Origin of the sequence: Mycobacterium neglectum, from assembly GCF_002591975.1 — a bacterium.
Classification (GTDB): domain Bacteria; phylum Actinomycetota; class Actinomycetes; order Mycobacteriales; family Mycobacteriaceae; genus Mycobacterium; species Mycobacterium neglectum.
In genome coordinates, this window is record NZ_NVQE01000035.1 from 1 (window position 1) to 57,671 (window position 57,671).

The window sequence follows — 57,671 nt, forward strand, 5'->3', positions numbered from 1 at the left end:
CGGCCACCCCCGCCCCTGCCGCATCCCCTAGCACGCTGGGGGCCCAAGGCGCCCAGGCTCAGCCGGCCAACGGACTATCCGGATAAGGGCTTGTTCCCCCGGGCGAAGCCTGGCGCCCGGGGGGACGCCCATCACATCCCGCACGGCGGCCTCGTATTGTGTGGCCCATGTTCATCGTCGCGGTGCTGTGTCTGTGCGCCGCGGTGGCAGTCGCGGGGCTCGGCGTATGGCTGTTGACCAGACCGCGGTCGGCTGACCCCGCCCAATCGGTACTTCGCGGGGTGGCCCCTACTCAACTCGCGGCCGCGGCAATGCTCGCGGCTGCCGGCACCGTCGCGCTTTCGAGCCGTCCCGACACCGCACTCGTCGTGGTCATCGTGTGCGTGATCGGCGCCGTGAGCACCGTGGTGGCCGGCTGCTGGCAGGCGGCCAAGGTCATCGCGAGCAGGGAATCGGCCGCGGCGGCTGATGCTTGCGGTGGTGGCGCCTGCGCGACCTGCACGCTGTCCTGCAGCTGAATGTGCTGGCGCTGCGCGGGTTTCAGTTGCGGCTGATGTCTATCGGGTGCGTGGCGAGCAGCGACAGCGGCAGCGGCTGACGCCGAAGAACCCGGGCCCACAGATCGCTGCGCGGCTCGGAGAGTACGTCAGACGGCATCGCGGACAGGACAATCCAGTCGTCGCGTTCGATCTCGCCTTCCAGCTGACCGATCGTCCACCCCGAGTAGCCCGCGAAGATCCGGACCCCTTCGATCACCGGCGCGACCGCATCGGGATCGGCGTCCAGATCCACCATCGCCATACGGCCCTGCACGTGTCGCAGCCCGGGCAGGCCGGCCGGATCGACGCCTACGCGCAGCGTCGCCAGACACAGCGCGGCGTCGCGTTTGACGGGACCTCCGATGAACATGGTCTTCGGTTTGGTGGCCAGCTTCGCCCATTGGGGAAGCACGTTGTACACCGCGGTCTCGCTGGGCCGGTTCAGCACCACGCCGAGCGTGCCGCCGTCGTTGTGCTCGACGATGTAGATGACGCTGCGCCGGAAGGTCGGCTCGAGAAGATCGGTGTTGGCGAGCAACAATGTGCCCGCCCGGACCCGGTGTTTTGCAGGCGCGACGAAGTCCTCCGGATCCTCTGAATACGCCATCGGACCATCATCGCATCAGCAACCGGCCAACGTGGCGAACAAACCTCGGCCGTGGCGATATTTGTACTGTAGATCGGGGGCAGCCGAACATCGATCGGCGACGATCGCCCCCCGATGCAACAGGACGGGATTTCCGTGGTCGACGTACGTGCGCCGCTCGCCCTGTGGCGGTCGGTGCGCGCCCTTCCCGAATTTCGACGGCTCCTCGAGGTCCGACTCGTCAGTCAGTTCGGTGACGGCCTGTTCGCCGCGGGCCTCGCGGGCGGCTTGTTGTTCAGCACCGAACGAGCTGCCACGCCGTGGGCCATCGCAGGCTCGTTCGCCGTCCTCTATCTGCCGTACTCGCTGCTCGGCCCGTTCGCCGGCGCGCTGCTGGATCGGTGGGACAGACGCCTGGTGCTCATCGGCGCCAACATCGGGCGCCTGCTGCTGGTGCTGGTCGTCGCTTGGCTGCTGGTGGTCAGCGCACACGATCTGGCGATCCTGGTCGCCGCGCTGATCGTCAACGGGTTCACCCGCTTCGTCTCCTCGGGCCTGTCGGCGGCGCTGCCGCACGTGGTGCCACGCGAGCAGGTCGTGACGATGAACTCGATCGCCACCGCGGCGGGCGGGGCCGCGGCATTCCTCGGCGCCATTTTCATGCTTGTGCCGCGTTGGCTGTTCGGTGCCAACGACGTCGGCGCCTCAGCAATCATCTTTCTCGTCTCGGTCCCGGTCGCGCTGGCGCTGTGGCTGTCGTGGCGCTTCCCACCTCATCTGCTCGGGCCCGACGACAGCACCCGCGCGATCCACGGGTCGGTCGCGTACGCGGTGGCCACCGGTTGGATGCACGGCGCCCGCACGGTCGCGACGGTGCCGACGGTGGCCGCGACGCTGGCCGGGCTGGCCGCGCATCGCATGGTGCTCGGAATCAACAGCTTGCTGGTGCTCGTGCTCGTCCGGCACACCGATGTCCCCGACGTTGCCGGTCTCGGGACGACGGCGTTGTTCTTCGCGGCCGTCGGCATCGGACAGTTCCTTGCCGCTGCGCTCATGCCGATCGCCGTCGCCCGGTGGGGCCGGTACGCGACAGCCAACGGGTCCCTGGCCATCGCCGCGGTGATTCAGGTCGCCGGCTCCGGTCTGCAGCTGCCGGTGATGATGGTGTGCGGCTTTCTGCTCGGGCTCGCGGGCCAGGTGGTCAAGCTCTGCGCCGACAGCGCGATGCAGCTGGACGTCGACGACGCGCTGCGCGGCCACGTGTTCACCGTCCAGGATGCGCTGTTCTGGATCGCGTTCATCATCGCGGTGACAGCGGCGGCCGCGGTGATTCCGCCCGGCGGACACCAACCCGCGCTGGCCCTCGCCGGTGCCGGCGTCTACCTGCTCGGACTGGCCGCGCACGCGACGCTCGGACGTCGGGCTCGACGCTCGGGCTAAGGTGACCGGCATGGCTGGTGCCGAGCCAATGGTTGCCGATCTGCGTGCCGAAAGCGACGAACTCGACGCGCTGGTGGCCGATCTTCCCGCCGCGCGCTGGGCCGAGCCCACACCCTCGCAGGGGTGGACGATCGCTCATCAGATCGCGCACCTGTTGTGGACCGACCGCGTCGCGCTCACCGCCGTCACCGACGAGGCCGGCTTCGCCGCCGTTCTGGACCTGGCATCGAAGGACCCGTCCGGATTCGTCGACGCGGGCGCCGAAGATCTCGCCACGGCACCGCCGGCTGAACTGCTCGCCGACTGGCGCCGCACCCGTGGCCGGTTGCACGACGAACTCCTGACGGTGGCGCAGGGTCGCAAACTGCCGTGGTTCGGTCCGCCGATGAGCGCGCCGTCGATGGCCACCGCACGGCTGATGGAGACGTGGGCGCACGGCCTCGACGTGGCCGATGCGCTCGGTGTCGACCGACCTGCGACCTCTCGCCTGAAGTCGATCGCCCACATCGGGGTGCGCACCCGTGACTTCGCCTTCGTCGTCAACGGCCTTGCGCCACCGGCCGATCCGTTCTTCGTGCAGCTGCGAGCACCCAGCGACTCTCGGGCGTCGACCTGGTCTTGGGGTCCAGACGACGCCGCGCAGCGCGTCATCGGTTCGGCTCAGGATTTCTGCATGCTGGTCACGCAGCGCCGGCCGCGATCGGTGCTGGACGTGACGGCCACCGGCGAGGACGCCGAGCGGTGGCTGGGCATCGCACAGGCGTTCGCCGGTCCGCCCGGACCCGGTCGTTAGAGCTCGTCGGCGCCGTCGGCCTTACCGTCGGCATCGCTGTCGCGCAGCTTGACGTCCCACCGTCCGTCGCCGTCGGTGTCGACGTAGGCGTGCTCGGCGCTCACCGCGCGGTCGGCCAGCCCGTCACCGTCGGAGTCGAGAAGGCGGTCGTCGGCCTGACCGTCGGCGTCGACATCTACCACCACTCCCCCGGTGTGTTCCACGCCGTCGAGCCCGAACCATCTCAACAGCCCGACCCGGTCCACGCTCACCATCCAGGTGCCGGTGCCGTCATCGGTGAAGTAGGCGGCCCCGGAAAGCCCTGCGAGATGATCGCGCACCAGGTGATCGGCGATGCCGTCGGCGTCCAGGTCGGCCATCGCGTCATCGAGCAGGCCGTCGCCGTCGTGATCCAGGCCGACGGCGTCGAACGCACCATCGCCATTCAGGTCGATATCGGGCGCCGCGGTCCAGATGGTGGCCGAGCCGTCGCCGTCACCGAGGCAGTACTCCATACCGATCAGACGGGGCGGTCGCCCCGCGAGTTCCACCACTTCGTCAGTTCTTCGACTGCTTCCTCATGCGACAGCGGGCCGCGGTCGAGACGAAGTTCTTTGAGGTAGCGCCATGCCTCGCCGACCTGTGGTCCGGCGGGGATGTCGAGCAACCGCATGATCTCGTTGCCGTCCAGATCCGGGCGCACTCGCGCCAGATCCTCCTTTTCAGCCAACTCGGCGATCCGGTGCTCGAGATCGTCGTAGGCCGCCTGCAGTCGCGCGGCACGCCGCTTGTTACGGGTGGTGCAGTCGGCGCGAACCAGCTTGTGCAATCGGGGCAACAGCGGACCGGCATCGGTGACATAGCGTCGCACCGCCGAATCGCTCCACCGGCCCGTGCCGCTGCCGTCCGCATAACCGTGGAACCGCAGGTGCAGATACACCAGCTGGGAGACGTCCTCGACCATCTGCTTCGAATACTTCAGCGCCCGCATCCGCTTGCGGGCCATCTTCGCGCCCACCACCTCGTGATGGTGAAAGCTGACGCCGCCGTCGGCCTCGTGCTTGCGCGTGGACGGCTTGCCGATGTCGTGCAGCAGCGCCGCCCAGCGCAGCACCAGATCCGGACCGCCGTTCGGATCCTCCAGGTCGATCGCCTGGCGCAACACCGTCAGCGAATGCCAGTACACATCCTTGTGCTGATGGTGTTCGTCGATGGCCATCCGCATGGCACCCACCTCGGGCAGGACGACATCGCCGAGGCCGGTCTGCACCATCAGGTCGATGCCCGCGACCGGATCGGCGCCGAGCAGCAGCTTGTCCAACTCGGCGGCCACCCGTTCGGCGGAGATCCGGCCGAGCTGCGGCGCCATCTCGACAAGGGCCGCCACCACCCTCGGTGCGACGGTGAAGCCCAGCTGGGAGACGAAACGCGCCGCCCGCAGCATCCGCAGCGGATCGTCACCGAACGACCTCTCCGGGGCCGCCGGGGTGTCCAGCGTCTTCGCGCGCACAGCCGCCAACCCGCCGAGCGGATCGTGGAACTCACCGAGCCCGCCTGGTCCATCGGGGTCGATGCGCACCGCCATCGCGTTCGCGGTGAAATCGCGGCGCACGAGATCGCCGTCGAGGCTGTCGCCGAATTGCACCTCCGGGTTGCGCGACACCTGGTCGTAGGTGTCGGCGCGGTACGTGGTGATCTCCAGGCGGTCACCGGCCTTACCGACGCCGACCGTGCCGAACTGGATACCCGTGTCCCACAGTGCGTCGGCCCAGCCGCGCAACATCGCCTGCATCTGCTCGGGGCGCGCGTCGGTGGTGAAGTCGAGGTCATTGCCGAGCCGGCCCAATAGCGCGTCGCGCACGCTGCCGCCGACGAGGAAGAGCTCGTGACCCGCGTCAGCGAACACGCGACCCAGGTCGCGCAAGACGTCGCCGTGCTGGTTCAGGGCAACCTGCGCTGCACCCAGCAGTTCGGCGTCACTAGCTGATCCGGCCACGTTCGGACACCCTAATAGCAACGGCTCCATCACGACCGGTGAGTGCGACGGGAGCGATACTTCATGGCAGCTACTATCGCTTGGGTGTCGGACGGCGAACAGGCAAGACCACGACGGCGCCGCGGCCGTCGTCGCGGCCGCCGTGCGGCAGGTCCTCCCGAAGCCCTCCCCACAGAATCAGCGGACCGCTCCGAGCACCGCAACAATGCGGCCGTCAACGGCACGAAAGACCAGGCAAACTCGCAGCCCAAGCCTCAGAAGTCGCGGCCGCGCCGTCCGCCTGACCGCTTGCGCACGGTGCACGAGACGTCGGCAGGGGGCCTGGTCATCGACGGCATCGACGGCCCAAAGGATGGCCAGGTGGCGGCCCTGATCGGACGCACGGACCGGCGTGGCCGCATGCTCTGGTCACTGCCGAAGGGACATATAGAAGTCGGCGAGACAGCCGAACAAACCGCCATCCGCGAGGTCGCCGAGGAGACCGGGATCCAGGGCAGCGTGCTGGCCGCGCTCGGCAGCATCGACTACTGGTTCGTCACCGAGGGTCGCCGCGTGCACAAAACCGTGCACCATTACCTGATGCAATTCCTCGACGGTGAGCTGTCCGACGAGGACGTCGAGGTCAGCGAGGTGGCCTGGGTGCCGCTGAAGGACTTGCCGTCCCGCTTGGCTTACGCCGACGAACGCCGGCTCGCCGAGCTCGCCGGTGAGCTCATCGACAAACTGCACGCGGACGGGCCCACCGCGTTACCACCGCTGCCACGGTCCTCACCGCGGCGACGGGCCCAGACGCACTCGCACACCCGCAACCGTCGTCCCGACGAAGAGACAACTCGGCGGACGAACGGATGCGGCCAAGGGCCGTGATCACCGCTGGGCCCACGCCCGAAGGGCTGGGGGCGCGCCTGCTCGCCACGATCGGGCTGCTGGCGCTGTTCGTCGTTCCGATGGTGCTCCCCCACTCCGCTGCGGGCGAACCTGGCTCGACTCCGTTCCTTTCGGTGCGCATCGACCGCGTTACCCCCGAGGTCGTCACCACCACCAGCGAACCGGTCGTCACGGTCACCGGCACCGTGCAGAACGTCGGTGACCGACCCGTGCGCGACGTGATGGTTCGTCTCGAGGACACCGCCGCGGTCAAGTCGTCGGCCGGCCTTCGAACCAACCTCGCCGGCAACGTCGACCAGTTTGAGCCTGTCGCCGAATTCGTCACCCTCGCACCGGAATTGGCGCGCGGACGCGATGTTCCGTTCACACTGTCCTACCCGCTGCGGTCCGCGGCGGAACCGTCGCTGGGTATCGAGGCGCCCGGTGTCTACCCGGTGATGGTCAACGTCAACGGCACTCCCGATTACGGCGCACCAGCACGCCTCGATGACGCCCGGTTCCTGCTGCCGGTGCTCGGTGTGCCGCGTGACCCGGCCGCCGACGACGCCGACACCGAAGACGCCCTGACGGCGCTGGTACCGCCAGACACCTCCAGGCCCGTCGGCCTGACCCTGCTGTGGCCGATCGCCGATCGGCCCCGGCTGGCCGCGGGCGCACCCGGTGGCACCACACCGATCCGGTTCATCGACGACGACCTCGCGACGTCACTGGCACCGGGCGGACGACTGGACACGCTGCTTTCGGCCGTGGAGTTCGCGACCGGCCCGCGGGTCGATCCCGACGGGCACCTCCGCCTCACGACGTGTCTGGCCGTGGATCCCGACCTGCTCGTCAGTGTCAACGCGATGACGGGCGGCTACGTCGTCAACGACGGTCCCGACGCCGGACCGGGCACGCCGACGCACCCGGGCGCGGGCCAGGACGCCGCGGTGGCCTGGCTCAACCGGCTCAGGACCCTCGCGCAGGGAATGTGCGTCGCATCGACCACCTACGCGCAGGCCGACCTCGACGCGCTGCGCCGGGTCGGGGACCCCGGTCTGTCCGGCATCGCCGTCAAGACCGCCGGTGACATCGTCGACCAGATTCTCGGGGTGGCGTCGGTCCGCGGCGCGAGCCTGATCGGCGACGGACCGCTCACCGGGCCCGCCGTGCAACTGCTGTCCAACCAGGGGCAGCGCGTAGCGATCGGCGCGGCGGAGGTCGCCACCGCATCGGAGTCCGACGGCTCCGAGACCGCGGCGCCGGGCGCCGCCGATGTGACGCCGGTGCGCTACACGCCGGACCTGGTCGCGGCGCCGTTCGACCCGGCGGTCGGCGCCGCTCTCGCCGCAGCCGGCGCCGAACCGGTGTCCCCGTCCTACCTCGACCCATCCCTGGCGATCCCTGTACAACACGGATCCGAGGTCGCACGCAGGCAGGATGCGATCGGCGCGATCATGTGGCGGGCCTTGCGGCCCGACATCTCCCCGCGAACCGAGATCCTGATGCCGCCGATGGCATGGAGTCCGCAACCGGCCGATGCGCAGGCGGTGCTCACCGCGGCGGCGACCATGGTCAACGCCGGGATGGCGCGCCCGCGGCCGTTGCCCCAGGTGATCACGGAGGCCAATGCGGTACCGCCGCAGCCCGTCGCGCCGATGCCCGACACCGCACTCGGAGATCCGCGCGGACGGTTCGACGACTCTGTCGTATCCGGCATTGCCGCGGTGACGGGCCGGCTGTGGGGACTGACTGCGGCGCTGACCACCGACGAGCGCACCGGCCTCACCGGCTACGGATACACTGCGCCCCTTCGCGAGGACTCGCTGCGCGCACTGAGCCAGTCGGTGCCACCCGATGCCCGCAATGGTCTTGCGCAGCAACGTCTCACGACAGTCGGCCGCACTGTCAACGATCTCTTCAATGCGGTCACCATCGTCAACCCCGGCGGCTCGTACACACTGGCGACCGAACGTAGCCCGCTACCGCTCGCGTTGCGCAACAACCTGCCTGTGCCGATCCGGGTGCAGCTGGATGTCGACGCTCCTCCTGGCATGACCGTCACGGACATGGGCGTGATCGAACTGCCGCCCGGCTTCCTGCCGCTCAAGGTTCCGATCGAGGTGCACTTCACCCAACGCGTCGCCGTCGATGTGGCCCTGCGCACCGCCGACGGACTGGCGCTCGGCGAACCCGTGCGGTTGTCGGTGCACTCCAACGCGTACGGCAAGGTGCTGTTCTTCATCACACTGACCGGCGGGGCGATCCTCGCGCTGCTCGTCGGCCGACGGCTGTGGCACCGGTTCCGCGGTCAGCCCGACCGCGCCGACCTCGACCGGCCCGACCCCCTCGACGTCGCACTGCGCTTCGACGACGCCAGCGCGCCGGTCACCCCCACCGGCAGTAGTGGAATCGCCGGTTCCACCGGCAATGGCCGAATCGCCGGTTCCACCGGCAGTAGTGGAATCGCCGGTTCCACCGGCAGTAGTGGAATCGCCGGTTCCACCGGCAGTGAGAAATGAGTACCCACCGCCCCCGGGTTGACCTCGGCGGCGCCATGACACCGCCGCCACCAGGTCCGGTCGGCCCGCGCCTTCCGGCCGCCGGTCCGCCGCCGCAACGCCGAGCCGCACCAGCCCCGCCGCGGCTCCCCCGCGGACCCGCGCCAAGGCGCCGCGCCGGCCGGCCGGAACTTTCGGACGCCGCGGTGGTGTCCCGCTCGTGGGGCATGGCGTTCGCAACCCTGATCAGCCGGCTCACCGGATTCGCCCGCATCGTGCTGATCGCCACCATCCTCGGTGCCGCGCTGTCCAGCGCCTTCTCGGTGGCCTACCAACTTCCTAACCTGATCGCCGCGCTGGTGCTGGAAGCGACGTTCACCGCGATCTTCGTGCCCGTCCTGGCCCGCGCCGAACGCGACGACCCCGACGGCGGCACGGCATTCGTGCGCCGTCTGGTCACCCTGGCGACGACGCTGCTGATGCTCACCACTGCGCTGGCCGTCGTATCGGCGCCGCTGCTCGTCGAGCTGATGCTCGGTGACGACCCCCTGGTGAACCGCGAGCTCACCACGGCATTCGCCTATCTCCTGCTGCCGCAGGTGTTGTTCTACGGGTTGTCTTCGGTGTTCATGGCGATCCTCAACACCCGAAACGTATTCGGGCCGCCGGCCTGGGCACCGGTGTGCAACAACATCGTCGCGATCGCCACGCTCGGCCTCTACCTCGTTGTGCCCGGTGAACTTTCGGTGGATCCAGTGCAAATGGGCAACGCGAAGCTGCTCGTCCTCGGCATCGGGATGACGTTGGGCACGGTGACGCAGGTCGTGGTCCTGCTCGTCGCCTTGCGGCGCGAACGGGTCAGCCTGCGCCCACTGTGGGGCATCGACGACCGCTTGAAGCAGTTCGGCGCGATGGCGTCGGCGATGGTGCTCTACGTGCTGATCAGTCAGATCGGCTTGATCGTCGGCAACCGAATCGCCAGCGGCGCTGCGGCTTCCGGTCCGGCGATCTACAATTACACCTGGCTCGTCCTGATGCTGCCGTTCGGCATGATCGGGGTCACGGTGTTGACCGTGGTGATGCCGCGGCTGAGCCGCAACGCCGCCGCGAACGACAATCCCGCGGTGCTGGCGGACTTGTCGCTGGCCACCCGGCTGACGATGGTCACGCTCATCCCCATCGTGGCGATGATGACCGTCGGCGGTCCCGCGATCGGTAGCGCGTTGTTCTCCTACGGTAACTTCGGCGACGTCGATGCCGGCTACCTCGGCATGGCGATCACGTTGTCCGCCTTCACGTTGATCCCCTATGCCGTTGTGCTGCTTCAGCTTCGGGTGTTCTACGCCAGAGAGCAGCCGTGGACGCCGATTGTGTTGATCATCGTGATCACCGTCGTGAAGATCGCAGCGTCGGTTGCTGCCCCGCACCTCACCGACGATCCGGACCTGGTAGCGGGCTACCTCGGCATGGCCAACGGTCTGGGCTTCCTGGCCGGAGCCACCGTCGGCTACTACCTACTGCGCGCGAACCTCAACCCGCCCGGCGGACGGCTGATCGGCCTGCAGGTGGTGCGCACCATTCTCGTCACGATCTGCGCATCGCTGATCGCTGGGCTGATCGCCCATGTCGTCGATCAACTGCTCGGCCTGGAATCGCTGACGCGTAACTGGGGCGGCGGCGGGTCGTTGCTCCGCCTGCTGGTGCTCGGGTTGATCATGACGCCGATCATCGTCGGGGTGCTCCTCGCCGCCCGGGTGCCCGAAGCTCAGGCCGCGCTCGCCGTCGTCCGCAGGCGCCTGGGGCGGGCTGGAGCGACAGTTGCCCAACCACCGGCAATGCTGCCCGACCAGCCTCCGGCGGGCAGGCCCCTCACGTACGCTCATCAGAGGAATTCGTCCGCGCCAGGGCGTCGACCGGGCCCGCCGGTCGTGCGGCGCGGACCCCCGGCGGGGGTGACCGGGGACGGGATGGGGAAAGGACCAGCGGTGAGCAACGAATCCGCAGGTGGCTCCGCGCCCGGTCCAGACAACACCGCCACTGCGAAGATCCCACTGGCGCCGTCATCAGGCGATCGCGAGCCACCGGTTTCGGCCGACGATTTCCAGCCCGACATGCCCGCACCCGAGTTCCGCCGCGACGTGCAGTCGCCCGCCGATGTGAACTCGACGGTGGAAATCTCGACGGAGCAGGCCAACGGCACGGCGCCGCTGCCGGCATCCGGCCGGCCCCCATCGGACTACGCCGGCGATCCCACCCGCGAATCGCTGCCGTTCGACGTGCCGCGCGAGCCGCCCATCGAGGCCGCCACCTCGGACGAAGACGTCCATCTCATCCCAGGCGCGGTCATCGGCGGCGGCCGCTACCGTCTGCTCGTCTTCCATGGCGGGCCGCCTACGCTGCAGTTCTGGCAGGCGCTCGACACCGCGCTCGACCGTCAGGTGGCGCTCACCTTCGTCGACCCCGACGCCACACTCTCCGACGAGCAGTTGCAGAAGATCCTGGCGGGCACTCTCAAACTGAGCCGGCTCGACATGCCCGGCGTAGCTCGCGTCCTCGATGTCGCCAACACCGGATCGGGGGGTCTGGTGGTGTCCGAGTGGATTCGCGGCGGATCCCTGGCCGAGGTCGCCGAAACTTCACCCTCCCCGATCGGCGGCGCACGGGCGATCCAATCGTTGGCTGCCGCAGCCGAGGCAGCCCACCGCGCCGGTGTTGCGCTTTCGATCGACCACCCCAGCCGCGTGCGGGTGAGTATCGAAGGCGACGTCGCGCTGGCATTCCCGGCGACGCTGCCGGAGGCCACCCCGGAGGACGACATCCGCGGCATCGGCGCAGCGCTCTACGCACTGCTCATCAACAAGTGGCCGCTGCCGGAGACGGGTGTACGCAGCGGATTGGAACCCGCCGAACTGGATGCGGCGGGTCAACCTGTCGAACCTCGGGCGGTCGACCGTCAGATCCCGTTCCAGATCTCGGCCGCCGCCGCGCGCGCGGTGCAGGAAGGCGGCGGCATCCGCAGTGCGCCGACGCTGCTGAACCTGCTGCAGCAGGCCACCGCCGTAGCCGATCGCACAGAGCTCATCACCCCCGTGGACGAACCCGAGACGGCGCCGCCACCACAGCGACAGCATGAGCGCCACACCGAGGATTCCGACGCGCTGGCCCGGCGGCGCAAGGGACTCCTGATCGGGCTCGGGGTCGGCGGCGTGATCATCATTGTCGCGCTGGTCGTACTCGGCACCGTGCTGAGCCGGATCTTCGGCGATGTGGGCGACGGTCTGGGCGGTGACGAACTCGGCCTCAACACCCCCGGTTCGTCGGAGGCCGCGCAGGACCCCGGCTCGACTGTGAAACCCGTTTCAGCAACGGTCTTTTCGCCCGAGGGTGAGGCCGACGCGCCCAGCGAGGCCAGACTCGCCATCGACGGCAATCCGGCCACCGTGTGGCCGATCGACACCTACACCGACCCGGTGCCCTTCCCGAACTTCAAGAACGGTGTCGGGCTGATGCTGACGCTGCCGAAGCCCACCAGGATCGGCGAAGTCACCATCGACGTCAACAGCACCGGCACCGCGGTGGAGATCCGCTCAGCGCAGACGCCGACGCCCGCCTCCCTGGAGGACACCACGGTGCTGAAGTCGGCCACCACGCTGCAACCCGGCGAGAACACCATCGAAGTCGACAACGCGGAGCCGACGTCCAACCTGCTGGTCTGGGTGTCCACGCTCGGCACCGTCGACGGCGAGAACCGTTCAGACGTCGCGGAGATCACGCTCAAGGCGGCCGAGTAGTCCGGCTATCCCCAGCCCCGCAAAGATGTGTCAGGTCCCACCCCCCGCGCCGTTTAGTGTTCGGCTGTGGGGACGTTCGGGGAGACCGCCAACAGCTCTGACAGATCTGAAAGCTCGGAAGCGCGCACCGATTCGGAGTTGCTCGCCGCGCACGTGGCAGGCGAGCAGTACGCGTTCGAGGAACTGTTTTATCGCCATCACCGCCAGCTGTACCGGCTCGCCCAACTCACCAGCCGCAACCCCGACGACGCCGCCGATGCCATGCAGGACGCGATGCTGTCGGCGCACCGCACCGCCGGAGCCTTCCGCCACGATGCCGCCGTCAGCAGCTGGCTGTATCGAATCGTTGTCAACGCATGCCTGGATAGGCTGCGGCGCAACAAATCCCGCCCCACAATCGCGCTGTTGGACGACAGCTGCCACGTCGGCGACCCGATGCCGCGGGTGGACACCGCGATCGTGGTAGAGCGGGCGTTGATGCGCCTGCCGGTCGAGCAGCGCGCGGCCGTGGTCGCGGTCGACATGCAGGGTTACTCGGTGGTGGAAACCGCCCGCATGCTCGGTGTCGCCGAGGGCACCGTGAAGAGCCGCTGTTCGCGCGCCCGGCGCAAGCTGGCCGAGACGTTGGACTACTTCGCGATGGCAGAAGGGGAAACCGCGACGGCCTCGTCGCCGTCCAATCGTCCGTGATGGAGACTGGCTGACGTGGGCGACGGCACCGAGGACGAGCTCGATCCTGCCGTGGTCGAGCGTGTCCGTCGCGACCTCGCCGAGCTGGGAACCGATTCGGCGTCCGCGCCCGAGGTGCCGCCGGACGTGACCGCTCGGGTCGTCGCCGCGATTCGCTCCGAGCCGGCTCACGCAGTTGGCCGGCAGCCGCTTCGGCGGTTGCAGGTGATCGGCCTTGTCGTCGGCCTCGGCGCCGTCGCGGCGGGTGTGGTCGTCGGCGCGTGGATGCTGGCCCGCGGTCCGGCGCCGACGTATCCGGCCGGGCCCACAGCGGAGCAGATCACCGTGGCACGGCCCGTGACTGACATCCCGCTGTCGGAACCGCAGATCGTCGAACTGCTGGCCGAAGCCCCGGACTACGGGCCGCTCACCGAGCCCCGAATCCTCGCCTCGTGCCTCGCCGGCCTCGGCTACGGCCCGGGGACGCCCGTGCTCGGTGCCCGGCCCCTCGATATGCACGGCAGGCCTGCGATGCTGCTGCTGCTGCCCGGAGAGACGGCCGAGGAGGTGGCGGCCGTGGTGGTCGAACCCGGTTGTAGTAGCGCTCACACCGGCCTGTTGGCCAAGTCGGCGATCACTCGCACGTAATCTGTCCCCCAGGCCTGACGGGAACACCCCGGCCTAGGCTGGTGTTACACCCGTGCCGGAGTTAATCGGCAGAAAGGCGCAAAGCGCTCATGACCTCTACCCCCACGGTTCATGACCTGATCGTCATCGGATCCGGGCCCGCGGGCTACACGGCTGCCATCTACGCGGCACGTGCTCAGCTGTCCCCGCTGGTATTCGAAGGCATCCAGTACGGCGGCGCGCTGATGACCACTACCGAAGTGGAGAACTATCCGGGTTTCCGCGACGGCATCACCGGTCCGGAACTGATGGACCAGATGCGCGAACAGGCGCTGCGCTTCGGTGCCGACCTGCGGATGGAAGACGTCGACGCCGTTTCGTTGGACGGGCCGATCAAGACCGTCACAGTGGGCGACGAGACCTACCAGGCGCGCGCTGTCATTCTCGCGATGGGCGCGGCCGCCCGCCACCTGGGTGTACCCGGTGAGGAGGCCCTCATCGGCATGGGCGTCAGCACCTGTGCGACCTGCGACGGCTTCTTCTTCCGCGACGAGGACATCGTCGTGGTCGGCGGCGGGGACTCCGCAATGGAGGAGGCGACATTCCTGACCCGCTTCGCCCGCAGCGTGACGATCGTGCACCGCCGCGAGGAGTTCCGCGCGTCCCGCATCATGCTGGAGCGCGCTCGTGACAACGACAAGATCAAGTTCCTCCTCAACACGCAGGTGGTCTCGATCGAAGGGAACCCGAAGGTCAGCGGTGTGCGGCTGCGCAACTCGGTCACCGGAGAAGAGTCCACGCTCGATGTCACCGGCGTCTTCGTGGCCATCGGCCACGACCCACGTTCGGATCTGGTCAAGGGCCAGGTCGAGCTGGACGCCGATGGCTACGTACAGGTGCAGCATCGCAGCACCGCGACATCCGTTGAGGGCGTGTTCGCCGCAGGCGACCTCGTCGATCACATCTACCGACAGGCGATCACCGCGGCGGGCACCGGCTGTTCGGCGTCGATCGATGCAGAACGCTGGCTGGCCGAAATCGGTTCTGCCCCAAGCGATGAAGAAACCGCCACCCCCGTCCACTAGGAGATGCACCCATGACCGAAACCTCTGCTGGAAAAGCCCCATCTGCTACCGTCACCGTCACCGACGACTCGTTCTCCAACGACGTGCTGTCGAGCAGTACGCCTGTGCTGGTTGACTTCTGGGCCACTTGGTGCGGCCCGTGCAAGATGATCGCGCCCGTTCTCGAGGAGATCGCCGGCGAGAAGGCCGGTCAGTTGACCATCGCCAAGCTCGACGTCGACTCGAATCCCGCGACCGCGCGTGACTTCCAGGTGGTGTCGATCCCGACACTGATCCTGTTCAAGGACGGTGCCCCGGTCAAGCGCATCGTCGGTGCAAAAGGTAAGGCTGCGCTACTGCGCGAACTCGCTGACGTGGTCTAACGGTCCCCTAGCTTCGCTGTGGGCCCAACCCCTAGCTTCGCTGTGGGCCCAGTTCGCCTGGTCGGAAACCCGCCTGGCGTTTTCTCGATTTCCCGAAGCGTCTGAGACAATGCTGTCTAGATTTACTACGTCTTGTCGGCGCAATGCGACCGCCGGCATCCGTGACCGAAGGGCCGCCTATGTCGAGTCTGCGTCGCGGTGACCGCGGAAGCGCGGTCGCCGAGATCCGGGCCGCTTTGACGTCCTTGCGCATGGTCGACAATCCCGACGACGACATCACGACCGGCAGGCACGTCGCGCTCGACGTGTTCGACGAAGATCTCGACCACGCGGTGCGTGCATTTCAACAGCACCGTGGATTGTTGGTCGACGGCATCGTCGGCGAGGCGACGTACCGTGCGCTGAAAGAGGCTTCCTACCGCCTGGGCGCCCGCACCCTCAATCACCAATTCGGCGCACCGATGTTCGGCGACGATGTCGCGACACTGCAGGCCCGACTGCAGGACCTCGGCTTCTACACTGACATGGTCGACGGGCACTTCGGTCTGCACACCCACAATGCGCTGATGTCCTACCAGCGCGAGTATGGGCTGTATCCGGACGGCATCTGCGGCCCAGAAACGTTGCGCTCCTTGTACTTTCTGGGCTCACGGGTCACCGGAGGTTCGCCGCACGCCATCCGCGAAGAAGAACGCGTGCGAACTTCCGGTCCGCGGCTGTCCGGAAAGCGGATCATCATCGATCCGGGCCGCGGCGGCGATGACCACGGCCTGATCATGCAGAGCCCCGACGGCCCGATCAGCGAAGCAGACATCCTGTGGGACCTGGCCAGTCGGCTCGAGGGCCGGATGACCGCCATCGGTATGGAGACGTTCCTGTCTCGGCCGGTGAACCGCGCACCGTTTGATGCCGCGCGTGCCCTGACCGCGAACGCCGTGGGGGCCGACCTCATGATCAGCCTGCGCTGTGCCACCCAGCCCAGCCCGTCGGCCAACGGTGTCGCATCGTTTCACTTCGGCAATTCGCATGGTTCGGTGTCTACCATCGGCCGCAACCTCGCCGACTTCATCCAGCGAGAAGTGGTGGCACGCACCGGGTTACGTGACTGCCGCACACACGGGCGGACGTGGGATCTGCTGCGGCTCACCCGCATGCCCACGGTCCAGGTCGACGTCGGCTACGTGACTAATCCGCAGGACCGCGGTCTGCTGGTGTCAAGTCAGACCCGGGACTCGATTGCCGAGGGCATCCTGGCTGCGGTCAAGCGGCTGTATCTGCTCGGCAAGAACGACCGTCCAACGGGCACATTCACTTTTGCCGAACTTCTGGCCCACGAGCTCTCCGTCGAGCAGGCCGGCCGAGTCAGCCCGAGCTGATCCGGCTCGGTTCACACCGCCGCTAACAGGGACCGGCGCCCGCTCCGACCGGCTGCTGTAGCTGCGCGGTTTCCAGGAGTCGCTCCAGCGCCGCTTCGACCTCTGCCTTCCAGCCCAAACCCTGCTCCAACTCCAGGCGCAGCCGCGGGAAATACGGATGCGGTGAGACCACCACGAAGCCGGCATCCTGCAGCAGGTCTACGTCTAGGACGCACTGGTCCACCGAGCAGTCCCCCAGCACCTCAAGGATCGGGCGAAGAGCTGGCGACGCCACCTGCGGATCGGCCAGATCGGTGACGTCGGCGGTACGCCCGAAGGCCTCGAGCGCCCGCACCCCGCGGCGCACGAGGTCACCAACGACGGCCGCGATCAGACTGCGCGACAGCGTATCTGCCGCCTTCGAGGACTCGACCCCCAGCGTCGTGAGCAACACGGCGTCGGCACTGACCGGACCGGACGGGAAGAGCCGGGCGCGCGGGACTGCGCGCGGCGGCGCATAGAACGCATAGCCCAGGCACGGTTCGTCTCCGGTCGGCACCGCATCGTCACCCATCGACTCGGGACACAGCACAGCCATCTGCCCGCACGCACCCCACTCGAGCATCACCATCGAGAGCCAGGCTTCCTTCTCGAACTCGGGGTCCGACAGGTGATTTCCACCCGGTTGCGGAGACTGCAGGGTCGACGGATCCACCTCCCAGAACACGCACCGGCGAGCGTGCTTGGGTAGTTGCTCGAATGCTTCGAGCCGCATGGGCGTGATACGTGGCGGCACTAGCCTCTCCGGGTTCCGCGCAGTGCTGATGTGCACGGCTGCCACTCCAGGATAGAAGGGCGCGGCGCAGATGGCCGCAATTCTTCTGGGTGAACCGTCTGTCGCGGTGAAGACGACGAAAGTTGTTGAAACACATGCTGTTTCCGCTCAGCGCCGACGTACACGGCCGCCCTCCCAAGGGTATGTGTCACAGTGACGTAATTACCGCGGGTAGGCGGTCAGCGTTTGGACGCACTCATTAGTTCGACTATGCGTTGGAGGTCGTCGACCGACCCGAACTCAACCACGATCTTGCCTTTGCGTTTGCCGAGAGCGACCGTGACGCGGGTATCGAACGCCGTCGAGAGCCGCTCAGCAACATCTTGGAGACCGGGCATGTGGATCGGCTTACGTCGGGGCGCCGCGGGTGTCGCGGGGCCGGCGCGGTTAGCCAAGGTGACCGCTTCCTCGGTGGCGCGCACCGATAGGCCCTCGGCGACGATGCGCGCCGCGAGCTCCTCCTGCTGTTCGGTGCCGCCCTCGAGGGAGAGCAGCGCCCGGGCGTGGCCGGCCGAAAGGACACCGGCCGCCACCCGTCGCTGCACCGCGATCGGCAACCGCAGCAGCCGGATCATGTTGGTGATGAGCGGACGCGACCGGCCAATGCGCGATGCCAGTTCATCGTGGGTGACGCCGAACTCGTCGAGCAGCTGCTGATATGCGGCGGCCTCTTCCAACGGATTCAGCTGGACGCGATGGATGTTCTCCAGCAAGGCGTCCCGCAGCATATTGTCGTCGTCGGTCTCCCGAACGATCGCGGGGATGGTCGCGAGCCCCGCCTCCTGCGCGGCCCGCCACCGCCGCTCCCCCATCACGAGCTGATACCTCGGCGTGGACTCGCCCGGTAGCGCGCGCACCACGATCGGCTGCATGAGGCCGAACTCGCGGATCGAGTGCACGAGTTCGGCCAGCGCCTCTTCATCGAAGACGTGGCGTGGCTGCTTCGGGTTGGGGTCGATCGCCGACGGATCGATCTCGCGGTAGACGGCACCGGAGACGTTGGGCTCCGACTGGCCGCTGCCGTACATGACGTCGGCGGCGGCGTTACCCATCTTTCCGAGGGACGATTCGCCATCGGACGGTCCGGTGGGAATGAGCGACGCCAGCCCGCGGCCCAGTCCGCTTCGCTTGCCCTTGGGTTGAGTCATCCGTATCTCCTCATTGGCGTTCCGCAATTTCGCGGCTGGCATCCAGATAGCTCATCGCACCCCGCGAGCCCGGGTCGTAGTCGAGGATCGTCATTCCATACCCGGGCGCTTCGGACACCTTGACGCTGCGCGGGATGACGGTGCGCAACACCTTGTCGCCAAAGTGGGCGCGGACGTCGTCGGCCACCTGATCGGCCAGCCTCGTCCGTCCGTCATACATCGTCAGGATCACGGTGGAGACATTGAGGTCCGGATTGAGGTGCGACTTGACCATCTCGATATTGCGCAACAGCTGACCCACACCCTCGAGCGCGTAGTACTCGCATTGAATGGGGATCAGGACTTCGGGCGCCGCCACAAGGGCATTGATCGTGAGCAGGCCCAGCGACGGCGGACAGTCGATGAAGACGTAGTCGAAACCGTGGTTTTTGAGCCCGGCCAGCGCGCCGCGAAGTCGCCCTTCACGCGCCACCATGCTGACCAACTCGATCTCGGCGCCGGCAAGGTCGATGGTCGCGGGCACGCAGTAGAGACGCTCGCTGTGCGGACTGCGCTGGAGGGCGGCCTCCAACGGGATCTCGCCGATGAGCACCTCATAGGAGGACGGTGTGCCCTCGCGGTGTTCGACGCCTAGCGCAGTGCTGGCGTTGCCCTGGGGGTCGAGATCGATCACCAGGACCTGCATCCCCTGGAGCGCGAGCGCGGCGGCGATGTTCACCGCCGTCGTCGTCTTGCCGACCCCACCCTTCTGGTTGGCGATCGTGAAGACGCGTTGGCGCTCCGGGCGCGGGAGTCCACTCTTGGCGGCGGCATGCAGCAGGCGCACTGCCCGCTCGGCTTCGGCGCCGATCGGGGTGTCCACCGCGGGTGGGTCGGGCCACACCTCAGTCGGCGGAGGCCCGCCCTCCCATGTTTCACGTGAAACATGGGGCTGGTTCGTTTCACGTGAAACATCGCCACGCCGAGGCGCGGCAACGGTCGGTCGCGGGCCTTTGGGAACCGAACTCACCCCCGGCTCCCGTCCGTCGATCGGCGGTCGGACAGATTCTTCCGACGCGCCACGACGACGGTCGCGGGAGGATCCAAGACGTCCGCGCAGCATTTTTTCACCCTCACATCGACGGCTCCGAGGGACGCCAGCACACGCCGGTGCTCATGGGCCTCCCCTTCGGCACGCTCACCTTTAATGGCCAACATCTCGCCCCCTGGACGCAGCAGAGGCATGCTCCACTTCGCGACCTTGTCCAGTGACGCCACCGCCCTGGAGGTCACCGCATCCATCTCCCCCACCTCTTCTCGCACAGCCCGCTCTTCGGCCCTGCCGCGCACGACCATCACGTCGATCCCGAGTTCATCGATCACCTCGCGAAGAAAATCGCTACGCCGGAGCAGAGGTTCGATGAGCGTCACGCGGAGGTCGGGGCGAGCCAAGGCCAACGGTATCCCGGGCAGGCCGGCTCCACTACCTATGTCGGCGACCCGGGCGTTCTCCGGTAACAATTCCGCGATCGCTGCGCTGTTGAGTAGGTGTCGATCCCAAAGCCTGTCGACCTCCCGGGGACCGATCAATCCACGCTCGACGCCCGCGCCGGCCAAGATCTCGGCATACCGTCGCGCCCCCGCCAGTCCGGTTCCGAACAAGATGTCGGCCGCCTCAGGGGCTGCCGACACCTCGTCATGTTTCACGTGAAACATCCTCCGGATCTTCGCGGGGCCGACGCGTCCCGTCGAACGAACTACACAGATGTAACTCGGAGCGCTCAGTCGACGAGGACAACGACGCGACGTGAAGGCTCCACGCCCTCACTCTCGCTGTGCACACCATCGACCGCAGCGACCGCGTCGTGCACGATCTTGCGCTCGAACGGCGTCATTGGCGAGAGCTCCTCGCGCTCGCCCGACTCGAGGACGCGTCGCGCGACCTTGTCGCCGAGCGCTGCCAACTCGTCGCGACGACCACGGCGCCACCGGGCGATGTCGAGCATCAGCCGGCTGCGCTCGCCGGTCTTCTGGTGCACCGCCAGCCGCGTCAACTCCTGCAGCGCGTCGAGCACCTCCCCCTTCCGGCCGACCAACTTGTTCAGGTCGGTTCCGCCGTCGATACTCACGATCGCACGGTCCCCTTCGACATCGAGATCAATATCGCCGTCGAAATCCAGCAGGTCCAACAACTCCTCGAGGTAGTCCCCGGCGATCTCGCCCTCGGTGACCAACCGGTCCTCCAGGTCCTCCGTGGGCGGCGCGGTCGTCTCCTCGCCGGCGGTGTCCCCTTCGACAAGTTCCTCGCTACGCTCGGTCGTCTCAGCGTCAGTCATCTGTATCTCCCTCATCTCCGGTGGTCTGCACCGGTCGTCTTCGGGCTGTCCCACAGCACTCCGGCCGCAGCTGCCTCAGCGCCGCCGGCTGCGATCGGTCAGCGCTTACGTTTCTTGGGCCGCGCGCCCGGCCGCGGCGTCGCACCCGGTCGTGGGCTGCTGCTGCCGGTTCCCGACGCGGTCTTGCCCGGACTCGAGCCCGTCGCCTTGCCGTCCGCCGATCCGTTGTCCGTCGCCGTCTCGTCGAGTTCCACGCCGTCGCTTGCCGTCAACTCGGCCGGCTCGGCCGCCGCCTTGGGCCGCTTCTTGGGCTTCGCGCCCGGCGGCGGTGCGTTCTGTGAACGACGTTCCTTGGCCTCGAGCTTCTTGGCTTCTTCCTCTTTCTCGATCATCCCGAACACGTAGTGCTGCTGTCCGAACGTCCAGATGTTGTTGGCGAGCCAGTACATGATGATGGCCAGCGGCAGGAACGGCCCGCCGGCGACGACGCCGAACGGGAAGACGTACAGCGCCAGCTTGTTCATCATCGCCGTCTGCGGGTTCGCCGCGGCTTCCGGGCTTTGGCGCGCGACCGACGCCCGGCTGTTGAAATACGTGGCGGCGCCGGCCAGGATCATCAGTGGCACGCCGACCCCGATGACCGCGAAGCGGTTGAATTCAGTGAACGCCTCGAGGCCGTGCTGCTGAATCATCGTCGCGCCGAGTGGAGCACCGAACAGGTTCGCGTCCAGGAAGTGACGCACGTCCTCGGCGCTGAACACGTAGTTGCCCAGTTGCGCATTCTCCTCCACCGACAGTCCCAGCCGGCCGATGCCGGTCTGGGTCCGGTTGAAGGACATCAGCACGTGATACAGCCCGAGGAAGACCGGCAGTTGGGCCAGCATCGGCAGGCAGCCGAGGATCGGGTTGAATCCGTGCTCCTTCTGGAGCTTCTGCATCTCCATCGCCATCCGCTGGCGATCCTTGCCGTACTTCTTCTGCAGCGCCTTGATCTGAGGCTGCAGCTCCTGCATCTGCCGCGTGGTGCGGATCTGCTTGACGAAGGGCTTGTAAAGGATCGCGCGCAGGGTGAACACCAGGAACATCACCGACAGCGCCCAGGCGAAGAAGTTCGTCGGCCCGAGGATGAAGGCGAACGCCTTGTACCAAACCCACATGATCGCCGACACCGGGTAGTAAATGATGTCCAGGCTGAACCAACTAAACACGCGTCTCGCTCTCTGCTCGCGATGCCTGGGTACCCCACACATCGTCGGCTGCGTCCGGATCCATCCGGAGCTCGTCTGCGTCCGAGCACAATTCATGTCCGCCGCCGCGACGCTCCGGTATCGGGTCCCATCCTCCCTTATGCCACGGACCGCACTTCAGCAGCCGCACCACTGCCAGCCATCCGCCCTTCACGGCGCCGTACTCGGTCAGCGCATCGACGGCGTACTGGCTGCACGTCGGCATGAAGCGACACGTCGCCGGTCGCAGCGGGGAAACCATGTGGCGGTACAACTGGATGACGTAGATCAGCGCACGCGCGATCGAACCCTTCATCGTGACGCCCCATTCTTTGAGAGCGCCCGACGTAGCGCGGTCCGCAATTCCTGTTCGAGTCGTGCCGAGATCGCGTAGCGGCTACCGGGCAATGCCCGGATCACTACCCGATCCGCCGGATGCAGATCGTCGATGAGACTGCGGGCCACATGACGCAGCCGGCGGGACACGCGGTGACGCTGTACGGCGCTGCCGACAGATTTCGAGACGACCAGACCGATCCGGGGACCATCCTCGTCGACGGCATGACGCATCGTGTGCACGACGAGATCGGGCTGCACTGCCCGCACCCCTTGACTGACCGTGGCACCGAACTCGGACGACCGCGTCATCCGGTACCGCGCCGGTAGCACCGCGCTAGATCCCGCTTGAACTCACGCCGGAATCACGCAGTCAGCTTGCGGCGACCCTTGGTACGCCGGCTCGACACGATGGCCCGGCCTGCCCGGGTCCGCATCCGCAGCCGGAAGCCGTGCACGCGCGCGCGGCGCCGGTTGTTCGGCTGAAAAGTCCGCTTGCCCTTGGCCACGGCTGTATCTCCTCGTTCCGTCTGGCGCCCACGGCCCACACCGGTTGAGTGTCAACCCGGTGGGACGCGGTTGCCCGTTGGTAAGCTCGTCCGTCTTGCTTAACCGGCGCGGTCTCCACAAAAACCTGGGTCGCAGCCGTGCCGCCGCTTGTGGGCGACTGTTCGAGGGTACTGACGAGATTTCCCTAGGTCAAACCACACTCCTACCCGCCGCCATCCGGGCTTCAGGGGCATGAAAATCTTTACATCCGCCACAGCCGTCACGGTGTCCAGGGGCCACCGAAGTAACCCCCAGCCAATGTTGCAGAACGGTTGGCACCCGCCAAGAAAACTGTTAGCTTCTGCCAATGTCGTTTCGATAACGAAACGACGACAGACAACGAAGCGGAGATGCCCACCGAGTCGCGAGCCCACAGACCGCACCACTGCTGTGACGAGCTCCGGCCGACGGCGTTCCTGCCCGTAGACAACAGAACGACGACGGCTGTCCTGTCTCCACAACCTGTGGATAACTATGTGGACAGTTCGTCTTCGTTCCATTGGCCTTCCCTGAATTGGCCGCGAGGGGGTACGCGTCATTGACTGCTGACCCCGATCCCCCATTCGTGGCCGTATGGAACACGGTCGTAGCCGAACTCAATGGCGACATCGAAGCGGTCGGAGTGGCGAACGGTGACGCCGGCCCGGTTCTCACCCCCCAGCAACGTGCGTGGTTGAAGTTGGTCAAACCACTCGTCATCACCGAGGGTTTTGCTCTCCTGTCGGTTCCGACGCCTTTCGTTCAGAACGAGATCGAGCGCCATCTTCGAGAACCGATCATCAACGCCCTGAGCCGTCAGCTCGGTCAACGTGTGGAACTCGGCGTACGCATCGCCGCGCCCGAAACCGAACAGCCCGATGAGGGAATCGGCGGATACGCGAGCACACCCGCGGCGATCGACCTCGACGACGTCGATGACGACGTCGACGAAGATCTGGCTGCGCGAGCGAGTGCGGAAGAGAGCTGGCCCTCGTATTTCTCCAGCCGTTCGCAGAGCGCCGAAGTCGACGACGCGACGGCGGTCAACTTGAATCGCCGCTACACCTTCGACACGTTCGTCATCGGCGCGTCGAACAGGTTTGCTCACGCGGCTTCGCTGGCCATCGCCGAGGCCCCGGCGCGCGCCTACAACCCCCTCTTCATATGGGGTGAGTCCGGCCTCGGCAAAACTCATCTTTTGCACGCCGCCGGAAACTACGCTCAGCGACTCTTTCCTGGGATGCGGGTCAAGTACGTCTCGACCGAGGAATTCACCAACGATTTCATCAACTCGCTGCGTGACGACCGCAAGGCTTCGTTCAAGCGAAGCTACCGAGACATCGACGTGCTGCTGGTCGATGACATCCAGTTCATCGAAGGCAAAGAAGGTATCCAGGAAGAGTTCTTCCATACCTTCAACACCCTGCACAACGCCAACAAGCAGATCGTCATCTCCTCGGACCGGCCCCCCAAACAGCTGGCCACCCTCGAAGACCGGCTCCGCACCCGATTCGAATGGGGGCTGATCACCGACGTTCAGCCTCCCGAACTCGAGACCCGCATCGCGATTCTTCGTAAGAAGGCTCAGATGGATCGTCTCGATGTCCCCGGTGACGTCCTCGAGCTCATCGCCAGCAGCATCGAACGCAATATCCGCGAGCTCGAAGGCGCCCTGATCCGCGTCACCGCATTCGCATCACTGAACAAGACCGCGATCGACAAGTCGCTCGCCGAGATCGTGCTCCGCGACCTCATCTCCGATGCATCCACGATGCAGATCAGCACCGCCGCGATCATGGCCGCGACCGCCGAGTACTTCGAAACCACCCTCGAGGAACTGCGTGGTCCCGGAAAGACCCGTGCCCTCGCGCAGTCCCGGCAAATTGCGATGTACCTGTGTCGCGAACTCACGGACCTGTCGTTGCCCAAGATCGGCCAGGCGTTCGGACGTGACCACACCACCGTCATGTACGCCGAGAAGAAGATCCGCGGCGAGATGGCCGAACGCCGCGAAGTCTTCGATCACGTCAAGGAACTGACGACACGAATCCGCCAACGCTCCAAGCGTTGAGCCCCGTTTCGACTCGACAACTCAGCCTTCGGATCACCAAACCTGTGCGCTTGGCGTCGAATCACGCCCGCGCGCCAAAAAATCTCGGAAAAACTTCCGTACCGCCCGCATCACTTGTCACACGCCTGCGATGTGCACACCGATGTGGACAACCTGGGATGAACCCTCGGATGAGCCGCCGCTTGTTTCACAACCGCGTCCGTTTCCACAGCGGCTGAACAGTGCCAACACATTGATCCACAGGTATCCCACAACATGGCACCGGCCGCATCCAGCGCAGACACCGCTTCATCCCCAGAATCCACAGGCCCTATTACTGTTGCTCCTATATCTCTCTAGAAACTTCTTCGAAGAAGGCCCTTGGGGAACACGCAAAAACTCACTCGCCATACCGGTTCGACGAACCGAATGTCAGCGCGATCGATTAGCTTTCAAGTTCGGGCCGAAAGCTCTACGGTGGTTCAGCACAGCCGTTACGGTCGTCCCGACGCATCGTTCCAAGGCGTGTTGAGACATCAGGAAACCGCTGCTTAACGCTTGTTGTGTTATTGATCGAAGGGACTGTATGGACGTGGCGACCACAACCGTTGGTGTCACCGATTTGAAGTTCCGTCTGGTGCGCGAAGACTTCGCCGACGCCGTGGCCTGGGTAGCTCGCAATCTGCCGAACCGGCCGACGGTTCCTGTCCTGGCGGGTGTCCTGCTCACCGGCTCTGACGACGGTTTGACGATTTCGGGATTCGACTACGAAGTCTCGGCAGAGGTTCAGGTCGCAGCTGAAATCGCTTCGCCTGGAAGTGTTTTGGTATCCGGTCGGCTTTTGTCGGATATCACCCGGGCGTTGCCGGCCAAGCCTGTCGATGTGAGCGTTGAAGGTACACGCGTATCGCTGACCTGCGGTAGCGCCAGATTCTCGCTGCCGACGATGGCAGTGGAGGACTACCCGACGCTGCCCACCCTGCCCGACGACACCGGTGTGGTCTCTGCAGATCTGTTCGCCGAGGCGATCGGCCAGGTTGCGGTTGCGGCCGGCCGCGATGACACCTTGCCGATGTTGACCGGCATCCGAGTCGAGATTTCTGGCGAGAATGTCATTTTGGCGGCGACCGACCGCTTCCGTCTCGCGGTGCGCGAGTTGACGTGGTCGACGGAGTCAGCCGACATGGAGGCAGCGGTGTTGGTTCCGGCCAAGACTTTGGCCGAAGCCGCCAAGGCCGGATCCGACGGTTCCGATGTACACCTCTCGTTGGGTGCGGGTGCCGAGGTCGGCAAGGAAGGTTTGTTGGGCATCCGCAGCAATGGCAAACGCAGTACGACGCGTCTTCTCGACGCCGAGTTCCCGAAGTTCCGTCAGTTGCTGCCGACCGAGCACACCGCGATCGCGACCATCGGCGTCGCAGAACTCACCGAAGCCATCAAGCGTGTCGCGCTGGTTGCGGACCGCGGGGCCCAGGTGCGCATGGAGTTCGCCGACGATGTGCTGCGACTGTCCGCCGGCGCGGATGACGTCGGCCGTGCGGAAGAGGATCTGCCTGTCGAGTTCGCAGGTGAGCCGCTGACGATCGCCTTCAACCCCACTTATCTCACCGACGGGCTCGGGTCGCTGCACTCTGAACGCGTGACATTCGGATTCACGACACCCAGCCGTCCCGCGGTGTTGCGTCCGGCGGGTGAGGATGATGGGAGTGTCGGTGACACGGGGCCGTTCCCGGCTGCGCAAACCGACTACGTCTATCTGTTGATGCCGGTGCGGCTTCCTGGCTGACCGGCCCGACGCCACGATGGGGGCGCACATGCAATTGGGTCTGGTCGGACTGGGCAAAATGGGCTTCAACATGCGGGAACGCCTGCGTGAGGGTGGGCACGAGGTGGTCGGGTACGACCCCAGGCCCGAAGTCACCGACGTACCGACGCTGGCGGCCCTCGCGGAAGCACTCGATGAGCCGCGCGTGGTGTGGGTGATGGTGCCGTCGGGGCACATCACCGATGAGACCATCCGGTCGCTGGCCGAAGTGCTCAGCCCCGGCGATCTAGTGATCGACGGAGGCAACTCTCGGTACACCGAAGATGGCCCACACGCGAAACTGTTGGACGACAAGGGAATTGGTTTCATCGACGCGGGGGTATCCGGCGGTATTTGGGGGTTGACCGAAGGGTACGGCCTTATGGTGGGCGGCAGTAAAGAGGACGTCACCCGTGTGATGCCGATCTTCGAGACCCTGCGGCCGCCCGGTGAACTGGCCGATGGATTCGTCCACGCCGGGCCGGTGGGGGCCGGTCACTACGCCAAAATGGTGCACAACGGCATCGAATACGGATTGATGATGGCCTACGCCGAAGGCTACGAGCTGTTGGCGGCCGAGGAATTGATCGAGAACACCCAAGCTGTCATCCAGGCGTGGACCAACGGCACGGTCGTCAGGTCCTGGCTGCAACAATTGCTGGCCAAGGCGCTCAAGGAAGATCCGAAATTCACGGATATCACGGGTTACACCGAAGACTCCGGCGAGGGCCGGTGGACCGTAGAGGAAGCCATCAGCCACCGGGTGCCCATGCCGGTCATCGCGGCGTCACTATTCGCACGGTTCGCGTCTCGTCAAGAGGACTCCCCCACCATGAAGGCGGTGTCTGCCCTGCGTAACCAGTTCGGCGGCCATGCCGTTCAGAGGATCAGCGAGTCTGGATAGTTGTACATCAGGAACCTTTCGCTGACGGATTACCGGTCATGGGCCCGGGTCGAAATCGACCTCGAACCCGGCCGCACGGTATTTGTTGGGTCGAACGGTTTCGGTAAGACGAATCTGATTGAGGCGCTTTGGTATTCGTCGACGCTTGGTTCACACCGGGTCGGCACCGATGCACCCCTAATCCGCGCAGGCGCGCAGCGCGCTGTCGTCTCGACGATCGTCGTGAACGAGGGTCGCGAGCTCGCGGTGGATCTGGAGATCAATCCCGGGCGTGCCAACAAGGCCCGCTTGAACCGCTCCCCTGTCCGCAGCGCACGTGAAATTCTCGGTGTCCTGCGAGCGGTACTCTTCGCCCCGGAGGATCTCGCGCTGGTGCGGGGTGATCCCGGCGAACGCCGCAGGTATCTCGACGAGCTTGCGACGACCAGGCGCCCACAGGTGGCGGCGATCCGAGGGGATTACGACAAGGTGCTCAAACAGCGCACCGCGTTGTTGAAGACCGCGGCCGGTGCGAAATATCGCGGTGACCGCAGCGTGCTCGACACCCTCGATGTGTGGGACGGGCATCTGGCTGCGCGCGGAGCACAGCTCATCGCGGCGCGGGTGGGTCTCGTCAACGAGCTGGCTCCCGAGGTGGAGAAGGCCTACCAACTGCTGGCCCCGGCGTCACGGCCTGCCGCCATCCGCTACCGCAGCGGTGTGGAGGTAATCGAGACCGAAGCCGCCGCGGGAACCGGCAGTGCCGAACTGTTCGAAGCCGCACTCTTGGACGCGCTGGCCCGGCGCCGCGATGCCGAACTGGAAAGGGGCGTCTGCCTGGTAGGGCCACATCGCGACGATCTGGAATTGCGCCTCGGCGACCAAGTCGCGAAAGGCTTTGCCAGCCATGGTGAATCATGGTCGATGGCCTTGGCGTTGCGGCTGGCGTCCTACGAACTGTTGCGCGCGGAGGGCTCGGACCCCGTGCTGCTTCTCGACGATGTGTTCGCCGAACTCGACAGCGCGCGCAGGCAGGCGCTGGCCAACGTGGCGGCCTCTGCCGAACAGGTGTTGGTCACCGCAGCGGTGCACGAGGACATCCCGCAGGGCTGGGATGCGACCAGGGTCGAGATCGTCATGAAGGACGACGACGCCGGACGGATCTCGGAAGTACAGGCCAGAACAGGTGGGGGCGGAGCCGAAAATGAGTGACGGCAGCAACGACAGTGACGACATGGAACCCCCGGCGCACCTGGCCCATCTAAAGGGCATGGATCTGGTACGACGCACCCTCGAGGAGGCGCGCGGCGCGGCCAGCAGCCAAGGTAAGGATGTCGGCCGCGGCGGCCGGAGCTCACGACCACGCAAGGTCGCAGGCAACAGTCGACGGCGCTGGTCGGGGCCCGGCCCGGATTCTCGCGACCCGCAGCTGCTGGCTGCGGTCACCCGCGACGTCGCCCGTAACCGGGGTTGGTCGGATCAAGTGGCCCAAGGTGCGGTGTTCGGACGTTGGAACGCAGTGGTCGGCGAACAGATCGCGGCCCATGCGGTGCCGACGGCACTGAATGAGGGTGTGCTCACGGTTTCGGCGGAGTCGACGGCCTGGGCCACCCAGCTGAGAATGGTCCAGGCGCAACTGATCGCGAAGATCGCCGCCGCCGTCGGCGACGGCGTGGTGAAATCTCTGAAAATCGTCGGTCCGGTCACGCCCTCATGGCGCAAGGGCCGGTATCACATCGCCGGTCGCGGACCCCGCGACACGTACGGATGACAGGAGTTCTGCGGTGTTGGCTCAGAGCCGCGAGAACGCCGCGGGCGTCGCCCTCAAGCGGTTTGACGCACCCTGGATCGAAAAATTCCATTTACGGCGCAAATAGGTGAGTAGAAACGCTGCCTCAGAATCGGTCCTAACGGTGTGTGACGGTAGACTGGCAGCATGACTTGCCGGCGGTAACAGATCACCGCCAGAGCCCCACCCCCAAAGAGAGTAGGGAAGCTTCCGCCTGTGGCTGCGAAGAAGAAGGAATACGGCGCCTCTGCCATCACCGTTCTCGAAGGATTGGAGGCGGTCCGCAAACGTCCGGGTATGTACATCGGCTCCACCGGCGAGCGCGGCCTGCACCACCTGGTCTGGGAGGTCGTCGACAACGCTGTCGACGAAGCCATGGGCGGCTACGCGACGAAAGTCGACGTGCGGATTCTCGAAGACGGCGGGGTCGAGGTGACTGACGACGGCCGCGGCATCCCCGTCGAAATGCACGCCAGCGGCGCACCGACTGTCGACGTGGTGATGACTCAGCTCCACGCCGGTGGCAAGTTCGGTGGCGAGGACAGCGGCTACACCGTCAGTGGCGGTCTGCACGGCGTGGGTGTGTCCGTGGTGAACGCGCTGTCGACTCGACTGGAAGTCGATATCTCCCGTGACGGTTTCGAGTGGTTCCAGTCGTATGACAAGGCTGCCCCGGGCACCCTCAAACAGGGTGACAAGACCAAGAAGACAGGTACCACCGTCAGATTCTGGGCGGATCCTGACATCTTCGAGACCACGAACTATGACTTCGAGACCGTCGCACGGCGACTACAGGAGATGGCCTTCCTCAACAAAGGGCTGACCATCACCCTCGCTGACGAACGAGTCGCTGCCGCAGCGGTCACCGAGGAGGTTGTCAGCGACACCGCCGAAGCCCCGAAGTCGGCCGAGGAGAAGGCCGCTGAGGAGGCAGGCCCGCATAAGGTCAAGAACCGCACATTCCACTACCCGGGCGGGCTGGTCGACTTCGTCAAGCACATCAACCGCACAAAATCGCCGATCCACCAAAGCATCGTCGACTTCTCCGGCAAGGGCGAAGGCCACGAGGTCGAGATCGCGATGCAATGGAACGGCGGCTACTCGGAGTCGGTGCACACCTTTGCCAACACCATCAACACACATGAGGGCGGCACCCACGAAGAAGGTTTTCGCGCCGCGCTGACCACCGTGGTGAACAAGTACGCCAAGGACAAGAAGCTCCTCAAGGAGAAGGACTCGAACCTCACCGGGGACGACATCCGTGAGGGGTTGGCCGCAGTGCTGTCGGTGAAGGTCGCCGAGCCGCAGTTCGAGGGCCAGACCAAGACCAAGCTGGGCAACACCGAAGTGAAGTCGTTCGTGCAGAAGATCTGCAACGAGCAGCTGGGCCACTGGTTCGAGGCCAATCCCGCCGAAGCGAAAACCGTGATCAACAAAGCGGTTTCGTCGGCGCAGGCACGGATCGCGGCGCGCAAGGCGCGCGAATTGGTGCGTCGCAAGAGCGCCACCGACATCGGCGGGTTGCCGGGCAAGCTGGCCGACTGCCGCTCAACGGATCCGAAGAAGTCGGAACTCTATGTGGTGGAGGGCGATTCGGCTGGCGGCTCGGCCAAGAGCGGCCGCGACTCGATGTTCCAGGCGATCCTGCCGTTGCGCGGCAAGATCATCAACGTCGAGAAGGCCCGCATCGACCGCGTGCTGAAGAACACCGAAGTCCAGGCCATCATCACGGCGCTGGGCACGGGCATCCACGACGAGTTCGACCTCTCCAAGCTGCGGTACCACAAGATCGTGTTGATGGCCGACGCCGATGTCGACGGCCAGCACATCTCGACCCTGCTGCTGACGCTGCTGTTCCGGTTCATGAAGCCACTGGTCGAAAATGGCCATATCTTCCTGGCGCAGCCGCCGCTGTACAAATTGAAATGGCAACGCAGCGAACCGGAATTCGCCTACTCCGACCGTGAGCGCGACGGCCTGCTCGAGGCGGGCAGGAAGGCGGGTAGGAAGATCAACGTCGACGACGGTATCCAGCGCTACAAGGGTCTGGGCGAGATGGACGCCAAGGAGCTGTGGGAAACCACGATGGATCCGTCGGTGCGGGTGCTGCGCCAGGTCACCTTGGACGACGCGGCCGCCGCCGACGAGCTGTTCTCCATCCTGATGGGAGAGGACGTCGAGGCGCGCCGCAGCTTCATCACGCGGAACGCGAAAGACGTTCGCTTCCTGGATGTTTGATCCGCGACATATCAACAAATAGGGCTGAAAACACATGACTGATACCACGTTGCCGCCTGGCGACGCAGCAGGCGACCGCATCGAGCCGGTCGACATCCAGCAGGAGATGCAGCGCAGCTACATCGACTACGCGATGAGCGTGATCGTCGGGCGTGCACTTCCCGAGGTCCGCGACGGTCTCAAGCCGGTGCACCGCCGCGTGCTGTACGCCATGTTCGACTCGGGCTTCCGACCGGACCGCGGGCACGCGAAGTCAGCCCGATCGGTCGCCGAGACGATGGGCAACTATCACCCCCACGGCGACTCGTCGATCTACGACACCCTGGTCCGGATGGCCCAGCCGTGGTCGCTGCGCTATCCGCTCGTCGACGGACAGGGCAACTTCGGTTCGCCGGGCAACGACCCACCGGCCGCGATGCGCTACACGGAGGCGCGACTCACGCCGCTGGCCATGGAGATGCTGCGCGAAATCGATGAGGAGACAGTCGATTTCGTCCCGAACTATGACGGGCGCGTGCAGGAACCGACGGTCCTGCCGAGCCGGTTCCCGAACCTGCTCGCCAACGGCTCGGGTGGCATCGCGGTGGGCATGGCCACCAACATGCCGCCGCACAACCTGCGCGAGCTCGGCGAGGCGGTGTTCTGGTGCCTGGAGAACTTCGAAGCCGACGAAGAGACCACCCTCGAGGCCGTCTGCGAACGCGTCAAGGGTCCGGACTTCCCGACCTATGGCCTCATCGTCGGATCGCAGGGCATTTCCGACACGTACCGGACCGGCCGAGGGTCGGTCCGGATGCGCGGTGTCTGCGAGATCGAAGAGGATAGCCGGGGCCGCACCGGGATCGTCATCACCGAGCTGCCGTATCAGGTCAACCACGACAACTTCATCACCTCGATCGCCGAGCAGGTGCGCGACGGCAAGCTGGCCGGCATCTCGAACATCGAGGACCAGTCCAGCGATCGCGTCGGGCTGCGAATTGTGGTGGAGCTCAAGCGAGATGCCGTCGCGAAGGTCGTTCTGAACAACCTCTACAAGCACACCCAGCTGCAGACCAGCTTCGGCGCCAACATGCTGTCCATCGTCGACGGTGTGCCGCGCACGCTGCGTCTCGACCAGCTGATCCGTCACTACGTCAACCACCAACTCGACGTGATCGTCCGGCGCACCACGTACCGGTTGCGCAAGGCCAATGAGCGGGCCCACATCCTGCGTGGTCTGGTCAAGGCGCTCGACGCGCTCGACGAAGTCATCGCGTTGATCCGCGCGTCCGAGACCGTCGAGGTCGCCCGCGCGGGCCTGATCGACCTGCTCGACATCGACGAGATCCAGTCGCAGGCCATTCTCGATATGCAGCTGCGCCGGCTGGCCGCCCTGGAGCGCCAGCGGATCGTCGACGATCTGGCGAAGATCGAGGCCGAGATCGCCGACCTCGAGGACATCCTGGCCAAGCCCGAGCGCCAACGTGCCATCGTGCGGGACGAGCTCAAGGAACTGGTCGACAAGTTCGGCGACGACCGGCGTACCCGCATCATCGCCGCCGACGGTGATGTCGCCGATGAGGACCTGATCGCGCGCGAAGAAGTCGTCGTCACCATCACCGAGACCGGCTACGCGAAACGGACGAAGTCCGACCTGTACCGCAGCCAGAAGCGCGGCGGCAAGGGCGTGCAGGGCGCCGGGCTGAAGCAGGACGACATCGTCAACCACTTCTTCGTCTGCTCAACGCACGACTGGATCCTGTTCTTCACCACACAGGGTCGGGTGTATCGCGCCAAGGCATACGACCTGCCGGAGGCGTCCCGCACGGCACGCGGTCAGCATGTCGCCAATCTGTTGGCGTTCCAGCCGGAGGAGCGGATCGCACAGGTCATCCAGATCAAGACCTACGAGGACGCGCCGTACCTGGTGCTGGCCACCCGCAACGGACTGGTGAAGAAGTCCAAGCTCACCGACTTCGACTCCAACCGCACGGGCGGCATCGTCGCGGTCAACCTGCGCGACGGCGACGAATTGGTGGGTGCGGTGCTGTGCTCGTCCGAGGAGGACCTGCTGCTGGTGTCCGCCAAGGGCCAGTCGATCCGCTTCTCAGCAACCGACGAGGCGTTGCGTCCGATGGGCCGAGCCACCTCCGGTGTGCAGGGCATGCGGTTCAACGAGGAAGACAAACTGCTGTCGCTGAACGTCGTGCGCGAGGACACGTATCTGCTGGTCGCGACGGCCGGTGGGTACGCCAAGCGCACCGCGATCGAGGAGTACCCGGTCCAGGGCCGCGGTGGCAAAGGGGTGCTGACGGTCCAGTTCGACAAGAGGCGTGGCAGTCTTGTCGGAGCGTTGATCGTCGATGACGACACTGAGTTGTACGCCATCACCTCGGGCGGCGGTGTCATCCGGACGGCGGCTCGCCAGGTGCGCAAGGCCGGGCGGCAGACCAAGGGCGTTCGGTTGATGAACCTGGGAGAGGGCACCACACTGATAGCCATTGCGCGCAACGCGGAGGAAGGCGACAGTACCGACGAGGTCAACACCGACGTCGGCGACTAGCCCATTAGGCGTGACCAGTAGTGACCAGTAAGGAGCCGTAGGTGACTTCACCGAACGAGCCCGGGTATCCCCGTGCGACCGAGGGGGGCGGCAACGGCTCCGGCTCTGGTCCCGGTCCCGAGGGCGGCTCGGTGGGCGGCACCGCGCCGCGCGGTCCGCTACCCGGCGGATCGGGCCCGGAGCGCATCGCCGATGCGACCGAGGTCCCGCCCTGGCAGCGGGGCAGGGGGGCCAAGCCCGCGAACAGGGCGCCGGAAGCCTCCGGACGGCCGGATTCGCCCGCGCGGTCGGATGCGCCGCGACGCGGCAACAGCGGAGCGACCAGCCACTCCCCCGGTATCGATGCCCGGCTGAACCGGTTCCTCTCCGGCGGTTCGGCCACGGCGTCGCCGCAGGATCAGGATGCGGCCGGGTGGGCAGATCCACCCGAGCAGTCCGCACGGCCGGAACCGACGCGGCCGGAACAGGCCGCTCCGCGGCCGGAACAGACCGCGCGCCCCGAGTCGCCGCCACGAACCGAGCAGCCCCCGCGGCCCGAGAAGTACGCCAGCGAAATCCCCGACCTTTCCGGCGCGGCACCGCGGTCGGCGCCGCGCACGCCGGGCGCGGAGCGTCCTGGCCAGGAACCGGCAAGCCGCCCCGCGGTCCCGGCAGGCAGAGCGCAGGCGGCCAGCCGCCATCAGGGCCCGGTGCGCGCCAGCATGCAGATCCGCCGGGTGGACCCGTGGAGCGTGCTCAAGGTGTCCGCGGTCCTGTCCGTCGCGTTGTTCTTCGTCTGGATGATCGCCGTCGCATTCCTGTACTTGGTTCTCGGCGGCATGGGTGTGTGGAGCAAGCTGAACAGCAACGTCGGCGACCTGCTGACCAGCGCAAGCGGTAGCTCCGGCGGCGAGCTCGTGAGTAGTGGAACAATATTCGGCGGTGCGGCCCTGATCGGTCTGGTGAACATCGTCTTGCTGACGGCGATGGCGACGATCGGTGCCTTCATCTACAACCTCACCACCGACATCGTCGGAGGCGTGGAAGTCACGTTGGCCGATCGCGACTGAGTTCGCGGGTTTGGGCGGGAGCTTACGATTGCGGTAGTCTCGTCGCTCGGCCGTACCGGCATAAACGGGGCTATAGCTCAGGCGGTTAGAGCGCTTCGCTGATAACGAAGAGGTCGGAGGTTCGAGTCCTCCTAGCCCCACGGAAAGGTACACACCATGAGGGTTGTGGTGCTGCTCGCCACAGCGGTCGCCGCGGTTGTCGCCGTGGCGATCTGGCGATCTCGGCACGGCGTGGAGGTGTGGCACGCGGCGGCCGACGTGCCGGCCTGAGATATCCCGACAAGGGGCCTTAGCTCAGTTGGTAGAGCGCTGCCTTTGCAAGGCAGAAGTCAGGGGTTCGAATCCCCTAGGCTCCACTCAGACCCCACCGCCGAACGCCGAAACTGAACTTGTGCAGGCGATCACCGCGAAATCTCCTGCATACCTTCAGTTTCGACGGGCTACGGCCGACGGGCTAAGGCCGCGGCGATACCGGCACGCTCGGCTGCAGGGTGGTCGGCGGCTCCTGCGGGGGAGGCCGCCGGATGATCGAGAAGGCCACCGCTCCCCCGGCCAGTACCGCCACGCCGAGCGCCGCCAGCAGCAGCGGACGCTTTCGCCGACGGCTGCGGGCCTTTTGCAACTGCTGCGGCAGGTTCGCCACCACTTCCTGGGCGGCCGCGATTTCGGAGGCGATGGTGTCTTGCGCGGCCACCAGCTCCTTGGCCAACTGATCCTTCAGCCGGCTGCGACGGTAGAGGTCGCCAATCCAGGCGGCAGATGACTGCGCACCGTCCACGCTGAGGCCCACCGCACCCCGGGTGACATCGACGGGACCGACCGCCGAATATTTGAGTCCGCGGGACAACCGCTGCCCAGGGGTCAAGTGGATCTCGGTCTTCGCGCGCATCTCGCACCTCTCTCGCGGCCGTAACGGGAATGGATACCAGACTGCCACCAACCGCAACGCAGCGGTGCCCGTTGAGCGCCGAGCGACGCGTGGCAGACTGGCATCCCGTGACGAGCCCCATACAGACAGCCACCGCGACGCTGCACACCAACCGTGGTGACATCAAAGTCGCCCTCTTCGGAAATCACGCACCCAAGACCGTCGCCAACTTCGTTGGACTGGCGCAGGGCACCAAGGACTACAGCACCGAGAACGCGAGCGGAGGCCGTGCAGGACCCTTTTATGACGGCGTGATCTTCCATCGGGTCATCGACGGGTTCATGATCCAGGGCGGCGACCCGACCGGTACCGGTCGCGGCGACGCCGGCTACAAGTTCGCCGACGAATTCCATCCGGAACTGCAGTTCGACAAGCCGTATTTGCTGGCGATGGCCAATGCCGGCCCGGGTACCAACGGCTCGCAATTCTTCATCACGGTCGGCAAGACGCCTCACCTGAACCGCAAGCACACCATCTTCGGCGAGGTTGTCGATCCGGAGTCGCAGAAGGTGGTCGACGCGATCGCGAGCACCGCGGTGGACCGCAACGACCGTCCGACCGAACCTGTGGTCGTCGAATCGATCACCATCTCCTGATTTCAGGAGCCGGCGAAGCCGGCATCCGTGAGCGCGTCGAGCACGCGCAGCGGGTCAGTGCCCAGGTCCCACCGGGTGAACACAAGTAGCCGACCGTCCACCGTGTCGATCTCGAGCAAGCGCGTCTTGCGGCCGATCCGGCGGAATTCCGTGATGCGGATCAGCTTGATATCGGCATGCTGCAGCGCGGTTTCACCAAGCAGGCCGCGACTGACGAGAGCGTCATTTTTGATTGCCAGCTTCGGGCGCGCACGCCACGACAAACTTGCGAACACAATCAAGCCGAATGCGGCAATGCCCACCAGCACCCGCCCCGGAGGGTCTGTGATCAGCGTCACAGCGCCCGCAGCCAAGATCAGCCCACCTATGCCGAGTGCTGAAATGCCGAGGGTCGGCGGGCTCCACTCAGTTTGCTGCACGGCGTGTCAACACCCTTTTACCGTGGCTAATGAAGTTATCCACAAGTGCTATCCCCAATGGGGATGAATCACATCGGTGTGATCTGGTGACCGCAAGGTTGCTAAACGGGTAACGCACGGATGCACGGTTGAATTCATACCCCTTGTTGTGTCACTCAGCGCCAGCGCATCGTGAGCAACAACCCACTGATCATGAAAGCGAACGCGATCGCGTAATTCCACGGGCCCAGATCCGCCAAGAAGGGGATCGCGGAGGCCGCCAGCTGGAACACCAGCAGCCAGGCCAACCCGATCAGCATCAGGCCGACGAAGAACACGACAAACCAGACACTCGACGGACCGGCCTTGACCTTGACCGGCGTCCGGCTCACCGGGCTGATGGTGAAGTCGTTCTTCTTACGAACCTTGGACTTGGGCATACGTACCTTCGGGACAGACGGCGTCACACGGTGCGACGATGTACCCAGCCTATCGCAGGCCCATCGCAATCATTACCCGCAGGAGACCAGCCAATGGCGCCCTCGCCGAAGTCCGGATGGCGGTTCGGCGTGCCCGTTGTCTGCCTGCTGGCCGGGCTGCTGCTGGCTGCGACCCATCACGTCTCCGACGGCGGCGAGATCAGGCGCAGCGACGCCCCCCGGCTGGTCGACCTGGTGCGAGAGGCCCAACAGTCGGCCGATCGGCTGACCGTCGAACGCGACTCACTCGTCAATTCACTGGACAGCCACCACGGCGGATCGCCGGGGGCGGACGCGGCGCTGGCCGCCATCACCAACAAGTCCGCCAGATTAGCCGTCGATGCCGGCTTGGAGCCGATGCGCGGGGCCGGCTTGGTGGTGACGTTGAACGACGCTCAGCGCGACGCTGAGGGCCGTTTCCCCCGCGACGCCTCCCCCGATGACCTCGTGGTGCACCAGCAGGACATCGACGCTGTTCTGAACGCGCTGTGGAGTTCTGGTGCGGAAGGCATCCAGATGCAGGATCAGCGCATCATCGGCACGTCGGCGCCGCGGTGCGTCGGCAATACGCTGCTGCTCAACGGACGCACCTACAGTCCGCCGTACGTCATCACCGCGGTCGGCAACGCGTCGGCCATGCAGGCCGCGCTGGCGGCGGCGCCGCTGGTCACGCTCTACCGGCAGTACGTGGTGCGGTTCGGATTGGGGTACAGCGAGGAGCCCAGAGCGCAGGTGGAACTGGCGGGGTATGCCGGGCCGGTGCGCATGGAGTTCGCCAAGCCCGCGGGGCCCGTCGGCTACTGAACGATCTCGGCGTGCGCAATCACGCTCAGCGTGACCGGCCACGCCGAAATCGCTCCGGTAGCCTGGGCCGATGCGTGTCCTGGTCGTCGACAACTACGACAGCTTCGTGTTCAACCTGGTCCAGTACCTGGGTCAGCTCGGGGTGAACGCCGAGGTCTGGCGCAACGACGACGACCGCCTGGCCACCGAGAACGACATCGCCGACGCCGCGGGCACGTTCGACGGGGTGCTGCTGTCCCCCGGGCCGGGCACGCCCGAGCGTGCAGGTGCCTCGATCCCGCTCGTCAAAGCGTGCGCGGCCGCGACGACTCCGCTGCTCGGCGTGTGCCTCGGCCATCAGGCGATCGGGGTGGCATTCGGCGGGACCGTCGACCGGGCACCCGAGCTGCTACACGGCAAGACCAGTACTGTGCACCACACCAACAGCGGTGTGCTGCAAGGACTTCCGGATCCGTTTACGGCCACGCGCTATCACTCGCTGACCATTCTCCCCGAGACGATGCCGGCGGAACTCGAGGTGATCGCACGCACTGAAGGCGGTGTCGTCATGGGTGTGCGCCACGTCGAATTGCCCATCCACGGTGTCCAATTCCACCCCGAGTCGATCCTGACCGAGGGCGGTCACCGGATGCTGTCCAATTGGCTGGGCTACTGCGGTGCCGCGCCCGAGGAGACGCTTGTCCGCCGACTGGAGGACGAGGTGGCCACCGCGGTCGCCGCGGCTACGACGCGAAACTCAGCGTGATCCGGCCGTCGTAGTTCACTCCGGTGCCCGCAGGCGGGCTCTGGGTCACCACGGCATTGGTGCGTTGGCCGCTGTTCTGAACGTCTCCGCCACGGTCCAGTACCCCGGTCCAGCCTAGGGCGCGCAGCCTCGGCTCGGCGTCGGTCCAGAACTGGCCGCGCAGGTCGGGCATCAGGAATTGATTGCCCCGTGACACCTGCAGTTGAATCACCGTGTCGACCGGAACAGTTTGTCCCGCAGGCGGATTGGTCCCGAGGAGCTCCCCGGCCGGAAGCGCGCTGTCGACCTCGACCGGCACCGTCGTGGTGAAACCCGACGCGGTGAGGATCTGCACGGCACTGTCCTGTGCCTGCCCCTTCACATCGGGGATCGGGCGAGTCTCCGGGCCTGCGCCCAGCACGATGGTGACCTCGTTGGTGATCGCCGACGTCTGGTTGACCGGCGGGTTGGTGCCGAGAACCTTGTCCTTCATCTCCGGCGTCGACGGCGACGAGGACGGCCGGAAATTCTCGAACCCCGCATCGGTGAGTTTCTCCACGGCGTCGTCGTAGCTGAGATTCCTGACGTCGGGAATCTCACGTTGCTCGGGCCCGGTGGACACGCTGATGGTGATCTCATCGCCGGCGTCGACCGACGAGTTGGCGGCGGGGTCGGTGCCGATCACATGGTCGGGCGGGACGTTGGAGTCCGGTTTCTGTTGGGTGCGAGTCCTGAACCCGCGGTTCTGCAGCTCAGCGACCGCGTCGGCCGACACCTTGCCGCTCACGTCGGGCACCGCGACGTCGCGAGTGCTGCCGCCTGTCATGTTGATCGCCAGCGTCACCACCACGGTCAGCACGGCGAGCACGGCGACGGCGATGAGCCACCGGCCGATCGAGCCGCGTCGCTCCCGCTCGAAGTACTGCGGCTGCGCTCGTCCGACGGCGTCGATGGGTTCGGTCCGGTGGTCGCCCGGCTCCGCCGACATCAACGAGCTGCGCTCGGCGTCGGTGAATACCTTCGGGGCATCGGGCTGCTCGCCGCTGTGCACCTTCACCAGGTCGGTGCGCATCTCGGCGGCGGTCTGGTACCGGTTGTCGGGGTTCTTGGCCAGCGCCTTGAGCACGACGGCGTCCAGCTCGGGGGAGATGCCCTCGTGGCGCTGCGACGGCGGTATCGGATCTTCACGGACGTGCTGATATGCCACCGCGACAGGCGAATCGCCGACGAAAGGTGGCTCGCCGGTGAGCATCTCGTACAGCACGCAGCCCAGCGAGTACACGTCGGAGCGGGCGTCGACTTTCTCACCACGCGCCTGTTCGGGGGACAGGTACTGCGCGGTGCCGATCACGGCCGCGGTCTGGGTGACGTTGTTGGCATCGGCGAGTGCGCGCGCGATGCCGAAGTCCATCACCTTCACCGCGCCGGCGTTGCTGATCATGATGTTCGCGGGTTTGACGTCGCGGTGGATGATCCCGTGCTGGTGGCTGAAGTTCAGCGCCTGGCACGCATCGGCGATGACCTCGATGGCCCGGCGCGGCTCCATTGGCCCGTCGGTGTGCACGATGTCGCGCAGCGTGACGCCCTCGACGTACTCCATCACGATGTAGGGCAGGGGACCGTTGGGGGTTTCAGCCTCGCCGGTGTCGTAGACAGCGACGATGGCGGGGTGGTTCAGCGCTGCGGCGTTCTGCGCCTCGCGGCGGAACCTCAGATAGAAGCTGGGATCGCGGGCCAGATCCGCGCGCAGCACCTTGACGGCGACGTCGCGGTGCAACCGCTGATCGCGCGCCAAATGGACTTCGGACATGCCGCCGAAGCCCAGGATGTCGCCGAGTTCGTACCGGTCGGACAGGTGTTGCGGGGTTGTCATTGCGATGTCTGTTCTGGAGTTGAGGGCCGCTGGCCCTTCGGCGCCGTGAGCGGCAGTGTCACCTGCGCCGTTGCCGGGGACGCGAACGCATTGATTCGGGTTACCCCAAATTCTGCCCCACCATCACGGTGGGCCTCCCGTTCGGTCCGCTCCGGCATCGCTGTGGGCGAGAACGGGGTGGTTTGGGTGATGGTGTCGGTGATCGTCGGCGATGGCGCCTGCTCCTGGTCCTTACGGTCCTGAGCGTTCAGCACGATGAGTATCGCGATGACGATCGCCAGGGCGCCGAGCACACCGGCCGCCCACAGCAATGCCCGCTGGCCTGAGGAGAAGGTGCCGCGCGACGGTGCCGGGGGAGGGCGATGGCTTCCGGTGGCCGGGCGCGCCCGGGCAGCGGTGGCCGAGGTGCGTCCGGTCAGGTCTGCTACGGCGCGTGCCTGGGCTGCCGACGGCACCGCCGCCGGCGTTGCCCGTCCGAGTGTCGGCGCCTGGTTGGGCCTCGGCGGACGGCGGCCTGAACGTACGGCGGCTACCGCGTCGGCGAACAGGCCGCCCGAGCGGTACCGCATACCCGGATTCTTCACGAGGGTGATCTCGATCAGCTCGCGCACATTGGGGGGCAGATCGGCGGGCAGTGGCGGAGGGGTCTCCTTGATGTGCTTCATCGCGACGGTCAGAGCACCGTCACCGGTAAAGGGCCGCTTGCCCGAAAGGGATTCGTAGCCAACGACTCCCAGGGCGTACACATCGCTGGCCGCCGTAGCGTCGTGGCCGAGGGCCTGTTCGGGCGCGATGTACTGGGCGGTGCCCATCACCATGCCTGTCTGGGTCACCGGGGCAGCGTCGACGGCCTTGGCGATGCCGAAGTCGGTGAGTTTCACCGTCCCGGTCGGCGTGATGAGGATGTTGCCGGGCTTGACGTCGCGGTGCACCAGGCCTGCGGTGTGGGCGACCTGAAGGGCACGTCCGGTCTGCTCGAGCATGTCCAGCGCGTGCCGCAGCGACAGTCGGCCGGTGCGCTTGAGTACGGAGTTCAGCGGCTCGCCGTTGACGAGTTCCATCACCAGGTATGCGGTGCGGCCCTCACCGTCCATGTCCGTCTCGCCGTAGTCGTACACGCCGGCGATGCCCGGGTGGTTGAGCATCGCGACCGTGCGTGCCTCGGCACGGAACCGTTCGACGAACTCGGCGTCCTCGGAGTACTCGGCCTTGAGCACCTTGACTGCGACGCGACGCCCCAGCCGGGAGTCGATGCCTTCCCAGACCTGGCCCATCCCGCCGGTGGCGATCAGCCGCTGCAGCCGGTAGCGGCCGGACAGCGTGACTCCGACTCTTGGGCTCATCTCTCGCCTCCGGCGAGGTGGCTCATACTCTCGCCTCCGGCGAGGTGGCTCATACTCTCGCCTCCGGCGAGGTGGCTCATACTCTCGCCTCCGGCTCGGGGACTCATGTGCCCTCCCGCAGCGCGGCAGCAATGGTGGCACGCCCGATCGGGGCGGCCAGCACCCCACCGGTGGCTGACAATCGGTTGCCACCGTTCTCGACCAGCACGGCGATGGCGACCTTGGGTGCCTGCGCCGGGGCGAATGCGATGTACCAGGCATGGGGCGGAGTGTTGCGCGGATCGGTGCCGTGCTCCGCGGTGCCGGTCTTCGAAGCGATCTGCACGCCGGCGATGGCTCCCTTCTGCTGCGTTGCCTGCTCAGCGGCGACCATCAGATCCGTCAGTGTATCGGCGACGTTCTGCGGCACCGCCCGCCGCTCTTCCTGGGGCGCCGCTGTCCCGATATTGGCAAGGTCGGGTCCCTTCAGGCTATCGACCAGGTAGGGCCGCATCGTCACCCCGTCGTTTGCGATGGTCGCGGCGACCGATGCGTTCTGCAGAGGGGTGACCGCGACGTCCTTCTGCCCGATGCTCGACATGCCCAGTGCCGCGTCGTCGGTGATGGGCCCGACGGTTGACTCGACGACCTGAAGCGGGATCATCGGGGTAGGCGTGTCCATTCCGAATGACTGCGCCGCGGACCGCAGGGCGTCGCGTCCGGTGTCGAGACCGAGCTGCACGAAGGCCGTGTTGCACGATCTCGCGAATGCCTGGCGCAACGTGGTCGTCGGCGCCTCGCCACATGTGGATCCGTCGAAGTTCTCCAGTGTTGCGGTGCTGTCCGGCAATGGAATTCGAGCCGCGGCGGTGAGCTGGGTGTCCTCGGTCGCGCCGTGCTGAAGCGCCGCCGCGGTGGTGATCACCTTGAAAGTGGAGCCGGGCGGATACGTTTCGGAGATCGCGCGATTCAACAGCGGTGAATCGGGGTTGTCGCGCAACTGCTCCCAGATGGCCGACTGCTCGTCCGTATTGTGCGTGGCCAGCAGGTTGGGGTCGTACGACGGCGAGGACACCATCGCGAGAATCTTGCCGGTGGACGGCTCGAGTGCCACGACCGATCCCTTGCACGGGCCGCCACAGCCATCCTTCATCGCGTCCCAGGCCGCCTGCTGCACTTGGGGTTTGATGGTGGTGTCGACGTTTCCGCCGCGTGGATCGCGGCCGGTGAAGAAGTCTGCGAGCCGTCGGCCGAACAGGCGCTGGTCCGAGCCGTTGAGGACGGTGTCCTCGGCGCGCTCCAGGCCAGTGCTCGAATACTGCAGCGAGTAGAAGCCGGTGACGGGTGCATACGCGTAGGGGTTCGGATACACCCGCAGGAAGCGGAACCGCCCATTCGTCGACACCGAATACGCCAGCAGCTGACCGCCCGCCGAAATCTGGCCGCGCTGACGTGAATACTCGTCGAGCAGCACGCGCTGGTTGCGTGGATCAGAGCGCAGGCCGTCAGCAGTGAAGACCTGGGTGAGAGTCGCGTTGGCAAGCAACAACACGACCAGGACCATCACCGAGATGGAGATGCGGCGTAGCGAGGTGTTCATACCTTCTCGATCACCTCGGTGCTCACTGCCGCGATCGGCGTCGCGGCCTGCGCAGTGGTGACGAGGGGGCGCCGCGCCGAATGGGATATCCGAACCAGGATCCCCAGCAGCAGGTAGTTCGCCAGCAGTGACGACCCGCCGTAGGACATCCATGGCGTGGTGAGCCCCGTCAACGGGATCAGCTTGGTCACGCCCCCCACCACAATGAACAGTTGGATCGCCAGTGTGGAAGCCAGCCCGGCGGCCAGCAGCTTGCCGAAGCTGTCGCGCACCGCGAGAGCCGTGCGGAGCCCGCGGACGATCAGGATCGTGTACAGCATCAAGACCGCGGCCAGACCCACCAGGCCGAGTTCCTCGCCGACGGCCGCGATGATGAAGTCGGTCGATGCGGCAGGCACCGTACCTGGCTGCCCGTTGCCCAGCCCGGTGCCGAAGATTCCCCCGGTAGCGAAGCTGAACATCGACTGCACCATCTGGTAGCCGGCGCCCTCAGGGTCGGCGAATGGGTCGAGCCAGGTCTGTACGCGAACCTGGACGTGGCTGAAAAGGTGGTACGCCGCAACGCTTCCCGCGGCGAACAACCCCAAACCGATGACCACCCAACTCAACCGGTCGGTCGCGATGTAGACCATCACCAAGAACGATGCGTACAGCAGCAGCGAGGTGCCCAGGTCCTTTTCGAAGATCATCACGCCGACCGACGCGATCCAGGCCGCCAGCAGGGGTGCGAGGTCGCGAGGCCGGGGAAGGTCCATGCCCAGGAAGTGCTTGCCCGCGCTGGTGAAGACGCTTCGCTTGGACACCAGCACCGAGGCGAAGAAGATGAGAAGCAGGATCTTCGAGAACTCGGCGGGCTGAATCGAGAAGCCCGGCAACCGAATCCAGATCTTCGCGCCGTTCTGCTCGGACATCGAGCTGGGCAGCACCGCCGGGATGATCAACAGGATCAGGCCGGTGAGACCAGAGACATAGCCGTACCGCGCAAGCATGCGGTGGTCGCGCAAGAAGATGACGACGACGGAAAAACCGAGGACACCCACCAGTGTCCACAGCATCTGCTGGTCGGCGGTGCCGCCGAGGCCCCGCTGGATGGTTACGCCCTCGGCGAGGTCCAGGCGGTGAATCATCACCAAACCCAGCCCATTCAGCAGGGCGACCACCGGAAGCAGCAGCGGGTCGGCGTACGGCGCGAACCGCCGCACCGCGAGGTGCGCTCCGGCGAACAGCGCCAGATACGCGACGGTGTACTGCGCGAGATCCCAACGCAGACCTTGTTCCTGGTTGGCCTCAACGAGCAGCAGGGCCACCGTGGTGATCACCGCGGCGAAGCCGAGCAGGAACAGTTCGGCGTTACGTCGGTTCGGCAGTGGGGGAGTGACGGCCACCGGGGATTGCGGCTGAGTCGTCATTCTTCGACTCCTGCCCGTCCCCTGCCCTCCCGGCGTGGGCCCATGTTCCGCGCGCGACTTCGGGCCATCATGACAATTCCCGACAGTTCGTCCCGGGTTCCTGCGGCGGTGGGGGCAGTGCGGTGACGGTCGGGGACGGCGCAGGCGCGGGCGCGGGCGACGGTGGAGGCGTGGGGGACGACGCGTCAGGAGACGCGGGCGAGGTGGACTCCGGAGCGGGCGGAGCCGGCTTCGGCACCGACCGCGGCGTTTCGGGCGCGGGCGTTGCGGTTGTCGCGCTGTCCGGTGAAGTGTTGGGCAGTCCAGGCGAATTCGACGGGTCCGGCGAATGCGGGACGGCGGGGGGACGCGGCGACGGTGGTGGAGATGTCGGTGGCGGTAGACAGACCGGCAGCACCGAACCTTGAGCGAGCTTGTCGATCTGGCCGATAGCGTCGTCCTCGGAGCCGGTCGGCAGGCCCGCCTCGACCTGCGCCCTTTCGGCCTCTTTCAGGTCTGTGACGCGAAAGAGTTCGCAGCCGGACGGCGCCTGGCCCGGCGCGATGAGATTGAGGTCGTTGCGGTCTGTCAGGCAACCGAGTCGGTAGGTTTCCTGCATCGGCAGACCGAGGATGGACCCGGGGACGCCGCGCATGATCGACACAGTGCCGTCGTGCGCGGTGACGTAATAATTACTGCGCACGATCTCGCGGCCGATGACCAGGCCGGCGACCACCACCAAAATCAAAAGCGCGGCGGCGATGAACATTCGCCGCCGCGATCTCGGTGTTTGAACCGGATCTTCTGGCGGTGGCTCAATACGTTTGGCAACGTTGCGGCGCGGGTTGAACGCGGAGGCGCGGCCGGCCGCCGTGTTGGGCGGCGCCGTCTGGTCGTCGTCACCGGACACCGCACCCGCGAGGATCGGTTGAGTCTGGCCGTAGTCGTAGGCGCTGTTGTCGATGACGTCGGCCACCACCACCGTGACGTTGTCGGGTCCGCCGCCGCGCAATGCCAATTCGATTAAGCGGTCTGCACTTTCGGCCGTGTCGGGAATCTGCAGCGCTTCGAGGATGGTCTCGTGACTGACCGGATCGGACAGACCATCCGAGCACAGCAGGTAACGGTCCCCGGCGCGCGCTTCACGCATGATCAGGGTGGGCTCGACCTCGTGACCGGTGAGCGCGCGCATTATCAGTGACCGCTGCGGATGGCTGTGGGCCTCCTCGAGCGTGATGCGGCCCTCGTCGACCAGGGTCTGTACGAACGTGTCGTCCTTGGTGATCTGATTGAGTTCACCGTCGCGGAGGAGGTAGCCGCGAGAGTCGCCGATGTGGGCGAGGCCAAGACGATTGCCCGCGAACAGGATCGCGGTCAGCGTGGTGCCCATGCCCTCGAGCTCGGGGTCGGCCTCGACTTGCGCCGCAATTGCGGTGTTACCTTCCCGCACCGCGACGTCGAGCTTGCTCAACAGGTCGCCGCCGGGCTCGTCGTCGTCGAGGTGGGCCAGCGCCGCGATCACCAGCTGGGAGGCGACCTCACCGGCGGCATGACCACCCATGCCGTCGGCGAGCGCGAGCAGGCGCGCGCCGGCGTAGACGGAATCCTCGTTGTTAGCGCGGACCAGGCCGCGGTCGCTGCGCGCGGCGTATCGAAGCACCAGTGTCACGGGCGCAGCTCAATTACCGTCTTGCCGATTCGAACCGGCGTCCCCATCGAAACGCGTACCGCAGTCGTCACCTTGGCCCTGTCGAGGTATGTGCCGTTGGTCGATCCTAGGTCTTCTACGTACCATTCCGAACCTCGAGGGGACAGCCTGGCATGCCGTGTCGAGGCGTAATCGTCGGTGAGGACCAGAGTTGAGTCGTCGGCGCGGCCGATGAGCACCGGTTGGCCGCCCAAGGTGATGCGGGTGCCCGCGAGTGCGCCCTCGGTGACGACCAGCTGGCGCGCCACGTTCCTGCGGCCGCGATTGGGCAACAGTGAACCCCGCAGCGGCAGTCCCCGTCGCACCATGACCGCTCCGGTGGGCGCGTAGATATCGGTCCTCAGGATCCTCAGCACCGACCAGATGAACAACCACAGAAGCAACAGGAAGCCGACGCGAGTCAGTTGCAGAACCAACCCCTGCATCTGACGTCCTCTCCGTCCCCATCCGTTTCCGTCGCATCGACAACAAAAACCAAGTCGCCACGTTCGGCAACGTCACGATACTTGGACCGCCAGCGGCATGGGGTGAAGCCGACAGCTTCCCCCGGCCGGTGGGCGGCCAGCGGTCAGTGCACCCGGACGACGATCTCCGAATGGCCCAGTCGGATCACATCGCCATCGGCAAGCTGCCACTCCTGCACCGGTGCGTTGTTGACCGTCGTGCCGTTCGTCGAATTCAGGTCGGCGAGAAGTGCCACCTGACCGTCCCAGCGGATCTCCAGGTGACGACGAGAAACGCCGGTGTCGGGCAGACGGAACTGAGCGTCCTGTCCACGGCCGATCACGTTCGCACCCTCGCGCAGTTGATAGGTGCGGCCGCTGCCGTCATCGAGCTGCAGTGTGACGTTGGCGCCGGCCGCAGGGTAGTCAGCCTGCCCGTAGCCGTAACCCCCGGCTGCGGGCTGGCCGTAGTCGTATCCGCCGCTCTGCGGCTCGCCGTATCCAGGCTCGGCGTATCCGGCACCGGACTCGCCGTAGCGCCCGTAGTCGGGCTGGGCGCCGTAGCCCTGGTCCTGACGGCCGTAGGCCTGTCCGCCGTAGCCGCCCTGATCCGGATAGCCGCCTTGGTCGGGGTAGCCGCCCTGGTCGGGATAGGACGGCCGTGCCTCGGGCCGGCCGTAGCCACCCTCGTCGGGCCGCGCCGGGGGACGTCCGTAGTCGTAGTCACCCGCAGGTCCTGGATAGCCGGGGCCGCCCTGGGGCGGGCCGTACCCGCCGGGCGGCGGCTGCCGGTAGCCCTGATCCTGGTATCCGCCGCCGCCCTGGGGCGGGCCGTAGCCACCGGCCGGTGGGCGCTGCTCGTAAGACTGTGGCGGGTAGCCACCCTGGTCGGGATAGCCGCCGCCCTGGCCGCCCTGATCGGGGTAGCCACCTTGGTCGGGGTAGCCGCCACCCGGGCGCGGCGGATAGCCCGCGTCACGCGGTGGCGGGTAACCGCCCTGGTCGGGGTAGCCGCCTTGGTCCTGCGGCGGGTACGGAGCGCGGGGGTCCTGCCCTCGGTCCTCAGGCCGGCCGTACCGGTCGTCGTAATACTCATCGGCCGGCCGGCCCTGCGCCTGGCCGCCGTATTGCGTCGGGTTGTCGCTCATCGGTACTCCTGATTCTGCGTTGGACGAGAGTTCTCGGGGTGGTGAGGCGGGATCGTCATTGGTGGAGTCAGGATTGACCGCCCCACGCGCGCGAAACTGTCCGGTGTGCAGGCTGGATGATTGTTCGAACCTGACGACCACATCACCATACGTTTGCCATCCCTGCTCATGGATGTATCCCTCCAAGTGCTTGGCAAAAGTCGCTGATGTGAGGTCCGGGTCGGCACTCACCTTCTGATAGTCAGGCACACTGAGGGTAATGACGTAGTCGTTTGGCGCCAAAACTCGCCCGGCTGCCAATTCGCGCGCACCGGTCTCCGCTTCTCGGCGAAGCATCGCCTCGACCTCTTGCGGAACGATCGATCCGCCGAACACTCGGGCGAATGCATCGCCGACGGTCGACTCGAGCTTGCGCTCAAAACGGTCGACCAGACCCATATCACCGCCCGCCTTATTCGTCGTTGGTCGTCATTGGAGCGCACCGTGCGGTTCATCCGCGTGTCGCCTGGCCACCACCCTTGCCTGCATGGTATCGGCCCAGCCCCTCGGAGCGTGACCAATGGAATTGTGAGAATTGGATCGCGGCAGGTCAGCAGTATTTTGCGCGGGGAGCTTTCGGCTGGCCGCTGACCCTCGGCGCCGCATCAGGACGGTTGGGGAGCGCGGGGTGCTGCGTGATAGTCTTCCCCGGTTGTTGGGGCGAGTGGCGGAATGGCAGACGCGCTGGCTTCAGGTGCCAGTGTCCTTCGGGACGTGGGGGTTCAAGTCCCCCTTCGCCCACAATTAGCGGTCCGATGAACTGCAGGGCATAAGGTCACGAACTCAATTGGGTTCGTGACCTTTGTCGTTTGGTCAGGATCTTTGCTCCTGACGGCTGCCGGGATGGTGGCGGGGATTTACTCGCGCGGGTCCCGAACCGGGTTCTTGGCGGCGGCCTGATCGATGGCTGCGGCGAGGCCGTCGAAAGAGACTCGCTGCGTCATACTCTTGATCCGCGTCAGCCCGCTGTTTCGGTAACCAATGGACTCAATGCGGGACCGCGGTAGGACGTAGAAGTCCCACTGTGAAACGTCCAGCGGATCGTAAGCATCGTGTGACTGCGCCGTTTGAACACAGAAGACGTAGACGTCGGCGTTGAACGTTCGCTGATCTGAAGGGCCCAGTTCTGTGTCCCACTTCGCGGCGTTAAGGCCGCTGAATTTTATGGTCGACAATTCGCGTTGTGACCACGCCTGGAGGTAGGCAGAGGATTTGACTTCAACGTGGATTCCAGAGGGCGTGAGGACGTCGAATGCATGCCATTCGGGCATAGGTTCTGTCGCGCCGACAGCCTTCGCGACGAGCCACTCCGCAAGCACGCCTCGCAAGACGTTGGAGCGAAGATCTCTAGCCGCATATGACCAGAAGTCCTTCACGGTGTGGTCAAGTCCTGTGAAGCGTTCGTCACCCGTCAGAATCGGTGCAGGCCCTGGTTGAAACTTCATGTCGCCGGTCACGGTCCTGAGTCTGCCTGCCAGCACCGACCATGGGATCCATGTTGGAGTTCTACCCCGACTAGTCAGCACGCCGAGAAGGGATCTCTACTGTGACGTCAGCGCAGCGGCGCACATGGAAGTGCTGCGAACTGGAACGACGTTCCGCGGAATGGGGCATTGCGTTCCAACGCAATGACCGCGTGCCGAACGGGCTGGCGCTTGTTGTCTGCGATCCATGGGCGGCCTGCATCATGGCTTCTCAATCCACTGCTGAACGGCTGGGACGTGAGGACAGCGCGGCGCTGTGGACTGCGATGTCATGGGCCAAGCCAGGTGAGCCAGTCCTGGTCGGGTTGCCAGCGTTCGGCGGCAACCCCCGAGAAGCCCGTGAGTTGCCGAGCGCACTCAGCGACCTCGGTAGTAGCGCCGCAGGTCTTGCCGCGTCCTTCTATCCGCCCTCCTACTGGGACGAAGACGAAGACGAAGACGAAGACGATGACGACGAAGACGACGACGGCTACGACGAAGACGCCGCCCGCGCCGAGCAGCAGTGGCTGGAGCAGTATTGGGCAAACAACGACACCCACTACCGGTGGTTCATGGAGGAGCGGGCCCGAGGAGTCCGCTGGCTCAGCACCTTCCGGCCGGCGCTGATTCGTGAACTGGCGACGCGATCGGCGACCAACGCAGACCGTCCGGCCAGTTCGAAGATGAAAGTTACGCGCCACGGGGGATTCGCGATCCTGAGGAACGAAGCCGGCGGACGTCTTGGCAAAGTCCAACAGGCAGTGCGCCTTCCGCACGGCAGGAAGGTAAGAGATTACGCCAAACCCGATTACGTAAACGTCCTGGTCCTAGCCTCCGAGCACGACCGGCCGGCGGCCGTCGCCGCCTACGCAGACATCGGAATCGAGCTCCCGTTCGACCCCACCCCTGGATGGCTGGACGCTGCGGTAGAGCCTGGCACACATGGATGGTTCGACGTCACCTGGCGAGGCGCAGTCCGTGGAGTGCCGCTCGAGCTGCAGCTTGCGACCTTCCACATTCACACCGGAAGGCTCACAGCCGCCGTGGAGGAACTGTGTGAGTCTATAGATATACTACTGCGCCGCAACGGTTTCCAAGTCAAGGATGCAATAACAGCGCAGCCTCCGACGAGTCCGGATGAACTGTTCGGGATGGACCTAGACGGTCTGACCGAACTCATCGACCAAGCCGTCGACAGCGCACCGCTCATCGATGCTGCCAGATCGACAGCAACGGCACGCCCACAACCCCTTCGGGACTCGTACAGCTTCGAGTCGCTACGCCGGCGCGATCGCCGCCGACAGAACCGCAAGCTCCGATCAGCCGCGCGGTTACTGCTACCAGCACCGTGGGCACAACAGGTCGAAGCCGTCTGGCACCCCGACCTCAACGCAAGCGCCGAGGCGACAGACGACACGGAACCCGCGATCCACAAGATCGCACCCAGAACGGGAATGCGAAAAGTGTCCTGCCGCCTCTGCGACGCGACAGTCGTCGAGCACACCCCAGACCCCTACCCCTACTGCCACGACTGCTGCACCGACGCCCGAGAGGGCCTCTTCTACGACCGCGGGTTCGACGAACCCTGGGTGGCCGCCGCCGTGTGGTCGTTGAGAACGCTCGCAGAAATCGAGTTCGGCGGCCCGCCAGCCAAGCAGCAACTGGCCCAATTGCCCGAGCCCGGCCCGAACTCCGACCTACTCATGCTGTGCCGCATGCTAACCGCCAGAACGTATTACACCGAACTCGGCGCAGACCGTAAGGGCTACGCGTGGACCGACTGGCTGGCACAGGCCGGGTTGCTCACAGACGGCATTCGTACCGGCCGTGGAGTAACCGTCGTCGCAAAGGATGGGCACCTGTGCAGGTCGCTACTGGAGCGCCAAGTCGACGACTTCTTCCACGACCACGGGGTGGCTCACGAACCCGAGCCGCACTATCCATTCGACGTCGAGCACAACACCAACGGCTTTCGCGCAGACTGGAAACTCTGCGACGGAACATTCGTTGAGGCGCTTGGGTTCCCGAACGATCCGGCATACATGGCGAAGGCCAACCGGAAGATTGAGCTGGCAGCGCGCCACAACATCCCGGTGGTAACGCTCACGCACGCGGATACTCCCAACCTCGCTGGAATATTTGGCAAGTGGCTTTGAAAAGTGCCGCGACACGGCGAACTCTTGGTCGGGTTCGGGCCCGCTGCCGCAGCCCGGCCATGATGAGTAGCCCGATAAGGGTCAGCGCGATGATTCTCGCGACGCGTGTCGCCACGTTCAGCCTCCCGGTATCGCTCGCGGCAGCGGTATCTGGCCACCCTGCGGGATGAGAGGAACCGCGGGCGGTGGTGGCGCGAACACTAGCTGGACCCACGCTGAGTCAGGCCCGCAAGAGCGCGTCGTAGATGCGCTGCGCGGTGGCCGGATCCCAGTCGGGTGGATCGAGGATATCCACCCAGAGTTGTGCGGCGTCGGGACCGAAGGCGTGCCCGTATCCGTAGGGCACCTCGGCGGAGAAGATCATGTCCAGTGTCACCTGCCAGAACGTCACGAATGGCAGCCATCGAACGCCGGGGTCGACGTCAGGCCCGAGCGGTTCACGCAACCAGTCCGGGCGGTGTAGCAACAGATCGAAGGATCACCAGGTGATCGGATCGCTGGCGTGCTGCCAGAACACCACCCGCGGAAACTTCCATGGCTCAGCAAGATTGACATCGGCGGGCCGCGAAGCGAACCGGATGTGTCGGCCCTCGTCGATCACCGGGAGCCGCTCGAGCGATCCGGGGTCGCGGTTGGCGGTGAGCCTGCTCCACGGCTGCGCGAAATTCGGCGTCCCCACCAGCAGCGCGCCGTCGGTGCGGCTGACGATGTCGGCGCCCGAGGCGAACGCCGCCTGCCCGCCGAATGAACCCAGACTCTCGCCGAACACCACCAACTTGGGGCGCGCGTCTTCGGGAAGGTCGACCCAGGCCCGGTACACCGCTTCGAACAGCGCCTGACCGGCGATTGGAGGTGTCTCCCGATCTGCGACGAACGACAACGCACTGGGCAGAAACGAGTACTGCATCGACGCGATCGCGGTATCCCCGCCGTTCACGTATTCAAGGGCGGTTGCCACGTTGGGATTCACCCAGCCGCGCCCCGTCGTGGTCGCCACGGCCAGCACTTTGCGGTCGAAGGCACGGGTACGACGCAACTCCTCGACCACCTGCTCGGCGATGCCCTCGACGCTATCGGCGGACTCACGGCCGGCATACACCCGGATCGGGGTCAGCGCCGCAGTGCCGGTGACCTCCGCGATCTGCTCGGCGGTCGGACCACCGGCAACGAAGGTTCGGCCCTCACGCCCCAGGGTGTCCCAGGCTTGTTGTGATGCCGGTGAGCCGGAGCGTTCCGGTGCTGCCGGGCGCGTCACGCCGTCGGCGGTGCTGTGGTCGGCGACTTCTGCTGAGCTTTCGGCCACAGTCAGCAGGCCTCGATGCAGTGCGCCGTTTAGTCCCACGACCACCAATGCCACGACGAGCACGACCGCGATGAGTCGAGCGATCGGGCCGGAAACGACCCGATTCCCTTGTTTTGCCAGCCAATTGGTCGCCGAGCGCAATCCGCGCCCGATCGCCAGCAATGCGGTCGCGATTACGACCGCGATGACGAAAACCAAAATGTAGAACGACCGTTGGGCGCGCGGCAGACCGACGAGGTCGCGCAGGATCTGCTGCCACCACGATCCAAGCACCAGGAAGATCGGGACCACGACAAGTGCCGCGACCGCCAGTCCGCGCCAGCCGAGCAGCCGGGTGCGGGGCGACCAATGGGATCGAATCCCGCAGCGCCGGATCACCCACGCGACGGCACAGCTCAGGCCGTATCCGATCGCGACGCTAATGCCCGTAGCGACGCCCTGCAGGTACCACGCCCTCGGCAGCAGGGACGGGCTCATCGACCACGCGAAGAACAACAATGCCAACGACAAACCGAACGGATGCAGCGTGGATGCGTAGCGCGAGAATCTCGACGAAATGATCAGACGGCGGGTCTTGCTCTGCCACGGCTCATCGGATGCGATCAACCCCGGCACCCGACCCTGACGGCGATGAGCAGAGTCCGCATTCTGCGCGACTGTAGTGGATGGGAGCTCAGACGAGCGCTCCGCGCAGGACCAGCTCGGCAAGTGCCGTCGCCGCGGCGTCGACGTCCTTGACATGGCGCACGCAGACCGCATACCAGGCGCCGCCGGCGATCACGTCCATGACGGTGTCGGCGTCGACCCCGGGGCGGGCGGTGCCGTCAGCGATCGCGGAGTCCACCCTTTCGGCGAGTTGACTGCGGGCGGCGGCCTCCAAGCGGTCACTGAGCACGCGGCGCATCCGGCGGTCCGACCGCAAGTCGTTGAGAAGTCCGGGGAGCGCCTCACGCACCGCCGGGTCGCCGTACATGGCCAGGGCTCCGCGGCACAGCCGGGTGATCTCGGCGACGAAGTCATCGGCGGGAGGTTCGGCGCCGAGGTCGGGAAAGAGCGCCTCGTGCACCAGTTGGGCCTTCGAACTCCATCGGCGGTACACCGCGGGACGGCTCACCTGCGCGGTGGTGGCGATCAGATCGATGGTCGTCGCCGCGTAGCCACGGTCGACCAGCAGGCGCCGGGTCGCGGCGAGCACCGCGGCATCGATGGACGGGTCGCGGCGCGAACCCTGTCGCCGATGACGGCGCTGCGCGGTCTCCATGATTCGCACCCTCCCCTCGCAGATTTGTCGTTACAGTGTGTCACAACAATACGGTCGCGAACGTGCGTTACCCGCACACTTATCGGCCCTGAGCCGTGCGGGTAACCCACGTTCGGCGAAAGCAGTGGAGGCGAATATGACCACCGGACAAACGAACCTGCTGGCGGGTATCGGCGAGGACGGCCGCCACCTGTACACCTGCCCGCTGTGCGAAGCCATGTGCGGCTTGGAGATTGAGGTCTCCGACGGTCGAGTGGTCGGCATCCGTGGTAACCGCGACGACACCTGGAGTCGCGGCCACATCTGCCCGAAGGGCGCGAGCCTGGGCGTTGTGCACGAGGATCCCGACCGGATCCGCCGGCCGATGATCAAGGTCGACGGGCACTGGCAGGAGGTCAGCTGGGACGCGGCGTTCCGGCGCTGCACCGAACTGCTGGCACCGGTGATCGAGAAGTACGGCATCGGCGCGGTGACCTGCTATACCGGAAACCCTCTCGCGCACTCCTTCTCGCTCGGCCGCTATACCGGGGTGCTGCTGGGTATGTCGGGCATCCCACTGTCCTACTCGCCGGGAACCGTCGACCAGTGGCCGAAGAACCTCTCGTCGCACCTGATGTACGGCGGTTGGTGGTCGTTCCCGGTGCCCGACATCGAGCGCACCGACCTGCTGGTGGTGATGGGCGCGAACCCGGCCGCATCGCAGGGCTCACTGCTCGCCGCACCGGACGTGATGGGCATCATCGACGGAATCCGTAAGCGGGGCAAGGTGATTGTGATCGACCCGGTCCGCACCCTTACCGCGTCCCGCGCCAGCGAGTGGCTGCCGATCACACCGGGCACCGACGCCGCGCTGCTGCTGGGGGTCACCCACACGCTGTTCGACGAGGACCTGGTCGCGCTCGGCGCGATGGCGCCGCACCTCGACGGGCTCGACCGGCTTCGAGAGGTGACCGCCGACTGGTCCCCGGAACGGGTCGCCGGTGTCACCGGCATCGACGCGGAGCGCATCCGTGGGCTCGCACGTCAGCTCGTGAGCACCGAACGCGCCGTCGTGTACGGCCGGATCGGCACGTGCAACCAGGAATTCGGCAGCCTGGCCAGCTGGCTCGTCGACGTCGTCAACATTCTCACCGGGCACTTCGACAACGTCGGCGGCTCGATGTTCCCGCGCGCCACCGCATGGTCGGTGACGGTGCAGCCGATCCCCGGCCTCGAAGACGGCGCCGCAGAGTTCGGCCGCTCCGTACTCGGGTGCGCGGCGCCAAGGAGGTGCTCGGTCAGGTGCCGGTGTCATGCCTGGCCGAGGAGATCGCGACGCCGGGGGAGGGCCAGATCAAGGCGCTCATCACCGTGGCGGGCAACCCGGTCCTGTCGACTCCGGCCGGTCACACGCTCGACGAGGTGCTGCCGCAATTGGACGCGATGATCGCGGTTGACCTCTGGCTCAACGAGACGACCAGGCATGCCGACGTGATCCTGCCCGGGCTGTCGCCGCTGGAACAGCCGCACCACGACGACCTGATCCTCAACTTCGCGGTCAACAGCATCGCCAATTACTCCGCGCCGGTGTTCGAGCCGGAAGAGCCGGATCGTCCCCGCGAGTGGGAGATCCTCGTGCGGCTGACGGGGTTGTGCACGGGCATGCCCGCCGAGGACGTCGACGTGGCGGCCATCGACGACGGGTTCTTCGACTACATGGCGTTCACCCAGGGCCTCGACGGCGCCGAGATCCGCAAGCACTACGAGCATGGCGGTCCCGAACGCATCCTCGATCTCACGCTGCGCACCGGCCCCTTCGGCGACCGGTACGGCGAGAACCCGGACGGGCTGACCCTGGACAAGCTCAAGGCCCAGCCCAACGGCATCAACTTCGGACCGATGGTTCCCCAGGTGCCCGAGGTGCTGGGGACCGCCGACAAGAAGATCCGGCTGGCACCGCAGTATCTGCTCGACGATCTGCCCCGACTCGCCGCGCGCCTCGACCGTGCCCCCGACGAACTGGTGCTGGTGAGCCGGCGGCATCTGCGGTCGAACAACTCCTGGCTGCACAACGTCGGTCCGCTGATGAAAGGCAAGGACCGGTGCACGCTTCTGATGCACACCGACGACGCGGTCAAGCACGGCGTGGTGACCGGCGATGTCGTGACGGTGAGCTCTGCGGGAGGCAGCATCGAAGTGCCCGTCGAAGTGACCGGCGCGATCATGCCTGGCGTGGTGTCGATGCCGCACGGATGGGGTCACGGGAAGCCGGGCACCCGCATGTCGGTCGCCAACGGTTCCCCCGGCGTGAACACCAACGTGTTGTCCCCGCCGAACTTCATCGACGAACCGTCGGGCAACGGGGCACTCAACGGCATCCCGGTGACGGTCACCGCGACGACGACCTGAAAGTATCTCGGCGTGGGCAAGAACGAACGTTCAAAAATCGTCATGAGCGACGACGAGATCGCCGAGTTCATCGAGCGCAGCCGCACCGCCACGATGGCGACGGTGCTCGCCGACGGACGGCCGCATCTGGTGGCGATGTGGTACGCCGTGCTCGACGGAGAGATCTGGTTCGAAACCAAGGCCAAATCGCAGAAGGCGGTCAACCTGCGCCGCGACCCGACCATCACGGTGATGATCGAGGACGGGCAGAGCTACACCACGCTGCGCGGGGTCTCGATCGACGGGCAGGCCGAGATCATCGACGATCCGGAGACCAA

The 57,671-nt window shown here is 66.1% G+C and carries 47 protein-coding genes, 3 tRNA genes and 3 pseudogenes (1 of these 53 running past the window's edge); 28 read left to right on the forward strand and 25 right to left on the reverse strand.

Annotated elements, in window-relative coordinates; genetic code table 11:
* Positions 1-167 precede the first annotated feature (167 nt).
* Positions 168-518, forward strand: a complete 351-nt coding sequence (locus CSQ99_RS22785) for a hypothetical protein (protein WP_099041279.1) — start codon at positions 168-170, stop codon at positions 516-518.
* Between the two features lie 22 nt (positions 519-540).
* On the opposite strand, the gene CSQ99_RS22790 is transcribed toward CSQ99_RS22785, so the two are convergent.
* On the reverse strand, positions 541-1,146 hold the full coding sequence (locus CSQ99_RS22790) for a YqgE/AlgH family protein (RefSeq protein WP_099041280.1): 606 nt from the start codon (positions 1,144-1,146) through the stop codon (positions 541-543).
* A gap of 135 nt (positions 1,147-1,281) precedes the next feature.
* Between CSQ99_RS22790 and CSQ99_RS22795 the strand changes: the two genes are divergently transcribed.
* Both CSQ99_RS22795 and CSQ99_RS22800 read left to right on the forward strand, forming a co-directional pair.
* Entirely contained in the window at positions 1,282-2,565 is a 1,284-nt protein-coding gene (locus CSQ99_RS22795) for an MFS transporter (RefSeq protein WP_176561165.1), read from the forward strand.
* 10 nt (positions 2,566-2,575) lie between these two features.
* Complete coding sequence (locus tag CSQ99_RS22800) at positions 2,576-3,358, forward strand: TIGR03084 family metal-binding protein (RefSeq protein WP_099041326.1); 783 nt, start codon at positions 2,576-2,578, stop codon at positions 3,356-3,358.
* Here CSQ99_RS22800 and CSQ99_RS22805 read toward each other — a convergent pair.
* Together CSQ99_RS22805 and CSQ99_RS22810 are read right to left on the reverse strand one after the other, a co-directional pair.
* Complete coding sequence (locus CSQ99_RS22805) at positions 3,355-3,852, reverse strand: pullulanase (RefSeq protein WP_099041327.1); 498 nt, start codon at positions 3,850-3,852, stop codon at positions 3,355-3,357. The two genes, CSQ99_RS22800 and CSQ99_RS22805, sit on opposite strands and share 4 nt — an antisense overlap.
* 5 nt (positions 3,853-3,857) lie before the next feature.
* Complete coding sequence (locus CSQ99_RS22810; protein WP_176561166.1) at positions 3,858-5,363, reverse strand: CCA tRNA nucleotidyltransferase; 1,506 nt, start codon at positions 5,361-5,363, stop codon at positions 3,858-3,860.
* 54 nt (positions 5,364-5,417) lie between these two features.
* Between CSQ99_RS22810 and CSQ99_RS22815 the strand changes: the two are divergent.
* The 8 genes and pseudogenes from CSQ99_RS22815 to CSQ99_RS22850 all read left to right on the forward strand — a co-directional run bounded on the left by CSQ99_RS22815 (position 5,418) and on the right by CSQ99_RS22850 (position 16,611).
* Positions 5,418-6,200 (forward strand): annotated as a pseudogene (locus CSQ99_RS22815) (NUDIX hydrolase).
* Complete coding sequence (locus CSQ99_RS22820; protein ID WP_099041284.1) at positions 6,182-8,722, forward strand: hypothetical protein; 2,541 nt, start codon at positions 6,182-6,184, stop codon at positions 8,720-8,722. The pseudogene CSQ99_RS22815 and the gene CSQ99_RS22820 overlap by 19 nt, the downstream one beginning before the upstream one ends.
* Positions 8,723-8,757: 35 nt before the next feature.
* Positions 8,758-12,492, forward strand: coding sequence for a murein biosynthesis integral membrane protein MurJ (gene murJ, locus CSQ99_RS22825; RefSeq protein ID WP_099041285.1), 3,735 nt, complete (start codon positions 8,758-8,760; stop codon positions 12,490-12,492).
* A 66-nt stretch (positions 12,493-12,558) separates the two neighbouring features.
* Positions 12,559-13,182, forward strand: coding sequence for an RNA polymerase sigma factor SigM (gene sigM / locus CSQ99_RS22830; RefSeq protein ID WP_099041286.1), 624 nt, complete (start codon positions 12,559-12,561; stop codon positions 13,180-13,182).
* A gap of 15 nt (positions 13,183-13,197) precedes the next feature.
* Entirely contained in the window at positions 13,198-13,809 is a 612-nt protein-coding gene (locus CSQ99_RS22835) for a hypothetical protein (RefSeq protein ID WP_099041287.1), read from the forward strand.
* Positions 13,810-13,898: 89 nt separating this feature from the next.
* Positions 13,899-14,873, forward strand: coding sequence for a thioredoxin-disulfide reductase (trxB, locus tag CSQ99_RS22840; RefSeq protein WP_099041288.1), 975 nt, complete (start codon positions 13,899-13,901; stop codon positions 14,871-14,873).
* Between the two features lie 11 nt (positions 14,874-14,884).
* Positions 14,885-15,235: a thioredoxin gene (gene trxA, locus CSQ99_RS22845; protein ID WP_099041289.1), complete on the forward strand. Its 351-nt coding sequence runs from the start codon at positions 14,885-14,887 to the stop codon at positions 15,233-15,235.
* A gap of 179 nt (positions 15,236-15,414) precedes the next feature.
* Positions 15,415-16,611, forward strand: a complete 1,197-nt coding sequence (locus CSQ99_RS22850) for an N-acetylmuramoyl-L-alanine amidase (protein WP_099041290.1) — start codon at positions 15,415-15,417, stop codon at positions 16,609-16,611.
* Between the two features lie 22 nt (positions 16,612-16,633).
* Here the strand turns inward: CSQ99_RS22850 and CSQ99_RS22855 are convergent, their stop codons facing one another.
* The 9 genes from CSQ99_RS22855 to rpmH all read right to left on the reverse strand — a co-directional run bounded on the left by CSQ99_RS22855 (position 16,634) and on the right by rpmH (position 22,959).
* Positions 16,634-17,386: an acetyltransferase gene (locus tag CSQ99_RS22855; protein ID WP_099041291.1), complete on the reverse strand. Its 753-nt coding sequence runs from the start codon at positions 17,384-17,386 to the stop codon at positions 16,634-16,636.
* Positions 17,387-17,604: 218 nt separating this feature from the next.
* A complete protein-coding gene (locus CSQ99_RS22860; RefSeq protein WP_099041328.1) occupies positions 17,605-18,573 on the reverse strand; it encodes a ParB/RepB/Spo0J family partition protein in 969 nt (322 codons plus the stop codon).
* Positions 18,574-18,583: 10 nt separating this feature from the next.
* Positions 18,584-19,456, reverse strand: coding sequence for a ParA family protein (locus tag CSQ99_RS22865; protein WP_245909049.1), 873 nt, complete (start codon positions 19,454-19,456; stop codon positions 18,584-18,586).
* A 122-nt stretch (positions 19,457-19,578) separates the two neighbouring features.
* Complete coding sequence (gene rsmG / locus CSQ99_RS22870) at positions 19,579-20,268, reverse strand: 16S rRNA (guanine(527)-N(7))-methyltransferase RsmG (RefSeq protein WP_425437853.1); 690 nt, start codon at positions 20,266-20,268, stop codon at positions 19,579-19,581.
* A 65-nt stretch (positions 20,269-20,333) separates the two neighbouring features.
* Positions 20,334-20,888 (reverse strand): Jag family protein, encoded by a 555-nt coding sequence (locus CSQ99_RS22875; protein WP_099041293.1) that lies wholly within the window; start codon positions 20,886-20,888, stop codon positions 20,334-20,336.
* Between the two features lie 98 nt (positions 20,889-20,986).
* Complete coding sequence (gene yidC, locus CSQ99_RS22880; protein ID WP_425437854.1) at positions 20,987-22,045, reverse strand: membrane protein insertase YidC; 1,059 nt, start codon at positions 22,043-22,045, stop codon at positions 20,987-20,989.
* A 43-nt stretch (positions 22,046-22,088) separates the two neighbouring features.
* The gene (gene yidD, locus CSQ99_RS22885) at positions 22,089-22,430 is read right to left on the reverse strand and encodes a membrane protein insertion efficiency factor YidD (protein WP_099041295.1); all 342 of its coding nucleotides are present in this window, start codon (positions 22,428-22,430) and stop codon (positions 22,089-22,091) included.
* Entirely contained in the window at positions 22,427-22,783 is a 357-nt protein-coding gene (gene rnpA / locus CSQ99_RS22890) for a ribonuclease P protein component (RefSeq protein WP_099041296.1), read from the reverse strand. The genes yidD and rnpA overlap by 4 nt, the downstream gene beginning before the upstream one ends.
* 32 nt (positions 22,784-22,815) lie before the next feature.
* Complete coding sequence (gene rpmH, locus CSQ99_RS22895; RefSeq protein ID WP_014210243.1) at positions 22,816-22,959, reverse strand: 50S ribosomal protein L34; 144 nt, start codon at positions 22,957-22,959, stop codon at positions 22,816-22,818.
* Between the two features lie 578 nt (positions 22,960-23,537).
* On the opposite strand from rpmH, the gene dnaA reads away from it, so the two are divergent.
* From dnaA to CSQ99_RS22945, 10 genes are all read left to right on the forward strand, one after another.
* Positions 23,538-25,049 carry a chromosomal replication initiator protein DnaA gene (gene dnaA / locus CSQ99_RS22900; protein WP_099041297.1) on the forward strand — a complete coding sequence of 504 codons (1,512 nt, stop codon included), beginning with the start codon at positions 23,538-23,540 and terminating at the stop codon, positions 25,047-25,049.
* Between the two features lie 565 nt (positions 25,050-25,614).
* On the forward strand, positions 25,615-26,814 hold the full coding sequence (gene dnaN / locus CSQ99_RS22905) for a DNA polymerase III subunit beta (RefSeq protein WP_099041298.1): 1,200 nt from the start codon (positions 25,615-25,617) through the stop codon (positions 26,812-26,814).
* Positions 26,815-26,842: 28 nt separating this feature from the next.
* The gene (gene gnd / locus CSQ99_RS22910; RefSeq protein WP_099041299.1) at positions 26,843-27,736 is read left to right on the forward strand and encodes a phosphogluconate dehydrogenase (NAD(+)-dependent, decarboxylating); all 894 of its coding nucleotides are present in this window, start codon (positions 26,843-26,845) and stop codon (positions 27,734-27,736) included.
* Positions 27,737-28,927, forward strand: coding sequence for a DNA replication/repair protein RecF (gene recF / locus CSQ99_RS22915; protein WP_099041300.1), 1,191 nt, complete (start codon positions 27,737-27,739; stop codon positions 28,925-28,927).
* Positions 28,920-29,486 carry a DUF721 family protein gene (locus tag CSQ99_RS22920; RefSeq protein ID WP_099041301.1) on the forward strand — a complete coding sequence of 189 codons (567 nt, stop codon included), beginning with the start codon at positions 28,920-28,922 and terminating at the stop codon, positions 29,484-29,486. Before recF ends, CSQ99_RS22920 begins: the two co-directional genes overlap by 8 nt.
* A gap of 234 nt (positions 29,487-29,720) precedes the next feature.
* On the forward strand, positions 29,721-31,742 hold the full coding sequence (gyrB, locus tag CSQ99_RS22925; RefSeq protein ID WP_099041302.1) for a DNA topoisomerase (ATP-hydrolyzing) subunit B: 2,022 nt from the start codon (positions 29,721-29,723) through the stop codon (positions 31,740-31,742).
* 34 nt (positions 31,743-31,776) lie between these two features.
* A complete protein-coding gene (gene gyrA, locus CSQ99_RS22930) occupies positions 31,777-34,284 on the forward strand; it encodes a DNA gyrase subunit A (RefSeq protein ID WP_099041303.1) in 2,508 nt (835 codons plus the stop codon).
* Positions 34,285-34,325: 41 nt separating this feature from the next.
* Complete coding sequence (locus CSQ99_RS22935) at positions 34,326-35,333, forward strand: DUF3566 domain-containing protein (protein ID WP_099041304.1); 1,008 nt, start codon at positions 34,326-34,328, stop codon at positions 35,331-35,333.
* Positions 35,334-35,399: 66 nt separating this feature from the next.
* A tRNA-Ile gene (locus CSQ99_RS22940) sits at positions 35,400-35,473 on the forward strand.
* A gap of 143 nt (positions 35,474-35,616) precedes the next feature.
* Positions 35,617-35,689: transfer RNA gene (locus tag CSQ99_RS22945), tRNA-Ala, on the forward strand.
* A gap of 98 nt (positions 35,690-35,787) precedes the next feature.
* Here CSQ99_RS22945 and cwsA read toward each other — a convergent pair.
* Positions 35,788-36,222 (reverse strand): cell wall synthesis protein CwsA, encoded by a 435-nt coding sequence (gene cwsA, locus CSQ99_RS22950; RefSeq protein ID WP_099041305.1) that lies wholly within the window; start codon positions 36,220-36,222, stop codon positions 35,788-35,790.
* Positions 36,223-36,311: 89 nt separating this feature from the next.
* Here cwsA and CSQ99_RS22955 point away from each other — a divergent pair, with 89 nt between their 5' ends.
* A complete protein-coding gene (locus CSQ99_RS22955) occupies positions 36,312-36,857 on the forward strand; it encodes a peptidylprolyl isomerase (RefSeq protein WP_176561164.1) in 546 nt (181 codons plus the stop codon).
* Between the two features lie 2 nt (positions 36,858-36,859).
* On the opposite strand, the gene CSQ99_RS22960 is transcribed toward CSQ99_RS22955, so the two are convergent.
* The gene (locus CSQ99_RS22960) at positions 36,860-37,276 is read right to left on the reverse strand and encodes a PH domain-containing protein (RefSeq protein ID WP_099041306.1); all 417 of its coding nucleotides are present in this window, start codon (positions 37,274-37,276) and stop codon (positions 36,860-36,862) included.
* A 155-nt stretch (positions 37,277-37,431) separates the two neighbouring features.
* Positions 37,432-37,695 (reverse strand): cell division protein CrgA, encoded by a 264-nt coding sequence (gene crgA, locus CSQ99_RS22965; RefSeq protein ID WP_099041307.1) that lies wholly within the window; start codon positions 37,693-37,695, stop codon positions 37,432-37,434.
* Positions 37,696-37,788: 93 nt separating this feature from the next.
* Here crgA and CSQ99_RS22970 point away from each other — a divergent pair, with 93 nt between their 5' ends.
* Together CSQ99_RS22970 and CSQ99_RS22975 are read left to right on the forward strand one after the other, a co-directional pair.
* Positions 37,789-38,538: a DUF881 domain-containing protein gene (locus tag CSQ99_RS22970; protein WP_099041308.1), complete on the forward strand. Its 750-nt coding sequence runs from the start codon at positions 37,789-37,791 to the stop codon at positions 38,536-38,538.
* A gap of 70 nt (positions 38,539-38,608) precedes the next feature.
* Positions 38,609-39,283, forward strand: coding sequence for an aminodeoxychorismate/anthranilate synthase component II (locus tag CSQ99_RS22975; protein WP_099041309.1), 675 nt, complete (start codon positions 38,609-38,611; stop codon positions 39,281-39,283).
* Here CSQ99_RS22975 and pknB read toward each other — a convergent pair.
* From pknB to CSQ99_RS23010, 7 genes are all read right to left on the reverse strand, one after another.
* On the reverse strand, positions 39,261-41,135 hold the full coding sequence (gene pknB / locus CSQ99_RS22980; protein ID WP_099041310.1) for a Stk1 family PASTA domain-containing Ser/Thr kinase: 1,875 nt from the start codon (positions 41,133-41,135) through the stop codon (positions 39,261-39,263). The genes CSQ99_RS22975 and pknB overlap by 23 nt on opposite strands.
* Entirely contained in the window at positions 41,132-42,478 is a 1,347-nt protein-coding gene (locus tag CSQ99_RS22985) for a protein kinase domain-containing protein (protein WP_099041311.1), read from the reverse strand. Before CSQ99_RS22985 ends, pknB begins: the two co-directional genes overlap by 4 nt.
* A 103-nt stretch (positions 42,479-42,581) precedes the next feature.
* Entirely contained in the window at positions 42,582-44,057 is a 1,476-nt protein-coding gene (gene pbpA / locus CSQ99_RS22990) for a D,D-transpeptidase PbpA (protein WP_099041312.1), read from the reverse strand.
* Positions 44,054-45,466 (reverse strand): FtsW/RodA/SpoVE family cell cycle protein, encoded by a 1,413-nt coding sequence (locus CSQ99_RS22995; protein WP_099041313.1) that lies wholly within the window; start codon positions 45,464-45,466, stop codon positions 44,054-44,056. Before CSQ99_RS22995 ends, pbpA begins: the two co-directional genes overlap by 4 nt.
* 67 nt (positions 45,467-45,533) lie before the next feature.
* On the reverse strand, positions 45,534-47,114 hold the full coding sequence (locus CSQ99_RS23000) for a PP2C family protein-serine/threonine phosphatase (protein WP_099041314.1): 1,581 nt from the start codon (positions 47,112-47,114) through the stop codon (positions 45,534-45,536).
* Positions 47,111-47,578 carry an FHA domain-containing protein FhaB/FipA gene (locus tag CSQ99_RS23005; RefSeq protein ID WP_099041315.1) on the reverse strand — a complete coding sequence of 156 codons (468 nt, stop codon included), beginning with the start codon at positions 47,576-47,578 and terminating at the stop codon, positions 47,111-47,113. The genes CSQ99_RS23000 and CSQ99_RS23005 overlap by 4 nt, the downstream gene beginning before the upstream one ends.
* A 143-nt stretch (positions 47,579-47,721) precedes the next feature.
* On the reverse strand, positions 47,722-49,182 hold the full coding sequence (locus tag CSQ99_RS23010) for an FHA domain-containing protein (RefSeq protein ID WP_099041316.1): 1,461 nt from the start codon (positions 49,180-49,182) through the stop codon (positions 47,722-47,724).
* Positions 49,183-49,441: 259 nt separating this feature from the next.
* Here CSQ99_RS23010 and CSQ99_RS23015 point away from each other — a divergent pair.
* A tRNA-Leu gene (locus tag CSQ99_RS23015) sits at positions 49,442-49,524 on the forward strand.
* Positions 49,525-49,640: 116 nt separating this feature from the next.
* Here CSQ99_RS23015 and CSQ99_RS23020 read toward each other — a convergent pair.
* Positions 49,641-50,240, reverse strand: coding sequence for a hypothetical protein (locus tag CSQ99_RS23020; protein ID WP_099041317.1), 600 nt, complete (start codon positions 50,238-50,240; stop codon positions 49,641-49,643).
* Positions 50,241-50,329: 89 nt separating this feature from the next.
* Between CSQ99_RS23020 and CSQ99_RS23025 the strand changes: the two genes are divergently transcribed.
* Positions 50,330-52,402, forward strand: coding sequence for a hypothetical protein (locus tag CSQ99_RS23025; RefSeq protein ID WP_099041318.1), 2,073 nt, complete (start codon positions 50,330-50,332; stop codon positions 52,400-52,402).
* Positions 52,403-52,622: 220 nt separating this feature from the next.
* Here CSQ99_RS23025 and CSQ99_RS23030 read toward each other — a convergent pair.
* Positions 52,623-54,269 (reverse strand): annotated as a pseudogene (locus CSQ99_RS23030) (alpha/beta hydrolase).
* Positions 54,270-54,378: 109 nt separating this feature from the next.
* Positions 54,379-54,966 (reverse strand): TetR/AcrR family transcriptional regulator, encoded by a 588-nt coding sequence (locus CSQ99_RS23035; protein ID WP_099041319.1) that lies wholly within the window; start codon positions 54,964-54,966, stop codon positions 54,379-54,381.
* 217 nt (positions 54,967-55,183) lie between these two features.
* On the opposite strand from CSQ99_RS23035, the pseudogene CSQ99_RS23040 reads away from it, so the two are divergent.
* Together CSQ99_RS23040 and CSQ99_RS23045 are read left to right on the forward strand one after the other, a co-directional pair.
* A pseudogene (locus CSQ99_RS23040) lies at positions 55,184-57,354 on the forward strand (molybdopterin-dependent oxidoreductase).
* Positions 57,355-57,366: 12 nt separating this feature from the next.
* Positions 57,367-57,671 carry the 5' portion of a pyridoxamine 5'-phosphate oxidase family protein gene (locus CSQ99_RS23045; RefSeq protein ID WP_099041320.1) on the forward strand. The gene runs 193 nt beyond the window's last position, so 305 of the gene's 498 nt are visible here — the first part of the coding sequence; it begins with the start codon at positions 57,367-57,369; its stop codon lies off the right edge, out of view.

Coding starts and splice junctions, on each gene's coding strand:
- CSQ99_RS22785 (WP_099041279.1), top strand. CDS start 168: ATGTTCATCGTCGCGGTGCTGTGTCTGTGCGCCGCGGTGGCAGTCGCG.
- CSQ99_RS22790 (WP_099041280.1), bottom strand. CDS start 1,146: ATGGCGTATTCAGAGGATCCGGAGGACTTCGTCGCGCCTGCAAAACAC.
- CSQ99_RS22800 (WP_099041326.1), top strand. CDS start 2,576: ATGGCTGGTGCCGAGCCAATGGTTGCCGATCTGCGTGCCGAAAGCGAC.
- CSQ99_RS22805 (WP_099041327.1), bottom strand. CDS start 3,852: ATGGAGTACTGCCTCGGTGACGGCGACGGCTCGGCCACCATCTGGACC.
- CSQ99_RS22810 (WP_176561166.1), bottom strand. CDS start 5,363: ATGGAGCCGTTGCTATTAGGGTGTCCGAACGTGGCCGGATCAGCTAGT.
- CSQ99_RS22820 (WP_099041284.1), top strand. CDS start 6,182: ATGCGGCCAAGGGCCGTGATCACCGCTGGGCCCACGCCCGAAGGGCTG.
- murJ (WP_099041285.1), top strand. CDS start 8,758: ATGACACCGCCGCCACCAGGTCCGGTCGGCCCGCGCCTTCCGGCCGCC.
- trxB (WP_099041288.1), top strand. CDS start 13,899: ATGACCTCTACCCCCACGGTTCATGACCTGATCGTCATCGGATCCGGG.
- trxA (WP_099041289.1), top strand. CDS start 14,885: ATGACCGAAACCTCTGCTGGAAAAGCCCCATCTGCTACCGTCACCGTC.
- CSQ99_RS22850 (WP_099041290.1), top strand. CDS start 15,415: ATGTCGAGTCTGCGTCGCGGTGACCGCGGAAGCGCGGTCGCCGAGATC.
- CSQ99_RS22860 (WP_099041328.1), bottom strand. CDS start 18,573: ATGACTCAACCCAAGGGCAAGCGAAGCGGACTGGGCCGCGGGCTGGCG.
- rsmG (WP_425437853.1), bottom strand. CDS start 20,268: ATGTTTCACGTGAAACATGACGAGGTGTCGGCAGCCCCTGAGGCGGCC.
- CSQ99_RS22875 (WP_099041293.1), bottom strand. CDS start 20,888: ATGACTGACGCTGAGACGACCGAGCGTAGCGAGGAACTTGTCGAAGGG.
- yidC (WP_425437854.1), bottom strand. CDS start 22,045: ATGTGGGTTTGGTACAAGGCGTTCGCCTTCATCCTCGGGCCGACGAAC.
- yidD (WP_099041295.1), bottom strand. CDS start 22,430: ATGAAGGGTTCGATCGCGCGTGCGCTGATCTACGTCATCCAGTTGTAC.
- dnaN (WP_099041298.1), top strand. CDS start 25,615: ATGGACGTGGCGACCACAACCGTTGGTGTCACCGATTTGAAGTTCCGT.
- gnd (WP_099041299.1), top strand. CDS start 26,843: ATGCAATTGGGTCTGGTCGGACTGGGCAAAATGGGCTTCAACATGCGG.
- CSQ99_RS22920 (WP_099041301.1), top strand. CDS start 28,920: ATGAGTGACGGCAGCAACGACAGTGACGACATGGAACCCCCGGCGCAC.
- gyrA (WP_099041303.1), top strand. CDS start 31,777: ATGACTGATACCACGTTGCCGCCTGGCGACGCAGCAGGCGACCGCATC.
- cwsA (WP_099041305.1), bottom strand. CDS start 36,222: ATGCGCGCGAAGACCGAGATCCACTTGACCCCTGGGCAGCGGTTGTCC.
- crgA (WP_099041307.1), bottom strand. CDS start 37,695: ATGCCCAAGTCCAAGGTTCGTAAGAAGAACGACTTCACCATCAGCCCG.
- CSQ99_RS22970 (WP_099041308.1), top strand. CDS start 37,789: ATGGCGCCCTCGCCGAAGTCCGGATGGCGGTTCGGCGTGCCCGTTGTC.
- CSQ99_RS22975 (WP_099041309.1), top strand. CDS start 38,609: ATGCGTGTCCTGGTCGTCGACAACTACGACAGCTTCGTGTTCAACCTG.
- pknB (WP_099041310.1), bottom strand. CDS start 41,135: ATGACAACCCCGCAACACCTGTCCGACCGGTACGAACTCGGCGACATC.
- CSQ99_RS22985 (WP_099041311.1), bottom strand. CDS start 42,478: ATGAGCCCAAGAGTCGGAGTCACGCTGTCCGGCCGCTACCGGCTGCAG.
- pbpA (WP_099041312.1), bottom strand. CDS start 44,057: ATGAACACCTCGCTACGCCGCATCTCCATCTCGGTGATGGTCCTGGTC.
- CSQ99_RS22995 (WP_099041313.1), bottom strand. CDS start 45,466: ATGACGACTCAGCCGCAATCCCCGGTGGCCGTCACTCCCCCACTGCCG.
- CSQ99_RS23005 (WP_099041315.1), bottom strand. CDS start 47,578: ATGCAGGGGTTGGTTCTGCAACTGACTCGCGTCGGCTTCCTGTTGCTT.
- CSQ99_RS23010 (WP_099041316.1), bottom strand. CDS start 49,182: ATGGGTCTGGTCGACCGTTTTGAGCGCAAGCTCGAGTCGACCGTCGGC.
- CSQ99_RS23035 (WP_099041319.1), bottom strand. CDS start 54,966: ATGGAGACCGCGCAGCGCCGTCATCGGCGACAGGGTTCGCGCCGCGAC.